The following is a 42645-nucleotide window of genomic DNA, read 5'->3' as shown; positions in this document are numbered from 1 at the left end:
TACCTATATCCATTGGTTTAATAACAAAAGAATTCATGGAACACTAGGCTATCTAAGCCCAATAGAATTCAAACTTGAACACCTTAAAAAAGTTGTCTAGTTTACTGTTGACTATCCAATGAACTTTCTACTTGGCGTGAAGTCTGGATAACCACATTAAATGAAGTTATAGAAGAAAAAGAGCAGAATTTAAAACTAATTAAAGAAAAGTATCCTAACTTAATATCATTGGACTCTAATAAATTTAGAAGACGTGGTTCGTTAAATAACAACTTTTATGTAAATGTAGATTTTAGTTCAAGAGACATATATAGATTATGCCAAAAGATTCTTGAGCTTGTAGATATACCAAAAGAAGATTGGTCAGTCGAAGTTCACATTAATTAAATTTATCTAATCAGAAGGAATACTAAATACTAAGTATTCCTTTTTTAAAAACTTATATTGACTTCATTTATAGACCACATTACAATAAATAGTGTGACAATTTCATGTAAGATGGTCAATATCATTTTATTACAAGGCGTGTACAATACTGCTATATTCATTTTTACGGGGCATTAGCTCAGCTGGGAGAGCGCTACGCTGGCAGCGTAGAGGTCAGGGGTTCGAGCCCCCTATGCTCCACCTAATACTGGATTTCAAGCCATTCTTAAACAATTAGGAATGGCTTTTGTTATGCTAGGAAATGATAGGAGAAAAAAACTCACTGAGTGAAGTGGGCTTTATACCTATTTGCTTTTCCAAATATTATCTGTTATGATGAAGTAGAATTATTTTTGTTCGGTCTGTAAGGAAAAGAAGAAGTATTTAAACTTTTCGCCTTTGATATCTAATTGAACAACTATAGTAATAAATTGTGGAATGGATCCACACAGGAGGCAACAATTATGCAACAAGGTACAGTAAAATGGTTTAACGCAGATAAAGGTTTCGGTTTCATCGAAGTTGAAGGTGGAGATGATGTATTCGTACATTTCTCAGCTATCCAAGGCGAAGGATTTAAATCTTTAGAAGAAGGCCAAAAAGTGACATTTGACACTGAGCAAGGTCAACGCGGTCTTCAAGCAACTAACGTTAATAAAGCGTAATTACTGAGGGCTCCATTATGGAGTCCTTTTTTATTTGCATAAAAAGTAAAAAACCCCATTCATTACTGAATGGGGTGAGGACAAAACAATGTAAAAAGGTATTAAATGGTTAGCTCAAGCATAACACACTACATGTAGAATACCTAATACTATTAAAAAATAATTAACTTTTACCTTAATCTAGATAATCATGCATCCTGATATTTGATGATATATGAAGATCTATGTTGGTAATCATAAATCGCATTAGTCGAAACTTAATGATAAAAAAACATGCCTTATCACATCACTTATCAATGAAAAAGAAGAAGGTCAACACCACCTTCTACATACTTTGATTCATTTCTTCTTTCATCCCCATATGCTTCTTCTCAGTCTCAGACACAACCAAAGCACATGCCGCATCCCCAGTAATATTAACTGCCGTACGAGCCATATCTAACAAACGGTCAATACCTAATATTAACCCAATACCAGCAACAGGTAATCCTACAGAACTAAATACCATCGCTAATAAAATTAACCCTACACCAGGGACTCCAGCTGTACCGATACTTGCCAGCACAGCCGTTAATACAACCGTTACTAACTCAATCATTGTTAAATTCACACCATAAACTTGTGCAATAAAAATGGTTGCTACTCCTTGCATAATGGCTGTTCCATCCATGTTTATCGTAGCTCCAAGTGGTTGAACAAAGCTGCTTATTGACTTAGGAATGTTCAACTCTTTTTGTGCTGTGTCCATTGAGACTGGTAATGTTGCGTTACTACTGGAAGTACTAAAGGCAACACTCATGGCAGGAGAAAACGTTTTAAAGAATGTGAATGGATTATATTTTGCTAAGAAGAAAACAGCTGAACCATATGTGACGATGGAATGGATAAGAAGGGCTAAAACGACGACAATCATGTATAATCCCATTGCTTTAATGGCTGCTAGACCTTGACTTCCTACAGCTGTTGCAATTAAACCAAATGTTCCGTATGGCGCAAACTTCATAACAATATTCACCAAATACATCATGAGATTATTTCCCTGCTCCACTACTGTAAGCAAAGCTTCTGCTTTCTTCCCTAGCATAGCTATACCAAATCCAACAAAGATGGAAAACGCTATAATTTGGAGCATATTGCCTTCAGCAAAGGCTTGAATTGGATTAGATGGGATGATGTTCAGTAATGTTTCTCCAGTTGATGGTGCTTTTTCTGCTTCGAATGTAACTCCTTCTGTATTAAAATTACCTACATGACCAGGTTGAATGATCGTGGCAAGGAATAAACCAATCATGATCGCAATGGCTGTTGTCTCTAAAAAGAAAGATATCGTTTTAAAGCCAATTCTTCCAAGCTTTTTAGGATCACCTAAACCTGCTACACCCAGTGTAATGGAAAAAAAGACAATAGGTACAACGAGCATATTAATTAAATTTAAAAATATTTGTCCTAGCGGAGTAAATAAATAGGTATCAAGGACTTTAAAAACATCCGGAGATACTATGTTCAATATAAGACCTACAATGGCACCTGCTATTAAACCTATAATTATTTTAGTTGCCAGCCTCAAGCTAACCACCTCACTTTCTAAAATTTATGTTTTATTTCCCTAATTTATCATGATAAAAACCTATTTTAAAGATTATATTCCTCCTGCAAATTTGTATAAAACACGACATGAAAAATAGCTGATCAATCATGATCAGCTATCCGTATAATAATAGTTATTTCCCTTGTGCCAATATACTCTCCGCCTGTTGCCTGAATTGTTTTGCGGCTTCCTCCGGCTTTAGAACCCCATATGCTATTTGATCAGCTGTGTTTTTTAATAGATTTATTACTTCTGCTGCTTTGGTTGGATCGGGTCCATTATATGGGGAACTATGTTCTCCAGCCCAAGCTACATAGTTGAATACTTGCTTTTGTGCAGGTGATAATAATGGCAATAATGCTTCCTGAACTTTTGGAGATCCAGGAACACCTCTGTCACCAAGCATTAATGTATTTGCTTCAATATCGTTCGTTAAGAAATTAATAAATTTTGCCGCTTCTTCTTTATTTTTAGAGCTATTGGCAACAGACCAAAATAAGCCTGGTTTAAGGAACAGTCCTTGATCAGCATTTGGTCCTGGCAAGCCAACCATTTCAAGTGGACGGTTTGCTGCTTCCTGAATACCGATAAACTGGTTGGACCATTGGATAAGGCCGATCGATTGTTGCTTTACAACAGGATCATCTTCCAGTCCTTTCACTTGAGCACTTGCATCAGGTGATTGAATGGCTTTTTCTTTTACTAAATCAGCATACATTGAAAAGAAGTCTACAAATAGTTTATCATCCTCATATCCCAATGTTGTGCCATCTTCACTATAAAGTCTCTTTCCATTTGTTCTTAAATAATAATTGTATGAAACATCAGGAGCAGTTCCAGGTCCATTTTCAAAAAACAAACCGGCGTCAGCTGCTTTTTGGGCCATATCTTGATAATCTTCCCAAGTCCAGTCTTCTGAGATTTTGTCTACACCAATTTTCTTAAGTAGTTCAGGGTCATATTGGTAAGCAAGCGCGTTAACTCCACCGTTAAGCCCGTAATAGTGATCACCTATTTTACCTCCATCAAGAAAATCCTGACTGAGATCTGTCGTGTCAATTTCTTTACCAAAGAATGGTTTTAAATCTGCTAACTGATTGTTGTTAGAGTATTGTGTAATATAAGAAAGATCCATTTGGATAATATCTGGAAGCTGGTTTGCAGATGCTTGAGGTGCTAACTTTTTCCAATAATCATCCCAGCTAGCATATTCAGGCTGGATTTTCACGTTTGGATTTTGTTCCTCATATAATTCAATCATTTTTAATGTGTAATCATGCCTTGGTTCAGATCCCCACCAAGCCATGCGTAATGTAATTTCTTCATCTTTACTATCTTTTGAATCTGATCCCTCTTCACTTGTCGTACTGCTCCCACTACAAGCTGCCATAAAGAGCGCCATGAAAATTGCCAAAAACAGCATCAAACCCTTTTTCACCTTGTCATCCCCCTTGTTTGTTTTTAAACGTATAGCTAAATCCGACATTTTATCTCTTCATCACCTCCTCAAAACCACTTTGTGTAACGCTTACATTTTATTAAAAAAGAAAAAACTCCTCTAAGATCACACAGATTTTTATCTTAATCTCTAACCCTTAGGGAGTTTTGCATGATAACATTATGTCATTGATTGATAAGACAATAAATCTTCTACATTTATTGACCGCTTTTGTTTGACTGACTTCCAAACAGCTTCCCCAGTTGTAACGGCATATGCACCATCCTCACTACCTGATAAAATCTTGTAAGGGCGGAATGGGTCAACACCTAAAAAGATATCTTCTTGCATAATTGGGTCTCCTCCACCATGTCCACCTGCACGTTCTACAACATGAATCGTTTCCTTTGAACCAAAAAGAGGATAATAATCAATTACCTGTGCTGGTGTTGGAAATGGCACCCTAGATGGCGCGTGATATTCCATTGTTTCGATTCTGCCTTTTGTTCCATTTATCGCAAGTCTGTATCCTTCATATGGTAAAGAGAAATTAATGGAGTAACTAAGCAAAGCTCCTTGGTCGTATTTCACTGTTGCTGTATACGTATCTTCAATCTCGATTGATGAATCAAAAATGCACTGGTCTGTTCGATAATTTGTGTATGCATTCTTCCGCTTCATATCAGAGCTTATATGATCATCCTGTACACTGGCACTGTTGCTTCTTGTATTCCATCTCATATAATAAGAGCAGTTTGGACTTACATCACAAGTAATACAAAACCGTCCATCTTCCTGCTTTGGATTAAATGGACTTTCTTCCCCATAATAGTTTCTGGTGCCAAAGGAGAAAACTTCTACAGGCTTTTGATCCAGCCACCAATTGACGAGATCAAAGTGGTGTGAGCTTTTGTGAATGGAAAGACCTCCGGAAAGTTCTCTTTGGCGATTCCATCGTTGAAAATAACTTGAACCATGGTAGGTGTCAATGTACCAGTTTAGATCAACAGACGTTATTTTCCCTAGCTTTCCTTCTAATATCATCTCTTTAATTTTCGTATGATATGGATTGTATCTATAATTAAAAGTAACAGTAACGATTCCTTTACTTTTTTCTTCTGCATCCATAATTTTTCGGCAATCTGCTGCTGTTGTTGCCATTGGTTTCTCAGTAATAACATCTAAGTCGTGTTCCAAAGCTTTTACAATATACTCTACATGCGTGTCATCCCTGCTTGCTACGATAATTACATCTGGTCGTGTTTCTGTAATCATTCGTTCAAATCCCCCATTATGAAAGGTTGGGACGTTCGCTGTTTCTGGAACTAAATTTCGACATACATCAAATCGCTTGTCATCAAAATCCAGCATCCCTACCAAGCTACAAGTCTCAGAGAATGTTTTAAATATAGGCTTAATAAACATATCAATAGCCCGATTACTAACACCACACACCGCAAACCTTTTCAAACTAATTCCCCCTTAATATTCATAAAAGCATGATAGTTTTACAACTAATCCTCACACAATAAATGTAACCGCTGTCTTTTTTTAGAAACACTCAGGACTTTTATGATATATTCTTCATTATAAAGGGTTAATAAGGACTGTTTCCTTACACTTATCAGATAAAAATCTATAAAAATCAGATTTTTTTTGCTTTAATTAAGAAATAGAGACTATTTGAGGTTTCAAAAATAAGCACCTACCCCTATTAAAAAATAGGTAGGTGCTTTGAGTCATTCTTTTTCTATTAGCTTTTTTTACACACTAACTTTTGGTCATCGATCTCGTAGATACAATCCGCCACTCGATCAATAAACACATGATCATGTGACACAAGAATAACAGTACCTTCATATGCCTTTAAAAATTTCTCTAATGCTTCGATACAATAAACATCTAAAAAGTTAGTTGGTTCATCTAATACCAGCACATTATATCTTCCTAAAAATAACTGACACAATTCAAGGCGAATGGCTTCCCCACCACTTAAGTTTTGAACATTCTTTTTTAAATCATTTCCTGAAAAATTCATAGAATGTAAGACAGAGCGAATTTTACTTTCTTCGTAGTCACTTCTTTGTTTCATATATTCTAGTACTGTTTCACTTTCACCAAATTGATAGGCCATTTGCTCATACACACCGATTACGGCTTTAGGAGAGATCACCATCCCCGCCCCACGCTTTAAGATATGTTGTAGAAGTGTGGTTTTTCCTGAGCCATTTTTCCCTTTAATCACAATAATTTGACCTAACGAAAATTGGAAGCTGGTTTCATGAAGTAGTGTTTTTCCTCCAGCTTTAATTGTGACCCGTTCACCCATAATTGGATATTTATTGTGCATGCTAAGAGCTGTTGGTTGATGAAAGCGAATTGGTTGTTCACTCTTTGGAGCTTCAACCTTTTTTAATTGTTCAACCCTCTGTTCAATGGCCTTTGCTGCACGCTGAACCGCTTTTTGACCTGTGTCTTTTGACTTTGTCATGAACATTTTATTTGCTTTGGCTTTCGTTTCCTTTTTTGACATATGCCCATTGGCTTGTGTTATTTTATCGGCCTTTTTCATCTTTTCATCGGCAGCCTTTAATAATCTTGTTTTTTCCTTTACATATTTCTCGTGTTGCTCTTGTTGTTGTTTTCGTTCCAATTCTTTTTGTGAAATGTAGTCTGAGTAGTTTCCTGTGTATTCTGTCACATACCCATCTTCAATTTCCCAAATTTTTGTTACAAGTTTATCTAAAACATATCGATCATGACTTACAAGCACAAGTGCTCCATAATAATAAGTCAGTTCGTCGATAAAAAATTGTTTCCCTTCATCATCAAGATGAGTTGTTGGTTCGTCAATTAACAACCCTTCATGATAGGTTGAGAATAGTTGAGCTAATTTTAGCCTTGTTTTCTCGCCACCACTAAAATGCTCAATTTCTGTTTTAGGAATTGATAATTTTCCTTTTAATTCAAAGTCTACGTCTTTTTCAACTGGAATAGATAATTGATCAAAATGCTCGAAGCTTGCATATTGCTTGACATGACCTTTGTCCGGCTTGATTTGACCATTCAACAAATTTAGCAGTGTACTTTTTCCTGCTCCATTCTTTCCAACAATACCGATTCGATCAAACTGATGCACAGCTAACCTTGGGATTTGTAACACCAATCGATCAAAAAATGAAAGTTCTATATTTTCTAATTCAAGACATACTTTTTCCATCTCTTTACTCCCCCACTTTTTCCAAAATAAAAAATCACAGGTAATCTGCCTGTGATTTTAGGGTAAAGGGATGTAGAACTATCCTTATTTAAACGAAAGTTGAATTGAGAGTATCAGCAATAAACCTTCCTTTTTAATGATAAAAGAAGGCTGCTCTTACATAAATAAAGAAAGGCAGAACGATCCGCCTTTCTCACCATTAACACATTTCATAGTATCTATAGGATGAATGATCATCTGATGGTATAAAACACATGTGAAATATGAAATGAAGATTATTAAAAAAGGACAGACTGATCCCGTTTACCCTGTTCACAAAAACAGAGCCTTTGAACGTATTCAATTACTAGTTCAAAGTTGGGAATCGTAGTCTCATCGAATGTGTCATTTTTTAATAATCCTCCTATTTTTTAACGTACAGTGACCATTATAAAACTTCTCCTAAAAAAAGTCAAAATAAAGCTAAAGTTGAATGTCCCACAATCCAAGTCTCCCCTTCGCTACAATAAACTGATCAAGCATTTGCATCCCCGTTACTTCCCACGCATAGCCACCTACTCTATAGTCACCAAGGAAATAGTCGGTCTCATTAACAATTCTTCCATCTTCTAAAACAGCCCATGTTTTATTATCTTCCAATATTTTATAACAGTGTTCCAATTTACACATCGCGATGATCAATCCGCTTGGCAGAGTTTCAGCTGTTAAATCGTGTTTCTGTAGCAATGATTGTACTAAAGGGTCAAGACAGGCTTTTTTATCTATTTTTTTGCTAGTATGGATTGCAAGAGGACCTCTGTAATTCGTTTTCCAAGTTCTCGTTTCGTATTGAGCTTCACAAAGGGCAAAAAGACTTGCCCATGGCTGGATCATGGATAAGACTTTCATAAAAAATAATCGCCTCCTTTCGTTTTTCCTTCTGATATTTTGGTCAATTCCACCTTTCCAATTGCAAAGTAAAACGGGGAGGGAAATGGAGGTAGTTTTTTCTTTTGATATACTATACTTTGCAAGTTGAAGCTAATTCCGTTCGCAATGTAATCCTGTAAAAAACATATATAACGTATCTTGATCATCTTCTGATTCCCCGTAATGACCACATGGGCTTCCGATTCCATTTTTGTACCAATCCTCACCTTCTTTAGCATCAAGGATTAACAGAGGAGTTTTAGACCAATTAGCCCGATCACCATTAGGTTTATGTCCTTTTAATAACCACATTCCCTGCATTGGGAATGGAGAACGCCCATATAGATTCGTGCTTCTACAGACAGCCATTTCATATCCATATGTGTTTGATTTATGTACTGAAGCATCATAAAAATTCTCATTTCCGAAAAACAATGGTGTTGGAGTAGACCAGTTATTTATACCGTCATCACTCTCAGCATACATCATTTTATAGTTTGGATATCCGTTTTTTCCAGTCTCTTGCTTTGTTGTTACATACCATACTCTCCACTTTCCCTCTATATATCTAATCTTAGGTTCCAGGACATTAGGGGCGTCTTTTGTTCCCCATAAAATCGGATTGGGATAGCGATTCCAACCGTCAACTGTTTTTTCTAACATCCCGATGGAATAAGGTGCTTGATTATCTACCACTTTATTAGAAGCTCTTCCAGTATAATAAACTCTCTCAACTACTGTTCCATTTTGATCTGTTCCACTAACATAGCATGGAGTGTGAAAGCCATAAAAGTCCCAGCTTCCTTTTTTGGAGTTTTCACAAAGCGGTTTTGCCTTTTTTTCATTATCTTCATAAGTTGTGATACTCCAGTTATTGCTACTTAACGGATCTCCAATAGGAAGTGAAGCAGTAAAAATATTATTTTTAAAATTTGTTTGAAAGCCGCCAACAAACATCCACCACTGATTTTTAATTTTAACTACATGGGGATCTCCAATCCCTAAAATATTGTGGATACCATTATACTTATCAATTTGATCAAAAAGCTTGATCGGTTTTTTCATCACAAAATTCATTCTGATTCCCGCCTCAAATTGTATTTCTTTTATTTTGTGAATTCCTCTATAGGTTATTCTATTCCAGCGAAAATCCAAGGCACTTCTAGTTTTCACCACTCCTGTTCTCTCTAATCAGCTCGATATATTGTGTGTCACCTATACCATACTCTTTGAAATTATTTAGAAGTAATACGACTAGTTCCTCTTCAGGTAAGTCCTGATGCTCATGAATATACTTCATAAGTTCACTGTCATGGTTAAGGTACTGCAAATATAACTGAATTCCTCTTTGTAAAGAGTGAGGAAGAATAGTACCTGGAGTTTGTTTTTCAATAAGCACTTGATTGTATATTTCCTTATAACCTTTTGGATGAAGGGTTTGTTTTTCAATAGGCTTGAACTCATCATCAACCAAGACAAGGGTCACCTTATTCTGATAATCAATTTGATCTAACCAGGCAAGAATCGTTAGAATGTTTATTTGGCAAAACATGTCATAATCAAACCATAATGTCAATGAATTGAATTTTTTATTTAATAGTGGTTGTATTGATTTCAACGTAATGTTTTTATATTGATCAAGTGAAACATTATGAACCTCTGAACGCGTTTTAAGAAACTCCAGTGAGAAAATAGAGGATGAAGTCTTTCCATAGCACATCGCTTCATTAAAAGAAACAATGGTTTCATCCTTTAAAAAACCTCTTTCTTGAAAAATGTTATACATAACCTGTCCGTTTACGATATGTAGCATGTTCGTTTTCAAATGATCCCCACCTTTATCTTGATTACATTACTATTAAAAATGCTATTCCCCTCTATTGGAGAATAGCATGAACTCTTTTCCTCTTTTTAATTAAATTGCTTAGAATACAAATGTGAATATACACCGTTTTTCTCTAGTAATTCATCATGTGAGCCTTGCTCGGCAATTCCCTCTTCTGTTAATACAATAATTCGCTTTGCATAACGAATTGTAGACAGACGATGAGCAATGACAATGGTTGTTCGGTTCTTTGCAAATGCTTCTAATGATTCCTTCACGATGCTTTCACTTTCATTGTCTAGTGCACTTGTTGCTTCATCAAAAATGAGAATTGGGGCATCCTTTAAAAAAACACGCGCAATACTGAGCCGCTGCTTTTGTCCACCAGAAAGCTTTACACCTCGCTGTCCGATCTCCGAATGATACCCTTTAGGTAAGCTCATTATAAAATCATGAGCATTTGCACGTTTAGCAGCAATCACAACTTCTTCATCACTTGCATGTACATTTCCGTATCGTATATTTTCTAAAACAGTTCCTGAAAAAAGATAGACATCCTGCTGAACAATTCCTATATTACTTCTAAGTGACTGTATATCCATATCACGAACGTTAATGCCATCAATTAGTACAGCTCCACCGGATACATCATAAAAGCGGGGAATAAGAGAACATAAAGTCGTTTTTCCTGCTCCTGATGGTCCAACTAATGCTATATATTCTCCTTTTTGTATGGTAAAAGACAAATGAACAAACACATTGTCATCATGATCACCATAGCAAAAAGAAACTTCTTTAAACTCAATTTCCCCTTCGAGGTTTGCCATCTTAATTGGATTGGGTCTGTTTTTAATAGACGGTTCGATATTCAACATTTCCATAAATCGTTGAAAGCCTGTAATTCCCTCTTGAAACTGCATACTCATATGAGTCAATTTCTGAATCGGTTCAATCATATATGTGATATAGAGTAAAAATGTGATTAAATCCGCTAAGTCCAATGAATCCTTCACAATGCTGGCACTACCTAAAACGATGACAGTAATGGTAATAAGCTGAATAAAGGTTTCCATACCATTAAAGAAATAGGCCTCTGCTTTGTAGGTATTTTTTCGACTTTCAAGAAAACGTTGGTTTGCTTTAGAGAATTTTTCAGTTTCAATTCTTTCGTTAGCAAAAGACTTTACTACCCGAATTCCTGAGAGGCTATCTTCAACCTGAGCGTTAATATCAGCTATCCGCTGTTTGTTATTTCCTAATGCACTGTTCAATTTTTTATTAAAAAACAAAGCAAATGCACCCAGGAAAGGTAAAAAAGCAAATACCGCTATTGTTAGTGGTGCATTAATAAAAAATAAGATCACAAACGCCCCGATAAAACGAACAAAGTATTTAATATAATCTTCAGGTCCATGGTGGTATAATTCAGATAGCAACAACAGATCATTGGTTATTCTAGTCATTAGTTGACCTGTTTTTTCTTGGTCAAAAAACCGGAATGGCATCTTTTGTATGTGTTCAAATAACTCTGCACGAAGATCACTTTCCATACGCGCACCTATTTCATGCCCTTTATAATCAACAAAAAAATTCCCTGCATTTTGAATCAAGACGAGAACAAGCATCAGCCCCCCAATCCAAAATACTTCATTAAAAGCAATGGACAAGTCCCCTTCGAGAACATCTTTTGTGATATAGCGAACAAGCAGCGGAAAGATTAATGAAACTGCTGAAACTATAAAAGCACATCCTAAAACAAGTAAAAACAATCTTAAGTATGGTTTATAATAGGAAAGAAATTTTTTAACCGGAAATTGCATCATATACCCCTTTTTACTGTGTTTTTTCCTAAAAACACATATAAGGGTGTGACTGCATAATTCTTAAGACAAAGTTACCCCCTTATATGCATGGCTACCTTGAGATAAGTTGTTTTTCATCTTAACTCCTCCTTAGATTTTTATATTTATATTGTAAACGATTTCTCAAACTAAAAACAGTTAGAAAAAGAGGAAAATGCTTAGGGATAACCCAAAACATTTTCCTCACCATTCATTTATTTTTGTGACATATATTCTTGATGTTCTTGAAAATGTCGCACCCATTTAGCCAAATCCTTACGCTTCAATGGGGGAGAATAATAATATCCTTGTATTCCCGGTTTTTCAGGCATTTGTGAGAGAAATTTTACTTGTGCTTCTGTTTCAACACCTTCTATGATGACATCCATATTTAATGAATGACAAAGAACAATAATTGCTTTAATGATGGCCGAATCTTTTTCAGATTCAGGTACTCCATCAACAAATGACTTATCAATTTTCACTGTTGTGATGGGCAGTCTTTTTAAATACGACAACGATGATAGGCCCGTCCCAAAATCATCAAGTGCTACTCTAAAGCCGTATTTCCGAAATTCTCCTATTGAACTGATGGCATTTTCTATGTTGTTAATCACACTTGTTTCGGTAATCTCCAACTCTAAAAAATGACTGTCAATTCTATATTTAGAAACAGAGTTTTTTAATACGTTCATTAAACGGGGGGATGTAATATATTGACCAGGGATATTAATCGATACTGCTTTCAATGGATAATGATTCGCGATCCAATTCCCCATTTCCTGACAAACCTGATCAATGATCCAATCTGTTACATCAGTAATCTTTCCATTCTCCTCTAATGCCGGGATAAATACAGCGGGTGAGATAAACCCTTGTGTTGGATGATTCCATCGTAACAAAGCCTCCGCTCCAATAATCGCCTTGTCCGAACTGATTTTAGGTTGATAAACTATGAACAATTCATGATTATCCATTGCTTTATCAATGTCCTGAATAATACTTCTTTCAAATGAAAAAATGTGAATAGTTGGATTATATTCAATGACTTCATGTTTGTATTCAATCGATGAATGCTGAAGGACAGCCGTTGCATTTAAAAAGAGCTGCTTTGTCTCTTTTTCACGATTACCAGTTGAAAGTGCACAGACCATGTCGATGATGAACTTGTGATCTGAAATAACAATTGGTTGTATGAGTTCATTCATCATTTTGACTAAACTTTCCCTAAACTGTTCATAGTGGTGATGTCCTGTAATCAGTAGAGCAAAGCGGTTTCCCTCTATTCTATATGCTTCAGCCATCTCTGGTTTGTGTTGAATGATCCTTTGCCCAACTTCTTTAATAATTTTGTCTCCGAATGCATAACCATATCCACTATTCCATTTTTCTAAACGATTTAAGTGAATGATAGCTAAGCTTCCATAGGTAAATGACATTTCAAGCTTTTTTTCAAACTGTCTTCTATTTGGGAGTAAAGTTAAAGCATCAAAATAATTTAACCGGTAGTCAACATATCGATCAAGAATACTAGATAACCCTGAAAAGGCTAGAAAAATACTAATTCCTACAGTAATAAATAGGATAAGAAGAGGAAGATTCATTGAAATTGCATGGTTTGCATGTTCAATTAGAGGTGTTTCACTATAAAAAACAACAGCTGACATCCCTGTATAATGCATACTCGCAACAGCAAGCCCCATAATAATAGAAGTGATCATCTTCACAGCCATGTTTCTAGTAAACCTTCGCATCGTCGAAAAAATATACAGTGCCACATATGAAACGATGATCGCAATAACAACAGATGTAAGGAAGATCCATGGCTTGTACACAAATTTCGCGTCCATTTTCATTGCTGACATACCAATATAATGCATGGACGCTATCCCGAGCCCCATCGTAATCCCTGCGATTACGTAAGAGAACTGAGTTTTATTTTTTTGATTAGAAAAATAAAAGGCAAGGTATGATGCTAGTACAGCAGGAAATACAGAAATAATCGTTTGAATGATATCGTAATCCATTGATACAGGAAGCATAAAAGCACTCATTCCAATAAAATGCATGGACCAAATTCCCATCCCCATTGCAATGGAAGCTAATGTTAACCAGAAATTACGACTAAAAAAACTGTTTTGTTGAATCCTTTCATTTAAAGAAAGAGCTGTGTAAGAAGCCAAACAGGCAATTACGACTGAGAGTAAAACAATCCAAGGTGAATATTCTCCTTCAAGGATGATCATGGTGTCTGAATTTGGTAGAATAAACATTTTTACAACCTCTTATTGTAAGATAAAGTACTAGTCTTTATATCGGTTGTTTTTTTCATTCATTTAGCTAAATGAATGAAAAAAGAACGGCTTTCTTATACTTTTGATCGTTAAACAATTCTGTTCTGTTTATCTGGCATTTATCAGTAGGAAAAATCACCAAAACAGGTAAAGACATTCACCTATCCCAATCCACATGAATAATGTGTACTGTGATAGGAGGTAAAAAAAAATGGAACTCCTGAAAAGGGACTTAATAAACAAAGATAAATTGCCTTTTTGGAAAAGAGATGCTTTAGAAAAATTCGAAATGAAAATGATGGATAAAGATAAGCCGTTTCCATGCATTCCTGCTACACAAGGATTTTCCTTAAATCATTTACAATATGCATTTGTAGGAGATCCAAGAGACGATTCCTCTTCTCACGAACTGGCAGAATTGCTTTCATCCTATACATTGAATTCAAAAGAGCTAGGAAGATACACATCACTCATTGTCTTTTTCGAGACCCCACCTGACTTATCTGACACCTATAATGTGGAAAAGTTCGAACAGCTATTTTGGAATCAGCTTAACAAGTTAACAAAGTTAGATTCAGTCGAATGGCCAAATCAGATCCCATCTGATCCAACTCAACCTTCTTGGGAGTTTTGTTTCCATGGGGAACAATATTTTATGTATTGTGCTAGTCCGGCTCATAAAAATAGATCGAGCAGGTCATTTCCATATTTTATGCTTGCGATCACTCCTAGATGGGTGCTTGAATTATTTAATACTTCCCCGTCTTACTCAAAGAAAATAAAAGAAAACATTCGGAAACGATTAAATAAATACGACTCCATTTCCATCCATCCTGATCTAAATACCTACGGGAATTCGGATAATTTTGAATGGAAGCAATATTTTTTGCATGATGATGACTCGACATTAACTAAATGTCCTTTTCATAAGTTCATAAATGAGGTCAAAAAATATCGATAAAAAGATGAAATTCCCCATTATATCATTGGTGGGGAATTTTTTATTTTTCTAGGATGAAATGATTTATTAAGACTTACACTATTATTAAGTGGTAGCTAGAAAGGTAGGGACAAAAATGAGTCAATTATTTTCACAACCTGCATTATTGGTCTTAGATATTCAAAAGGGGTTTGATAATCCTTATTGGGGAAAACGCAATAATTTACAAGCAGAAAACAATATTCAGACTTTATTAACTGAATGGAGAAAACGAGACTGGACAATCATTTATTCACAGCATTTATCACTTGATCCCCAATCTCCCCTTTATTACAAAAATGCCAACCAAACGGAATTTATGGACAGTGTACGTCCACTACCAAGTGAAGTGATTATGCAAAAAAATGTAAATAGTGCTTTTATAGGAACACAATTAGAAAACTATTTAAAAAGCTATCAAATCAAATCTGTTGTTATTACAGGATTATCCACACAGCATTGTGTCTCAACCACAACAAGAATGAGCAGCAACCTGGGGTTCCAAACATTCCTTGTCTCTGATGCTACTGCTGCATTTGAAATAACAGACCACACTGGGAAACGTCATACTCCTGAGGATATTCATCAATTTGAACTGGCTACGTTACATAAAGAATTTGCGACAATTTTAAATACAGATGAAGTGATTACGCAAATTAGCTAAAATTATATAAAAAAATAGTCCGTATCACTTACTGGAGTGAGCGGACTATTTACAAAGCTACATATGATTTCTTACCACAGACCTCCTCGCTGAAAAAATATTACGTAAAGTTTGAAAGTTGATCAAGATAATACCAAATATAATCGTTACAGCTCCTAATCCAGTGACAATTGAAAAATGTTCATCATATAGTAAAACCCCTAAAGCCAATGCAATGATCGGTGATATATAAAGCCATGTTGATGGAAATACCGGGTTTGTATTTGAAACGAGCCAATAATATAAACTATGTCCTATCATTGATCCTGCAATAATTAAATAAATAAGAGATCCAGCAGATTCTGGTTGAAAAAATGCACTAATTTGAATATCTTCTGTGAAACTTGCTAATACGAGTAATAGAACCCCGCCATACATCATTTGGACAGCATTTAACGCAATGGGGGAAGCTTCTTTATATATTTCTGTTACTTTTCTCGTGTATATTGTACCTGCAGCATAAAAAACTTCTCCAATTAAAATGGCCACACAGCCAGCTAGCCAAAAAGTGCTCATATCCATTGAGAGGGTTTCTTGCACAAGCAATAAAACCCCTATAATCCCTATAGCACACCCTAACACAGAATGTACTGTCGCTTTTTGTCTTAAAAGAAAACTTTGAATAAAAATAATCATCATCGGCCCTGTAGCTGATAAAACCGCTGCTATTCCGGAGGTTACATATTGCTCAGCCCAATATAATGTCGAAAAAGTCCCAAAAGTCAAACCAACACCTGAGAAAAACAGTTCTTTTCGAAATAATAACTGAAATAGGCGCTTATTTCTCACAGACATAAAACTAAAGATGAGAAAACCAGCCAGAAAAAACCGGACTCCTCCCGAAAAAAACGGTGTTAAACCCGAATCAATGCCAATCTTAATTGCTAAAAAAGTTGTTCCAAAAATGAAGCACATAAAACAAAAATTAATAAAGATCATTTCATTCTCCTCCTCTGCTTCATCTTAATAGAAGAGAAATAGAACAGTTTATTTTGAATAGAACAGACAGGGAGATAAAATGGTAAAATCTTAATATGAGGGAGGGAATGAATGTGGAAAAAACAACAGATAAACAGGATTATTTATTTAAACAAGTATATGAATATGTCTTAAACCACATTGAACGTAAGGAATGGAAAAAGGATGATAAACTCCCTTCTGTTAGGAGCTTAGCAGATCAACTGAATGTTCATCGCCTAACGGTCTTAAGGGCATATCAGCTACTGAAACAACATAACAAAGTGTATGTGAAGGATAAATCAGGATATTTCGTTAGATCAGAACAGTCTGTTGACCCTAATAATACCGATCTCCCAATTATTTCAGCCTATAATCATAAAAATCACTTGTCTGATATTCATCAGCATCAAGTAGAATATAATTTTTCTCAAGCACTTATTGACCCTAACTTATTACCAAATCAGTTTCTATCAGACTATGTAAAAAAAGTATTTGATTTACACCCTAAAGTACTAGCAACATATTCAACAGTACAAGGTGATGCGGAACTTAGAGAGTTATTGTCTCTTTACTTTGGAAAGCAATATAAGACTCCTCTTCAAAAGGATGACATATTAATTACATCTGGTTCTCAGCAAGCGATTCATTTAATCTCTCAAGCTTTTCTTAAACCTAGAGACACGGTTTTACTCGAAAGACCAAGCTATAGTGCAGCAATTGATGTATTCAAAGCTCGAGGGGCAAATATAGCTACCATTGATATTAGCCAGAATGGTTATGATTTAGATCAGGTTGAAAGGCAGATGAAACTTTTTAAGCCTCGCCTCTTTTATCTGAATCCTACCTTTCATAATCCAACTGGTATAACAATTCCTCCAGAGCAACGAAAACAATTGGTGGATTTAGCTGAAAACTATAAATGCCTTCTTGTTGAAGATGATGCATACTATGATACTTACTTTGATCAACCTCCCCCACTACCAATATATACCTACGATACAGCTGGCATCGTCATTTATGTTCGAAGCTTTTGTAAATATATCTCTCCCGGGTTGCGGGTTGCATCAATCATTTGTCAATCTCAGGCTACAATGAAGTCTTTATTATCATCTAAATCGCTAACAGATAACGGTTCACCACTTTTAAACCAGAAAATTTTTCTGCACTATTTTTCATCATTGCGACTACAACAACATTTAGAAAAGTTAAGAATAGCTTTACAAATTCGCAAGGAAATCATGGAAGAAGAGTTGGCAGCAATGAATTGGAAGTGGCAGAGCCCAGATGGTGGATTAAATTTATGGATTGAACTGCCTCATGGAGTTTCCACGCAGGAATTGTACACAAAGGCAATTGAAAATGGAATATCCATTGTACCTGGTATGGTTTTTGATCCATTGGAAGAGTCAACTTCATTTGTCCGGTTGAGTTATTCCTATGTAAATGAAAAACAGATTCGAGAAGGGATTAGAAGATTAGTGAATATAACGAAAGGAAGTTAAATAAGAAACTAAAAGCGACAAAGGTAACCACATCAAAATCAAGAGGCCTATTAAACAGAAAAGGCCTCTTATTAGTAGCATATCATCAAGTCAAAGAGATTAGAGAATCCTTATACCAAATCGGTTCAGATGGTTTCGTTTCCACAATTAGATGTCCATCTCGAATCACATAGCGACAAGCAGGCTGTTTACTTAGCATATCAACAACATTATTAACAGGGAGTACAATTATGTTTGCCCTTTTACCAACTTCAATCCCATAGTGATCTTTTATTCCAAATGCTTTTGCCCCATTTTTCGTAATCATATTGATCATGTCAACTCTTTCAGCCTCACCTGACATATGAGCTAAATGTGCTCCCATATGTGCTGCTTGTAGAATATTTCCGTTGCCGAATGGATAAAAAGGTGTTTGTATATCATCGTGGGCAATACATACATTCACACCCGCTTCATTTAATTCTTTTATTCTCGTAATTCCTCTTCCTTTAGGATGTGAATCGAAACGCCCCTGCATCGTACAATTTATTAAAGGACATGATACAACCGTCATATCTGCTTTTTTCACAAGTGAAATTACTTTTGCTGCATAGCTATTAGAATAGTAAGCCATTGCATTTGTATGGCTTACTGTCACTCTTTCTCCCATTCCTTTACTTATCGCCAAATCTGCTATGACTTCTAAAAACCGTGAGTGCTCATCATCCACTTCATCTGAAAAAATGTGGACAAATGAACCATAATGTTCCGCAATTGCAAAACACTCTTGTATTGACTTTATACCATTTTCACGGGTATGTTCCAGATGAGGGACAGCACTAACCGCATCTGCTCCTAGGTGAACAGCTTCAACCAAACGATCTTTATTCTTAGGGGATGAAATAATTCCTTCTTGTGGAAAGGCAATAATCTGGATATCAATTATATGCTGTAATTTTGCTCGAAGTGAAATGATTGCTTTTAGAGCTGTTAATTCAGGATCAGAAATATCAACCGCTGCACGCACATAAAGAATACCATGTTGAATTAGGAGTTTAATCGCTTTTTCTGCTCGTTCAAGCACATCCTCATAAGTCAGCTTAGCTTTACGTTCTTGCCAAAGCTCGATCCCTTCCATCAATGTTCCTGATAGATTTTTCAGATCTTTTCCTGATGTTAGCACAGTATCTAAATGGGTATGCATTTCAACAAAAGGCGGTAGAGCAATTCCTCCACCTGCCTCCCACTCTATTTCCCCATGAATTACATCCTCTGTCATTCTTGCAATCTTTCCATTTATAATCCCAATATGAAACAGTGAACTTTGTTCTTGTAATCTCACATTCTTAATTACAGTATCATATACCATCTTCTCTCCCTCCAACACCTACAGCTTTTTCTGACATTAGAAATTGAGTCTCTGATGTTGTTCCGCTCACCCATCTTCCCTTATGATAAACGAAACGAGATGGAGAAAGATTTGCAAATAATTGATAAATGTCTCTCCCTTCTAAAAGTACAAAGCTCGCATTCACCTTTTCCTTCACACGATGATTTTTCAGTCCATAAAATCCTGCAGGGGTCTCCGTCATCATTTTGATCAAATGCTGAAGTTCACTTTCACTTCCTAAATGAGCAGTATAGGCTGTTAATAGACCAATTTGTAGTAAATCACATCTTCCAAAAGGATGAAATGGATCATTTACATTATCTGAGGCTGTTGCGATTTCAACCCCTCCGTTTAGGAATTCCTTTACTCTCGTAATGCCTCTTCGTATTATTCCTCTATCATGTCTTCCTTGAAGATACATATTTGCACCCGGTAATGTAACAGCACCTATTTTAGTACCAGCCATTTCTTCGATTATAGTTACAGCTCGTTTTTCATCCATTGCTGATAATGAACATAGATGACCCGCAACTACTTTTCCTTGATAATTGTATTCCTTCGTTTTTTGTATGATATGTTCGATCGTACATATAGTAGGATCATCCTGTTCATCAACATGCAGGTCAATAAATTTATCGAACTTCTCCGCCAATTGAAAGATGCAATCAATGTCTTCCTTTGAAGTTGGGGATAAATGTGGTGCTCCACCAATACCATCCACCCCATAGGATACCGCTTCTTCAATCACTTCCATCTGCATTTTAGGACGGGATGATAGATAAGAAAACATAGGTACAACTTGTATTGACATATTTGAACGTAACTCTTCCCTCACCTCTAAAACGGCCTGTAAGTGACTAAGTGCTAAATTCTCATTAATATCCAATTCAAAATTCACATGAGTTCTCATATGAGTCGTTCCATAAGATAAAGATTGAAGCGCTGCCTTTCTTACTCTCTCTTTTATATCATGCTCTGAAAAAGACACTGCCTTTTCACTATAATTTCTTATCGCCTCCTGCAAGGTGCCAGACCTATTAGGTACAGAAGTTAATGCAAATGCCTTATCCAGATGTGTGTGAATATCAATAAAAGAAGGAAGAAGATATCTTCCCTCAACATCAATGGCATTTTGTTTAGGTAAATCACTTATGCTTAATTCCGATAATTTTGCATCATGTAGCATAGCAGAATCAGTTTGCTTTTGAATTGTTTCATAAACACCATTTTTAATCGTTATAGAAAATAATTGACCTATTGAATCTTGTGGTAAACGTACATTATACAGGTGTAATTCTTCCTGGTTATCTCTCATGTTATTGCTCCAGGAATTCCGTTGTAAAAGCTTTTGAAACATCATCTTCATTTTTGATAATATCTAATTTTAACAGCTCCTCCTGAAGCATGCTCCATCGCTCTTCTGACATATACCCAAATCCATGCTCTTCAGCGTCTCCGCCAAAGATTAGTTCTTCCTCTGCTTTCGCTCCATATTCCATTTTTTCTAATGTTAATTCAGGGTTCGCTTCCTTAATATATGGATTCACATCTGACCAGTTATCTCGATAGAATTCCCACCCCTTAACAGTTGCATCCATAAACGCTTGCACAAGCTCCGGGTTTTCTTTTATTACTTTTTCTGTAGTAAAAATAATGTTTGCATACGTTTCAAATCCTGAATCATGAATAAAGAGATAATCATTATTAACTCCTTGCTCATCTAATGAGTATGGCTCAGATGTTACATAACCTTGTGTAACAGCATTCTCATCTTCAATAAATGTTGCTAGAGAACCAGTATATGACATTTCCTTTACTTTAGTGAGATCATAGGCAGATTTGATATATTCCCAATATCCGCTCCCTGGAGCTGTATAAACCGTTTTTCCATCAAGATCTCCAAAATCAGCCACGGTTCCTTCATGAGTAATTAATACTTGAGGGCTTTTTTGGAAGATAGCCCCGATTGCTACAAGTGGAATTCCTTTGTCACGAGCAATTAATAGATCTTCCGCTTGAGTATATCCAAATTGAGCTTCACCTGATGCAACAATTTGGGTAGCTGAAACCTGGGGACCACCAGGCTCTATCGTCATCTCCAATCCTTCTTCCTTATAAAAACCTTGCTGTAATGCAGCGTAGTTTCCTCCATGCTCAGGTTGGGCAAACCAATTTGTTACAAGTTTCGCCTCCCCCAATTCTTTGCTTTCATCTGCTTTCTCTTCACTATCAGAATCAGTACTAGAACTAGAGGATTCTGTGCTGCCACAGGCTGCTAGAAGTAATAGAGACAAAATACTAACCAACACACCAAACTTAGCCATTACTTTCCTTTTCATCGTATAACCCCCTGCATATTCGGTTTAGTTTTGTTTTTTCATTTCTGATTCATGCCAAGAACCTAGTAACAGCTTTGAAATCAAGTTCACAATGAGGAAAAAGACGATACCCAAGATGGCAGCTGAAATTCCACAGGCAAAGAGATAGGCTGTCTCTAACCTTGAGGATGCAACAGTGATTGCATACCCGATTCCCCCAGCACCGCCTCCAATACCGGCGATATATTCTCCAACAATTGCCCCAATAACTGCTAATGTACAAGATATCTTCAAACCGGCCATTATATAGGGTAATGCCGCTGGTATACGAACCTTCCACATTATTTGCCATTTAGAAGCTTGATAGAGTTTGAGCAAGTGTATCATTCCACTGTTAGTAGAATTAAGGCCAATTAATGTATTAGATAGCATGGGGAAAAATCCAATCGTAAATGCTATAATAACGATCGCATTCATACCTGAACCAAACCAAATGACAATAATCGGAGCAATCGCTACAATCGGAATGGTTTGCAATAGAATGGCATAAGGATATAAGCTTTTCTCCAATAACTTAGAACTTGCCATAATAATTGCCCCTAAAACACCACCTATTACACTAAACACAAACCCAACAACAGCTTCTGTAATCGTCGTTAAAACAGCTGTGCTTAGGTTTTCCCAATTATTCACTGCAGCTTGAACGATATCGGTTGGCTTTGGTAATAAATAGTTAGGAATTTGAAGAATCTGTGCTCCAAATTGCCAAAAAGAGAGAAATAAAACAAATACAACGACTGGAGGTATAATATTATTTGGAATATTCAGTTTTTTATCCTTACTCTTCTTCAAAGGTACACTAGAAACCTCTAGTTGAGTATGTTCCATGAAAATAACCTCCTTTTCTATTGAACTATTTCTTTATTACTTGGAATTTTCCCGGGATTCAATAAATTGAAAGGATCATTTTTCTTTTTCATTTTTTCTATTTCCTTCATTCTTAAATTATAACCTCCAAAGCCCAGCAGATAAGTATGGGGATTATTAATTTGGACCCCTACACTTTCGAAATAGTCAATGATTTCATTTAACCTATCTTCTGATTGATAAATGAGAACCGGAAGAGAGGCGGGAGTAATCTCACCTTTAATCTTAATAAATTCAAAATGAAATTGTACTTCATAACCATATTTCATACGAATCGCATCCATTTGCTCAAATATCCTATTCTTATCAAATCTAGCTTGTAAATAGGTGATATTCTCACCATGTTTATGTGCCCATAATGTGGCATGGTTCCAAGTGAAATCTGAAAGTTTCAACCCTTTTTGATAGTTTTCAACAGGTATTTTAAACGTTATTTCTCCATGATATTCTTTAGCAAGCTGCTCTAACTTCTCTTCTGCCCCTTCATCAATTTCCAACATAACGATCGATTTCCCATCTTGAAGGAATTTCTTTAAACCTGGGAAATGTGACGGAATTGGCCATTCACAAACTGACACTAATCGTTTAATAATCGCTTCATTATGTGCAAGGGCATCACTGAACTCAACAGCCTTTTGAAATTCATCAAATGAAACAATATGCTGAGCCCAATCTGTTTTTGGTTCAATAAATAAAGTCGCCTCTACAACAATGCCTGTTGTTCCGTAGTTATGGATATATGTCTCCATTTCCTCGCCACTTACTGTTAGTAGTTGAGGCTCCTCTTCAATGGTCATAACAGTAATAGATTGTATATTACCATCCCATAAATTGCCCCATCTAATAGACCCAATACCTCCTGATCCTCCACATAAAAATCCTCCTACTGTCGCTTTCATATAGGTACTAGGGTAAATTCTTAATTCCTTTCCTTGTTGTCGCAAGTTTTTTTCTAATACACCAAGCTTCACTCCTGCTTGAACATGAGCATTTCCTTCTCTTATCTCTATGATATGATCAAGCTTTGTTACATCTAAAACAATTCCCCCCTCCAATGGTATAGCCTGACCGTAATTACCAGTTCCAGCTCCCCTTACTGTAATAGGAACACGATTCTTCACCGCAAAGGCAACAATCTTTCCTACTTCATCAATTGATTCAGGCTGGATGGCACAATCTGCTCGTTTTTCCTTTAATTGTTGATAAAGTACTGGGGAATACCAATAATAGTCTTTAGATAATCGTTCTTTAACAGCTTCTGAGATTAATACCTTTTCTTCTCCTAATAACTCCATTAACTGTTTTATCCACATACGTTTTCCCTCCTTTTAAAACTTTAAGTCTTGTGATACTTTTGCTGCAATATCACTAAATTGATGTGATGTTCTAAGGTCTTCATTCCGCGGAAATGGGAGGGGGACCTCTACAACTGATTCAACTTTTCCAGGACTAGGCGTCATAACCGCAATTTTTGTTGATAAATACACGGCTTCAAACACATTATGAGTAATAAATAAGACTGTCATCTTTTCGGTCTCCCAAATTCTTAGGAGTTCTGATTGTAAGTTTTGCCTTGTAATCTCATCCAGGGCCCCGAATGGTTCGTCCATTAATAATAATTTCGGTTTTGACACAAGCGCCCTTGCAATTGAAACACGCATTTTCATTCCCCCCGAAAGTTCTCGAGGTAGCGCCTTTGTATATTCTGATAATCCAACCATTTTAAGGACATGGTGAGCTTTCTCAAGCTTTTCCTGCTTTGTTACATGTCTAAATTCTAAAGGAAGCATGACATTTTCTAATACAGAGCGCCATGGTAAAAGAGTAGGCTCTTGAAAAACAAATGACACATCTGTGCTTTGTTGTCTTGCTAATGTTGGTGTTGTCCCAAGGATCTCCAGTTTTCCTACAGAATGCTCAATAATCCCGGAAATCATATTAAATATTGTCGATTTCCCACAACCAGAAGGACCAACAAATGATATAAATTCCCCTTCCTCAATCTCTAAGCTAACATTTTGAACAGCTGTTTTTCCATTAGGGTATACTTTGCTCACATTTTCCATAAAAACAACTGGACGTTCTCGATTATGTTGCTTTGGTTTTGTTAATGTAGGCATTTCCTGCTTCAACACCATCGCCCCCTCTACTGTTTCACCATTTTATTTGTTAACCTATCAATATCAAAGTTTCGCATTTCTCTTAATGCTTCAGCAATTGATTCAGAAACATATCGATTAATCTCCATCCCTTTCTCTATGGTAGCTAGAGTTGCATCTCCTGCAACTCCTGTAGTAGAGATATCATTAATCACCCAAGCAAAATAGCTGGTTCCTTTTAAATAAAGATGCTTTGTATCCTCTGGCAATTTTACAAACTCAGTAGGAGATTTATCAGGGTGAACCCAGTTATTTTTAAAGTCCAGTACCATAGAAGTTTCCACATCTCCCCCATGTATGCCAAATTTTTGTTCACGCTCAGTGATGAGGTCATTTGTTTTCGATGAACCAGGATTTAATCGGAACACCATCATACCTGTCTCAATTCTAATTTCTCTCGAGATCATATTTAATAAATCATGATTTCCTCCATGTGTATTAAATAAGAGAAGTCTTTTAAATCCACTTGCATGAACACTTTTCGCTATATCCGTGACAACAGCTTGTAAGGTAGCAGCAGATAATGTCATCGTACCAGGCATACCTAGGTGCTCCGTACTCTTTCCATACGGCAATGGTGGCAATACCCAGATATTATCTTCCTCATCCAGCAATTCTAATGCCTGATTTAACAATCCTTCTCCAATCAAAGTATCCGTATAAATTGGTAAATGGGGGCCATGCTGTTCAATCGCTCCAATAGGTAATATGATCAATGCATCTTCCTTACTCAATTCCTTCACTTCCTCTGTTGTTAAACGAGGCAGAAACCTCTTTTCAAATGCAATCCCCTTATACCTTTCATTCAGCATCGCCATCAACCTTTCAACTAGGATTTTTAATGTAGAAACCTTCATCAATTTTTATTGTCATATTTTCTAACAATACCTTTCATAACTTTATCGACAATTTTAAAATTCGATCTGTTTCACGTTAACAAATGTAACATCTGTCCCCATTCTAATATAAAATTTTCTAATAATCATTGACGTATCTATTAAAAAGAAGAAATCCTTTTGTTTAAATTAACTAAAAATTCAGACTTTTTGTTAGATTATATTACATTGAACAATAATATTTATTCATAAATTGGACGCAGAACAAAAAACAACAGCCTCTTTCTCAAAGGAAAGAGGCTGTTGTTTTTTACACCATTACTTTACACATATCATTTGTAAATTCAACTGGATCCTGAATTGGTAAGCCTTCAATTAATAACGCCTGATTATAGAGAAGGTTCGTATATAATTTCACTTTTTCTTTATCCTGATCAAAGGCGTTTTTCAATGATTGGAATACTTCGTGATTGCTGTTAATTTCCAATACTTTCTCAGCCTTTACATTTTGATTATCAGGCATTGCACTTAAAACCTTTTCCATCTCAATTGTTACTTCACCAACAGTTGATAAGCATACCGGATGAGATTTTAATCGTTTTGAAAGCTTTACATCGGATACTTTTCCTGCTAATACTTCTTTCATTAAATCAAAGAGATCTTTATTTTCAGTTTGTTCCGTTTCTGTTTGCTTTTGATCTTCTTCTGATTCAATTCCCAAGTCACCGCTTGAAACGGATTTAAATTCTTTTTCATTATAAGTCATAAGCATTTTAATCGCGAATTCATCAATATCCTCTGTAAAATATAGAATTTCATAGCCTTTTTCAGCCACCATCTCTGTTTGAGGAAGTTTTTCAATTCTCTCAATTGATTCACCTGTAGCATAATAAATATATTTTTGATCCTCAGGCATTCTTGATACATAGTCATCAAGTGAAACAAGTTTTTTCTCTTTTGAAGAGTAGAACATTAATAAGTCCTGAAGAACTTCTTTGTTACTTCCAAAATCATTGTATACTCCAAATTTTAGCTGTCTTCCAAAGGATTTATAAAACTCCTCATATTTTTCACGATCATTTTTCATGAGACTTTTTAATTCATTTTTAATTTTTTTGCTTATATTTTTCGCAATGAACTTTACTTGACGATCCTGTTGCAAAATTTCCCTTGAAATATTTAGAGATAAATCCTCAGAGTCTACCATACCTTTTACAAAGCTGAAGTAATCAGGTAATAGCTCTGCACATTTATTCATAATTAAGACACCATTTGAATAAAGTTCAAGCCCTTTTTCATATTCCTTAGAATAGAAGTCAAATGGAGTTTGTCCAGGAATATAAAGAATGGCATTGTAACGAACAGTACCGTCAACATTAATATGAATATGTTTAATCGGTTTATCAAAGCCGTAGTGCTTTTCATGATAGAATGACTCATAGTCTTCATCCGTTAATTCACTCTTATTTTTTCTCCAGATCGGCACCATACTATTAATAACTTGCTCTTCCGTGTACTCTTCTAATTCATCTTCTGTTCCCTCTTTTGGACGTTGTCCTGATACATCCATCTTGATTGGATAACGAATAAAGTCAGAGTATTTTTTAATAATCGTTTTTAACGTATATTCTTCTAAAAATTCATCATAGCTTTCTTCTTCAGCACTTTCTTTGATTTTTAGAATAATCTCTGTGCCGACAGTCTCTTTTTCATACGGTTCAATTGTATAACCTTCTGCACCTTCAGATTCCCATTTATACGCTTCATCACTTCCAAGTGCTTTACTAATTACTGTAACAACATCGGCTACCATAAAAGCAGCATAAAAACCCACTCCGAATTGCCCGATGATATCGTGGCCATCCTTTGATTCGTTTTCCTTTTTAAATGCTAAAGAGCCACTTTTTGCAATAACACCCAAATTATTTTCTAGTTCATCTTTCGTCATACCAATTCCAGTATCAGTAATCGTTAGTGTGCGATTTTCTTTATTAGCTGTAATTTTAATATAATAGCTATCTTTATTAAAAGTTAGTGAGTCATCAGTTAATGCTTTGTAATAAATTTTATCGATCGCATCACTGGCATTTGAAATCAACTCCCTTAAAAATACCTCACGTTGAGAGTAAATAGAGTTAATCATCATTTCTAAAAGTCGTTTGGATTCTGCTTTAAATTGTTTTTTCGTCAATTTAATCTCTCCTTTCAATGTTTCAGCAACTTCATAACAATTAGCACTCTAATCACCAGAGTGCTAACATATACATTTTAATATCATATCATACTTTTTCTGTCAATAACATGAAAGGAATAGGCAAATTTTCGTACTAGCTAAAGGATTCTACTTCTTCGATATGAGAATGGTTGTTTTTCTTCAATGATGAAGATGTCATCTTCATCAAGACAAATCCGATAAAGCTAACTCCAAAGACAGGTATTAGCCCCGGAATAAGCGAAAATAGAAAATAGATAAGTAACATTGAAGCAAATAAGAGGATTGTTTTGATTGGTCTTCCTATTACAAGAACAAAGGCATACTTATAATACTCTAGAAATTTTAAATTATAGTGCACATAAATAGGAAATAGATAGAATGTGATAAACAAGTATAAAACAAGAAGTAAATAGAGAGTAATGGTTAATGCTTGATGAATAAAAGTCATCTCAACCTGATGCAAAACCCTCACATCAATTAAAAGAGCCGCCCCTAAAATTGCCCAAACATATCCAAGGATATTACCTCTTATAAACTCTGATTTATACGTTTTCCAGAAGAGGTGAAAGATCCGCACTTCTTCTTTTGATTCCATCGTTAATTTCCTTAGAACTGCAAAAAGGGCAACAGTTGCAGGAAAAACCCCTAATAAAAACACGCCAACTAGTGAAAATATAAACCATAAACAGTTTAATAGAAACAAATTCAAACACCATTCTCCTAATTGAACATACTTAATTCCTAATCCTTTCATCCTCCTGCCCTCCATATAAAAAGCTATCGATAGAATATCAATAGCTTTGTTCTCTTTTTCATCCCTTTACTGATCCAATCATGACTCCTTTTTCAAAATACTTTTGGATAAATGGATAGACAATTAAGATCGGAAGTGTTGAAATAATAATAACCCCATACTTAATTTGATCCGCATATCTTTGAGCATATCCACCAGCTGCACCACCACTTCCCGCTCCTTCGGCGAACACCTGATTAGAAAGCAGAATATCTCTTAATACAATTTGCAATGGCTGTAGACTATAGTCTCGTATATAAATTAATCCTGTAAAGAAATCGTTCCAGTGCCACACTAAATAGTAAAGTCCAATTACAGATACAACTGCCTTTGAGAGAGGCATCACAACCTTAAGGAAAAATGTAAAGTGATTACATCCATCAATTGATGCGGCTTCATATAATTCATTTGGTATGTTTGTCTCAAAAAATGTCCTAGTAATGATTAAATTAAACACATTTACTGAGAAAGGAATAATAAACACCCACATGGTGTCAATTAGCTGTAAATCTTTCATTAATAAGTACGTTGGGATTAACCCTCCATTAAAAAACATTGTAAAAACAAAGAAGAACATTAAAATTCGTCTTGCACGAAATTCTTTTCTTGATAACACATAAGCAGCTGGCAGTGTTAGTAATAAATTAACAAACGTACCTAAAAGAGAGTAAATCATTGTATTTTTATAACCAATCCAAATCCTTGCATCCTGAAAAATTTCTTGATATCCAAATAAACTAAACCCTTTTGGAAATAACAGTACTTTCCCTGTAGATACAAGGGTTGAATCACTTACAGAAGCAATAACAACAAAATATAGCGGATATGCGATAATTAAAAATACTATTGCACATATTACATAGATAAATAGATCAAAAATCATATCATTTATATTTTTCCCTTTTTTCGTAAGTAGTGCCATAGCAGCTCCTCCCTCCATAATCGGATACTAGCCAAAATCACTTTACCAAAGGCTAATATTCGAAAATCTTTTCGCTATATAATTCATCGTTAACAGTAAGGCAAAATTAATTAATGTATTAAACAACCCAATGGCTGCTGCATAACTAAATTGATTTGAGATAATCCCAATTTTATAGACATATGTTTCGATTACTTCAGAAACTGGCAGGTTTAATGGATTTTGCATTAAAAAGATTTTTTCAAAGCCTGTACTGATAATGGAACCCATATTTAATATCAATAGAATAATAATTGTTGGAATAATCGCAGGTATTTCAACATTCCTAATTATTTGCCAGCGATTTGCACCATCCATTTTCGCTGAATCATATAACTGCGGATTTACACTGGACAGTGCCGCTAAATAAATGATGCTATTCCACCCAACATGTTGCCAAACATCAGATAACACATATACAGGAACAAATGTATTGGTAGATGCTAATAGATTTACATCATGAAATCCAAATGCGTTCATGATATGTCCCACGATTCCTGTGTTAGGAGATAATAGGACATTTAATAATCCGACAAGTACCACAATTGAAATAAAGTGAGGCAAATATACTGTTGTTTGGAGAACCTTTTTTCCCCTTTTCCATTTAATCTGGTTAATGAGCAAAGCCAAAATTATTGGTGCAGGAAAGCCCACTATAATCGTTGTTAAACTTAATACAACTGTATTTCTCAATAAATCTGTAAACATATGGCTTTCAATGAATTGAATGAAATACTTTAAACCTACCCAATCTCCCCCGGTCAGTCCTTTTGTAAAATCAAACTCTCGGAAAGCCAGCTGAATTCCGTACATTGGGATATAGTTAAAGACAAGTACAATGATAATTGCAGGCAAGATCATGATCCATAATTGATAGTCACGTTTAAATGTATTAAAAATGGTAGGCTTTTTTTTCAGTTTTATGTTTGGTGCACTATTCGTATTAGTTGTTCTCGTGCTTATAAAGGCCATATACATTCTCCTTTACTGAGGAAGATCAGGCTGCCACAAAAACGTCGCAGTCCTGCCTCCTTAGGTAATCATTACTCCATATTACTCATGTATTCGTCATAGTAGCCTTGGATAATTTCAGTGTTTTTATTGATCCCAATCTTATCAAGTTCTTTTACATAATCATCCCACTGCGAATCAATTCCGCCTTTTGTGATCCATTCAGAGTATTTAGCCATTGCCAGATTCATAATTTCTGTGTTTGCCAGACTTAAAGCATTGTTATCTTCATCACTGTATTTAATAAAAGTTCCAGGGAAAACGTCCTTCTCTTTATCTAAAGATTCAAAGACTTGTTGTAATGGCTCTGTTTGCTTTCCTACTGATTGCATATCGCTTCCAAGTGTAAGCTCTAACGAGTCTGAAATATACATCGGTCCATTATCAGCCCAGGTTGTTGTCCATTTCCAAGTTCCAGGATCCATTTCTTTATCTTCAGGTGGCAATACAGAATAAGTACCATCACCATTGTCTGAAATGTTTGTTCCAAGTGAACCAAATAACACCTGCATACTAACTTCCGGATCATATAATTCATTTATAAATTTCATCGCAGCTTCTTTGTTTTTACTTTGAGATGACATTTGAATAAGATTAACACCGTAGTTTAGATTATTATAATCATAGCTCCAGGAAAGCTCTTCTGATGAGTCAGCTGAAACTTTTAAAGGTGCCATTGATTCATATTGGGGTGCAAGTGTGTTACCGAATCTGTCAGTTACTTCCCATCCAAATGTATAGCCTACCTTTGCTGTGTCTCCATCTCCACGTGCAACAGACTGGTATTTTGTATAGTCTTGAGTAAATACTTCTTTATTGATTAAGCCAGCTTCCCAGCATTTGTTCAAAAACGACACAAGTTCTTTATACCGTTCATCAACTAGGAAATTTTTCACTTCTCCATCTTCCACAAATATCCCCGTTCCACTTCCATCCCCTATTGTGATCCCCATACTTCCTAATAGAACTGTTGGTTGAAAATACCCAAAACCAGTTGTCCCAGTTGGCGAAAAGTCCATAGGAATTTCATCTTTTGGATCACCATTTCCATTTGCGTCTTCCTCTTTAAATGCAACTAACACTTCATAAAGTTCATCCCAGTTTGTTGGCATTTCCAGGCCAAGACTTTCTAACCATTGCTTGTTAATGAATTGTCTAGTTGCTGTTTCAGGCCAAAATCTTTGATACTTTGGAAGACCGAAAATTTCCCCGTCTCTTTGTGTTGATAGTGCCTTTAATTCAGGTTTCTCTTCAAACATCGTTTGAACGTTTGGAGCATGTTCTTCAATCAATGGAGTTAAATCTTCAAACAATCCATTAAACTTAGCAAATTCGGCATCAGTAATAGCGTTTGGACCAACGATTAAATCAGGTATATCACCTGCTGCCAGCATGGCTCCCTTTTTTTGAGACCAATCAGCTGATACTTCCTCCCACTTAATTTCAACACCTGCTCTTTCTTCTGCTTCCTGCAGCCATTTCATTTTCGATAATTCCTGTGTTAATGCATGTTTCGTAATTAGTGCAGTAAGGACTACTCTACCATCTTCTGTTTGTTCCACTTTTTCAGTATTACTACAACCTACTAACACCGATGTTAAACACAAAAAAAGAACTAATAGAAAGATCGTCATTTTTTTCATCCTGGCATCCCCTTTGTTTTTTTATTTCGAAACAGAAATTATGCAACCCCTTACATTTTTACTTAAGAGCATAAATCCGTTTCTTTTATAGCTGGCCTCCTTATTGATTTCATTATGAAAGATTTATGAATTGATGAGAATTCACAATTCCTCAGAAAACATATCTTTTCTTTGGAATTTTATAAAATGAATTGCTCTAGTTTGAGCAATGAAATGGGAATGCTTGATTTAATTTGGAAGGTGGTTGAATTATTAGAAAAAGTGGTCGAATTATTGCAATCAAAAAAGAAGACTATGTCGATCTAGTCTTCTTTACAACAGCAAACAGCTCTAATTCTCTTGGAAAATTGTATTCGTATTGACAATTCTTATCTCGTATACACCCCCTGCAATTTTACCTTCTTGAGAAGCGAATTTCACCTCTACCTTTTCTTTTCCATTCGTTAACGACATCGGTATCTCATAGCAAACGGAAAACAATTCTCCTGGTTTATTCTTTTTAAGAATTTGGTGAGCAATTGCTGTATCATCTATGAAAATATCAAATTCGCGCACGTACATTTTTCCATCCATATGTCGATCTGTATCATCACCATTATAAGTCACGAATAAGTACATTTGTGTATCGTTTGAAACCTTCAATTCATAACTAAAAAAACCTTTATTGACACTTTCTCTCCAACCACAATTATATAGATTTACATACCCTGATCTTGAATTATGTTTTTTAATGGAATGCTCTACTTCAGGTTGTTGCTCATTTGGTTTGACAGCATCTATCGTTACACGATTAAGAAAATCTGTTTTTTTCCTTTTTTTCGTCAAGAATGTTTGATACATAGAATGACTCATCATATTCCAATACAAGGTATAACGCTGATGATGCAGCTTATAAAACGGTATGAGTGTAACCTGTTTATTTCCCGGTTGACCAATTGAATCCGTCTTAAATGTGAGGGGCTCACCTTCAACAGGTTTTACCCAATTCCTTACATCCATGTCATCTGTGATAAGATCCGGCACATCTATTAATGGGTAATTATTTAATTTCAAATGATCATCCAATATGTCTGTTTCCGGAAACTTCTCTGTACCAAGTGCCCCTGCGAGTACAATTGGTCCATAGAGAATTGCCGCTTTTGTTGGATCTTGTTTCATCGGTGATGTGTAAACTTTCATTGGGACTTTGATATCAATTATATCTCCCTTATTCCATTTTCCTTCAAGTGTGATATATCCATTTTTTGTACTAGTATGTGTGTCTTTTTGATTAACGGTTACTGTTACAGAACCGGAATTCCAATTAGGTACCCGTATTTTGAAAGTTAAATGTACGTCTTCTGCCTGCTCAACAACTAACTGAGTTCGGTCTGATTCAGGAAATACAGTTAGCTGCTTTACCGACATTTTTTTCTCTGCAAGAGAAATTTGCGATGCGATAAATAAATTGACAAATAACTCATTACCATTTTGATAGTAGATATTCTTTGTGTATCTTGCAGGGTTTTCCATCCCCGTTCCTGTGCAGCACCAAAATGATTGATCTGGTGTACAATACACTTTAAAATGTCCTGGTTGTGTTGAGACAAAATAAGTTTTCATTCCGGTATCAGGATCTTGTGAAGCTAAAATATGATTGTACAAAGCTTTTTCATAGTAATCGATGTATTCTACCTTTTGGCTAATACGAAATAAGCATTCTGTAAGCTTTAACATATTATACGTATTACATGTTTCTGTTGTTGTCACACCTAATTCCTCTTTATCCTCCGGCCCAAAATGTTCCCCTATACTATTTCCTCCAATTACATATGAGCGGTGCTTTGTGACTTGATTCCAGAAAAACTCAGCCATATCTTTATATTGTTTCTCACCTGTAACTTCATAAAGTTTCGCTGCGCCTATTACCTTTGGAATTTGCGTATTTGCATGTTTTCCTTCAAGGTTATCCACTCCCCTTGCTAATGGGTCTAAAACCGCTTTGTGACAGAACCTTTTGGCTAGCTCTAGATAGGCAACATTCTCCGTAATTTTATATAAATCAACAAAGACTTCATTCATTCCTCCATGCTCACAAATAAGCATTTTCTGAAACTGCTCATCATTTAATTGACTTAGTCCTTTCCTTGCCCAGTCTGCAAGCTTCGTTACAACAGTAAGAGCTTTTTGATTGCCTGTTAATTGGTATGTATCAATTAACCCTGCATATATTTTATGAATGCTGTACCACGGCACCCAGCTTCCTCCTAAAGAAAAATGATCCACTTCAAAACTCCCGGAGAAAACATGATCAAAACACCTCCTCGAAAAACCGCTTACATATCCATCTTTATCAAAAGATTGAATATGAGCAAGTTCATCAACCGCATAAGCTAGTTTTCCTTTTAAACGTTCATCCTTAGTCACAGAATACATTGTGGAAGCAGCGGATAACCAATGACCTATCGAATGGCCTCTAATGCCTCTGGTTTCCCATCCACCATATGTGGGTTTTTTTGGTGTTTCACCTGCAGCCTCATAACATGGAGCAACAAGTCGATCAACATCAAGGTAAATTAAATACTCCATCCCTTTTTCCTGGGATTCCATGAAAATCCCATCTAGAAGTGTAACATTCGTCATGATAAAGTCCTCCCCTTTTAATCGTTATAATCCCTATTGTGAAGAAAAGCTAGCAAAAACTGAATTCACAATTCCATATAATCCATATCTCTTTTTTGTTTTTTCGTGATAAAGTAGAGAAAAGAAAGTTAGGGAGGTTGGACGATGAATGAGGTAAGTTTATATACAAACACTTTACCGTTAATAAGAGAAATCGGTCATATGTGGGATGATAGCGGAATTTTAGATCATCCTATCCGTCTTATGGAAACACTCAATGTGTTTATTTATGTTAAAAAAGGGGATATACAAGTAATTGAAGATGATGTGGAGTTTCTTTTACAAAGTGGTTCATATCTTTTTCTAAAAAAAAATGTTCCACACTGGGGGACAAGACGTTATACACCTGGTACAGAATGGTATTATATTCATTTCTATGATTCATACGATTACATAAATGTAGAAACTTCAAGGGAATATTCCAAATATCAGCACTCAACTCTTATAATGGAAGAAACCTATCTTTCAAAAATGACGCTCCCGAAAACCGGAACTGTAAAAAATCCTGAATACACAGAGCTTCAGCTGAAGAAACTATGTGAAGAATACTTGTCACCTCATACTCTGCGACCATTAACAACATCCTCGATGACCTACCAATTTTTTATAGATCTATATAGTAAGAAACTAGAGGAATCCAACAGATCAAAACAACATCGGATTGTAGGAAAGATGATTGATCTTTTCAGTCACTCTTCTTCTAAAAAATTATCAAGTAAAGAAATTTCCGAGTCTATCGGCATGAACTATGCCTATTTATCAACTCTATTCCGAAAAGAAACAGGAAAAAGCATCACTCAATTTCAGGATGAATTACTAATTGAAAAGGCGATTAAAATGTTGAAAGAAAAATGCATTAACATTTCTGAAGTAAGCGATTCTTTAGGTTTTTCAAACCCGTTTTATTTCAGCCGGGTATTTAAAAAAGTTACCGGTGTATCTCCCACTACCTATTTAAATGAAATATATCGAAATTAAAAATCCCTCTCATCAAGAAAGGGATTTTTACACGACTATATATTAAACTAACACTGCTAGTCTTTCTTTTACTTCTTCTTCTGTTAAACCATGCTCTGCCACATAACGGTTTCGTTCATGAACTCGACATTCATGGCTGCATGCACGTAAATATTTATGTTCATTTTCTTCTGAGCACAGAATTTTTTTGTTACACTCAGGGTTTCCACAGTTAACGAATCGTTCACATGGCTCACCAGTGTAATAGTCTTTTCCGACAACAGTCGGCTCCACTCTATTAACAGGGACGATAAGTCTTTCATCAAACACATAACATTGTCCATCCCAGTCTTTGCCTTGTACTTCCGGGTCTTTTCCGTAGGTGACGATTCCGCCGTGAAGCTGTGCAACATCTTCAAAGCCTTCTTTACGTAACCAGCCTGAGAACTTTTCACAACGAATCCCGCCAGTACAATAAGTAAGGATTTTTTTGCCTTCAAATTTTTCACGGTTGTCTCGAATCCATTCTGGAAGTTCTTTAAATGTATTTATATCAGGTAATATCGCATTTTTAAAATGACCTACAGCATATTCATAGTCATTTCTAGCATCAATAATAACGGTATCCTCTTGTTGCATTGCTTCTTGGAATTCTTTCGGACTATAATACTCTCCTGTTATTTCCAGTGGATTAACATCTTCTTCTAAACGAAGTGTCACAAGCTCTGGACGATGACGAACTTTGATTTTTTTGAAAGCATGTTCATCCTCTTCATCTATTTTATAGACCATATCTGCAAAACGAGGGTCTTCTTTCATATGGGCCATATATTGCTCGGTTTGTTCAACAGTTCCTGAAAGTGTCCCATTGATTCCTTCATTGGCAATTAAAATTCTTCCTAATACCCCAAGATTTTTACAATACTCTAAGTGCTCTTGAGCAAACTCTTCAGGGTTTTCGATTGTAACATAGTGATAATATAATAAAACTCGATACTCTTTATTTTCCATATAACTCTCACCTTCTATATTATATTTGCAAGATATACATACAGAGATGGTAACTTGCTGTTACATTTATCAATAAAACGCAACATCTAATTAAAACAAATAATTTAACTAAAAGCAACCGGTCAGATTTGGATAACATGTTAAAAGTATGGGAACCCCGCTAATTTCTCTTCTCAACTAAACACAAAAAAAGGTTTACCTAATGCCTACTTACCCCCATAAATTACAAGGATTTAAGAAATATTGTATAAAGATATGTCATTATACTTTTTCTTATTTCAGGCTGAGGAGGACTACTATGGAGACCAACGTAAAAGATGCGTTAACTGAATGGAAAGAAGAGATGCTCAAGCAAAAGATCGAGCTTGATGAAGAATACGAAAGAGTAAAAAACGAGCTGCAAATCTACTCCTATAAATCCGGAATTACAAAGCAAGTCATTCAATCTACTATTAATGATGAAATTATCGAAACAATTAAAACAACCTATCAAATACCATTTGTAGAAAAATATGATGAACTAAAGCAGTACATAAGAATATTAGATGAGAAAAGAAAAGTATTTCAAATGTTTGTCGATAAAATTGAAAAAGTCAGTGAATCTGGAGAAAATGATTCCGTGAAATAGACAGGAGAAGGCTACTTGCCTTCTCCTTTTTGATTTCACATTCCAAAATTGGTATAATTGGATTATATTTCCACCATAAAAATGGAGTGATCATGTGTTTAATAAGACTGTCTATTTGATGATCTTGCTTTTATTTCTTTCAGGGTGTGCCTACGATGAAACCCCAAAGAAGCAAATACAGGATATTGAAACAACAGGAAAGACTGTTGAAACTCTAGCTAAAAATCTGGATATTCCATGGAACATAGCAAAGCATAATCAAACCTTTTATCTTACTCAACGCGCAGGAAAAATCATAGAAATATCCGGAGATACAATGAACGAACAACAGTTATCTCTTACAAAAAATGTTCATCATGAGGGAGAAGGCGGATTATTGGGGTTTGTGTTAGCAACTGATTTTACAACCAGCCATAAAGCATATGCCTATCACACCTATGAAGAAGGAAATGTAATCAAAAATCGTATCATCGTTCTTAAGAAAGAAGCTGACAATTGGATTGAAGAAGATACATTAGTAGAAAATATCCCCGGTGGAAGAATTCATAATGGCGGGAGAATGAAAATCGGTCCTGACAGCATGCTTTATGCTACAACCGGAGATTCCGGTAATCCCGACTTAGCACAAGATAAGCAGAGTTTAGCAGGAAAGATTTTACGTATGAACCTTGATGGGGCAGTTCCTTATGATAACCCAATTCAGTCCTCTTACCTTTATTCTTATGGACATAGAAATCCTCAAGGCCTTGCATGGGATGAGGATGGCAATCTCTATAGCACTGAGCATGGGCAAAGTGCACATGATGAAATTAACTTGATTAAACCTGGACAAAATTATGGATGGCCAGTTATACAAGGACATGAAGAAAAATCCGGTATGGTTACACCTATTTTTCACACAGGTGAACAAACCTGGGCACCATCCGGTATAGAGTATTGGAATGGAAGCCTTTATATTGCCACACTAAGAGGTGAAAAAGTCCGTCGTTTTGACTTATCTTCTAATCAGGCTTCTGTTTTTCACGAGGGTAGTGGCAGAATGCGAGATGTGTTAATTGGAGGAAATCACCTATACACTATTACAAATAACCGAGATGGCAGAGGAACACCTAATCAAGATGATGACAAGCTTCTCAATATTCCTTTAACAACAAAAGAGTATTGAAGTAATATGAAAAAATCCCTCTTCTAAAGGGAGATTTTTGTACTTTGGAATCATGTCATTAGAAAAAACTATCCCTCCTTTATTTTTTACCAATATTGGAAAATACTATAGTAAAATTCACAAAAACCATCTTAATTGGATATTGTTGGAACAGTTTGTAACTTTGTTAACATCTAGCTGTAACAACGTAAACAAACTGTTAAGTGCTTGTTCTTTTAAACTTTCTTTTTCGTGGTAAGATGAATTCATTGATTAGCACAACCGCTAACAAGGAGGTAAACAACATGAAAAGAAAGTTAATTTCGTTTATCACATTCGCATCTTTGACAGCAGGATTTTCTGTACAAGCTGCTGCAGAAGAAATTACAGTAAAAGAAGGTGATACTCTCTGGGATATTGCCGAACAAAATGAAGTTGAAGTTGAACATATAAAAGAGTGGAATAACTTATCAAGTGATAAAATTCTTCCAGAGGATCAGCTGGTTCTTAATGATTTTCATGAAGTAAAATTAGGTGATACTCTCTGGGATATTGCCGAAGAACACGAAGTAGATATAGACGAGCTTGAACAATGGAATGACCTTGATTCCCACATTATTAAACCTGGGGAAGAGCTCCAAATCAAGCATTCTGAAACAAAAAAAGATACTACTGAGCCTGCTGCTACAACAGTAAAAAAGGCTCAAAAAGTTAAAAATACAAAAACAACAGAAACTGAACAAGAACCAGAAGGTCAGGAAATGACTGTAACCGCAACTGCTTATACTGCAAATTGCGAGGGATGTTCAGGTACAACCGCGACTGGAATTGACCTAAATGCAAATCCAGATAAAAAGGTTATTGCAGTAGACCCTTCCGTTATTCCTCTTGGCTCAACTGTTGAAGTTGAAGGATATGGAACTGCGGTTGCAGCAGATACTGGCGGAGCGATTAAAGGCAATAAAATAGATGTCTTTATCCCTTCAAAATCAGATGCTGTAAACTGGGGTAGAAAAAAAGTAAAGATTAAAGTACTTGATTAATAAAAACGTAAAATGGTTGTGTTATTTATAAACTCAAGTTATCTATTAAAATAGTTTCAAAGGGCTGTCTCAATTGTGACAGCTCCTTTCTATATCATCACGACAATCTGTGCACCAGATTAGAAAACATCGCTAAATATGTCAAGTCTTGCAATATTACGATAAGTTTTTTATTTCTTAGAAAAATCATGTAGATAATTGTAGATAAATTTTTGAAGGAGTTTTTAAAGATTTCTAAAATTAATGTACATAAGAGGAAAAGTAACTAAATAGAAAGGTGGACATTGTTCGTGAGAGATGATTTAAGCTTGCAACAACTTGCAGAAGGTATCCCAAAATCACTTTTGAATGCATCTGATAAAGATATAGAAAGCTTCCAGAATATTATTGAAGAAACAATAAAACTACGAGAAGGACACAGAAATTTACAAAAACTTATAAAAAACTTCTCTACCAATGGCATTCAACGTTCATAATAAGAAAAGTGTAAGCGCCTTGGTCAGACTAAGGCAGGCATAAGACGCTCAGGAATAGAAGACGTTCTTTGTCTTCAATTCCTGAGTGGCTTATGATCCCAAGGCTAGGCGCTTGAACTAGACACCGACACTAAATACAAAATTTTATATTTTTTTACCTCTAAACACAAAACGGCCTACCAATTTTCAGGTAAGTCGTTTTGTCTTTTAGTCGTTAACCTCTGTACTTAAACTTGTTGGAATTAATCCTACGCCCTCAAATACTTTTCCGAGTTTCTCATCAGCTTTTGTGAATGTTTCATTTGCTGCATCTAATGAAGGAGCATCTTTTGCAAGCTCTTCTGCTTTTGTTTGATAAGATGCTGTTAAATCTTCTATAGCTGATTCAAGATCTGCTTTTTGATCTGCTAATTCTTCAGGAATTTCAATTGTCTTTAATTGTTCAACGACTGCTTTAGCAGATGCTTCTGCTGAAGTTTTCATTTCTGCTGTTGGCTCTTCTTCTGAAGCTTCATATGCATTTAAATCTCCATCATGTTCATTTATAGCCTTTGAAGTTGACATATAGAATCGCATCATTGCACTTTTGGCATTTTGCTCTTTATCTGCCCCTTCTTCTGAGGTAGCATCTTCACTTTTTGTATTTTGCGAATCTGTTGATTCTTCCGTTTCTCCTGCACATGCTGTTAACCCGATGGCAAACACTAGTGTAGAAAATAAAAACCAAAATTTTCTCATTTAAACTCCTCCAAATCGGAATAGTATGTAGATGAAGATCTCCATTGAATTCCCAAATATTAGAATGATCTTCCACCTTCTGTATTATAGGAGTTACCTCAAAAAATTTCAACCATTATTCCACAAAAATATCAACATCACTTATACTGCTTTCATAATTAAAGCACTTTCATCACTACTATAACAATACTCTACGTCATTTGTTAATTTTCATTATCATAATCCTTTACAGTTGAGCTCTTAATATTCAATGGTACATACAAAAATCAGATTATATATTATTCTCCGAAAGTGTACTTAAACATATTTAGTACAAAATCATTACTTTTCTTATAACTCCATGTCTGTCCCTTTCAAACAAAACCCTTCATTCATAGAATACATTAACACTGAAGGAAAGGCGGTGATAGAATGGGTGGTTATAACGGTGGAAACAGCTTTGCTTTGATTGTCGTATTGTTCATCTTGTTAATTATTGTAGGTGCAGCATATATCGGCTACTAATTCTTTTCCTTCTTTTCATTACCTTCAATAGTTAGGAATCTTATGGGACATGAGATCCTCCTCAAAAAAGGTGAAGGTCTTCGCCATTCCTGCGGCGAAGACCTTCATCTTTAATTAATCCTATCTTCTTATGATAAGCATGTTAATTGTTATGAATGTAAAACTGATAAATGCCAAAAAAGGAATTGTTATAAGTCCCAGAACATTTATATATTCACCTGAACAAGGCATCCCACTTGAACACATCTCAAGTTTTTGCATAAACGGAAACTTCTGCAGAGTAAAATGATAGAATGATATAGCCATACCACTCACAGCTATTGGTAAAACATACTTATAGACAGTTCGTTCTCCATAATAAAACGCAACACCTAAAATAATCGTTAGTGGGTACATAAGAATTCGCTGGTACCAACATAAAGTACATGGTATATAATGAAGAACTTCACTAAAGAAAAGACTCCCCAACGTCGCAATAAGAGAGATAATCCATGAAAAAAGTAACCATTTATTCATTCGTACTCTTATTCCCCTTCTATAGCTTCTTCAACCATTTCCTTAAGATCTTCATAATTGTTTCCTTCGAATTTTTGACCATTCACATATAATGTAGGAGTTCCCGTTATACTTAAATTGTTTGCTTGCTTCATATCCTCATCCCATGCAGCTTCTGATTCTTTTTGATGAAAAGCAGAAACAACTTTGCCAGCTTCTTCTTCAGTAACAATTTCTTTTAATGTCTGTTCGAGAAATTCTTCTGTAAAAACATCCATTCTTTCATATTTTAGATCTTCTGGCTGCTTCTCGAAAAGTAAATGGTGAAATTCCCAAAATACGTCATTTCCCAACTCCTTGTAAACAGCCTCTGCAAATTTTGCTGATCGAATAGAATCAACGTTGA

General features: G+C 35.6%; 38 protein-coding genes and 1 tRNA gene (1 of these 39 cut by a window edge). 12 read left to right on the top strand and 27 right to left on the bottom strand.

Annotated features, from left to right (window positions below):
- The first annotated feature begins 7 nt into the window (after window positions 1–7).
- The 3 genes from LC095_RS27310 to LC095_RS21195 all read left to right on the top strand — a co-directional run bounded on the left by LC095_RS27310 (window position 8) and on the right by LC095_RS21195 (window position 1091).
- The gene (locus tag LC095_RS27310) at window positions 8–100 is read left to right on the top strand and encodes an IS3 family transposase (RefSeq protein WP_226529800.1); all 93 of its coding nucleotides are present in this window, start codon (window positions 8–10) and stop codon (window positions 98–100) included.
- Window positions 101–554: 454 nt separating this feature from the next.
- Window positions 555–627: transfer RNA gene (locus LC095_RS21200), tRNA-Ala, on the top strand.
- A 263-nt stretch (window positions 628–890) separates the two neighbouring features.
- The gene (locus LC095_RS21195; protein ID WP_026562009.1) at window positions 891–1091 is read left to right on the top strand and encodes a cold-shock protein; all 201 of its coding nucleotides are present in this window, start codon (window positions 891–893) and stop codon (window positions 1089–1091) included.
- Window positions 1092–1416: 325 nt separating this feature from the next.
- Here the strand turns inward: LC095_RS21195 and LC095_RS21190 are convergent, their stop codons facing one another.
- From LC095_RS21190 to LC095_RS21145, 9 genes are all read right to left on the bottom strand, one after another.
- Window positions 1417–2658, bottom strand: a complete 1242-nt coding sequence (locus LC095_RS21190) for a dicarboxylate/amino acid:cation symporter (RefSeq protein ID WP_226530062.1) — start codon at window positions 2656–2658, stop codon at window positions 1417–1419.
- A 154-nt stretch (window positions 2659–2812) separates the two neighbouring features.
- Window positions 2813–4117 (bottom strand): ABC transporter substrate-binding protein, encoded by a 1305-nt coding sequence (locus LC095_RS21185; RefSeq protein WP_226530061.1) that lies wholly within the window; start codon window positions 4115–4117, stop codon window positions 2813–2815.
- A 180-nt stretch (window positions 4118–4297) separates the two neighbouring features.
- Window positions 4298–5587, bottom strand: coding sequence for a Gfo/Idh/MocA family protein (locus LC095_RS21180; protein ID WP_226530060.1), 1290 nt, complete (start codon window positions 5585–5587; stop codon window positions 4298–4300).
- A gap of 283 nt (window positions 5588–5870) precedes the next feature.
- Window positions 5871–7337: an Msr family ABC-F type ribosomal protection protein gene (locus tag LC095_RS21175; protein ID WP_226530059.1), complete on the bottom strand. Its 1467-nt coding sequence runs from the start codon at window positions 7335–7337 to the stop codon at window positions 5871–5873.
- A gap of 462 nt (window positions 7338–7799) precedes the next feature.
- Window positions 7800–8225, bottom strand: a complete 426-nt coding sequence (locus tag LC095_RS21165) for a 2-oxoglutarate dehydrogenase E1 (RefSeq protein WP_226530058.1) — start codon at window positions 8223–8225, stop codon at window positions 7800–7802.
- A 132-nt stretch (window positions 8226–8357) separates the two neighbouring features.
- Entirely contained in the window at window positions 8358–9323 is a 966-nt protein-coding gene (locus LC095_RS21160) for a hypothetical protein (RefSeq protein WP_226530057.1), read from the bottom strand.
- Between the two features lie 85 nt (window positions 9324–9408).
- The gene (locus tag LC095_RS21155; protein ID WP_226530056.1) at window positions 9409–10071 is read right to left on the bottom strand and encodes an AraC family transcriptional regulator; all 663 of its coding nucleotides are present in this window, start codon (window positions 10069–10071) and stop codon (window positions 9409–9411) included.
- 86 nt (window positions 10072–10157) lie between these two features.
- Window positions 10158–11891, bottom strand: a complete 1734-nt coding sequence (locus LC095_RS21150) for an ABC transporter ATP-binding protein (RefSeq protein WP_226530055.1) — start codon at window positions 11889–11891, stop codon at window positions 10158–10160.
- 236 nt (window positions 11892–12127) lie between these two features.
- Window positions 12128–14185 (bottom strand): EAL domain-containing protein, encoded by a 2058-nt coding sequence (locus LC095_RS21145; RefSeq protein ID WP_226530054.1) that lies wholly within the window; start codon window positions 14183–14185, stop codon window positions 12128–12130.
- A 232-nt stretch (window positions 14186–14417) separates the two neighbouring features.
- Between LC095_RS21145 and LC095_RS21140 the strand changes: the two genes are divergently transcribed.
- Entirely contained in the window at window positions 14418–15167 is a 750-nt protein-coding gene (locus LC095_RS21140; RefSeq protein WP_226530053.1) for a YqcI/YcgG family protein, read from the top strand.
- A gap of 115 nt (window positions 15168–15282) precedes the next feature.
- The gene (locus LC095_RS21135; RefSeq protein ID WP_226530052.1) at window positions 15283–15849 is read left to right on the top strand and encodes a cysteine hydrolase family protein; all 567 of its coding nucleotides are present in this window, start codon (window positions 15283–15285) and stop codon (window positions 15847–15849) included.
- A 57-nt stretch (window positions 15850–15906) separates the two neighbouring features.
- Here LC095_RS21135 and LC095_RS21130 read toward each other — a convergent pair whose 3' ends face one another.
- On the bottom strand, window positions 15907–16827 hold the full coding sequence (locus tag LC095_RS21130) for a DMT family transporter (RefSeq protein ID WP_226530051.1): 921 nt from the start codon (window positions 16825–16827) through the stop codon (window positions 15907–15909).
- Window positions 16828–16934: 107 nt separating this feature from the next.
- Here LC095_RS21130 and LC095_RS21125 point away from each other — a divergent pair, with 107 nt between their 5' ends.
- Window positions 16935–18350 (top strand): PLP-dependent aminotransferase family protein, encoded by a 1416-nt coding sequence (locus tag LC095_RS21125; RefSeq protein WP_226530050.1) that lies wholly within the window; start codon window positions 16935–16937, stop codon window positions 18348–18350.
- A gap of 85 nt (window positions 18351–18435) precedes the next feature.
- On the opposite strand, the gene LC095_RS21120 is transcribed toward LC095_RS21125, so the two are convergent.
- From LC095_RS21120 to LC095_RS21060, 13 genes are all read right to left on the bottom strand, one after another.
- Entirely contained in the window at window positions 18436–19698 is a 1263-nt protein-coding gene (locus tag LC095_RS21120) for an amidohydrolase family protein (RefSeq protein WP_226530049.1), read from the bottom strand.
- Window positions 19688–21034: an amidohydrolase family protein gene (locus LC095_RS21115; protein WP_226530048.1), complete on the bottom strand. Its 1347-nt coding sequence runs from the start codon at window positions 21032–21034 to the stop codon at window positions 19688–19690. Before LC095_RS21115 ends, LC095_RS21120 begins: the two co-directional genes overlap by 11 nt.
- 1 nt (window position 21035) lies before the next feature.
- Window positions 21036–22058 (bottom strand): ABC transporter substrate-binding protein, encoded by a 1023-nt coding sequence (locus LC095_RS21110; protein WP_226530047.1) that lies wholly within the window; start codon window positions 22056–22058, stop codon window positions 21036–21038.
- Between the two features lie 24 nt (window positions 22059–22082).
- On the bottom strand, window positions 22083–22925 hold the full coding sequence (locus LC095_RS21105) for an ABC transporter permease (protein WP_226530046.1): 843 nt from the start codon (window positions 22923–22925) through the stop codon (window positions 22083–22085).
- Window positions 22926–22942: 17 nt separating this feature from the next.
- Window positions 22943–24277: an FAD-binding oxidoreductase gene (locus tag LC095_RS21100; protein WP_226530045.1), complete on the bottom strand. Its 1335-nt coding sequence runs from the start codon at window positions 24275–24277 to the stop codon at window positions 22943–22945.
- Window positions 24278–24292: 15 nt separating this feature from the next.
- Window positions 24293–25084 (bottom strand): ABC transporter ATP-binding protein, encoded by a 792-nt coding sequence (locus tag LC095_RS21095; RefSeq protein WP_226530069.1) that lies wholly within the window; start codon window positions 25082–25084, stop codon window positions 24293–24295.
- 26 nt (window positions 25085–25110) lie between these two features.
- Complete coding sequence (locus LC095_RS21090) at window positions 25111–25980, bottom strand: creatininase family protein (RefSeq protein WP_226530044.1); 870 nt, start codon at window positions 25978–25980, stop codon at window positions 25111–25113.
- A 289-nt stretch (window positions 25981–26269) separates the two neighbouring features.
- Window positions 26270–28150 (bottom strand): molecular chaperone HtpG, encoded by a 1881-nt coding sequence (gene htpG, locus LC095_RS21085; RefSeq protein ID WP_226530043.1) that lies wholly within the window; start codon window positions 28148–28150, stop codon window positions 26270–26272.
- 136 nt (window positions 28151–28286) lie between these two features.
- Window positions 28287–28928, bottom strand: coding sequence for a YesL family protein (locus LC095_RS21080; protein WP_226530042.1), 642 nt, complete (start codon window positions 28926–28928; stop codon window positions 28287–28289).
- A 58-nt stretch (window positions 28929–28986) separates the two neighbouring features.
- A complete protein-coding gene (locus tag LC095_RS21075) occupies window positions 28987–29850 on the bottom strand; it encodes a carbohydrate ABC transporter permease (protein ID WP_413467525.1) in 864 nt (287 codons plus the stop codon).
- Between the two features lie 81 nt (window positions 29851–29931).
- Window positions 29932–30789 (bottom strand): ABC transporter permease, encoded by an 858-nt coding sequence (locus LC095_RS21070; protein WP_226530068.1) that lies wholly within the window; start codon window positions 30787–30789, stop codon window positions 29932–29934.
- Between the two features lie 182 nt (window positions 30790–30971).
- Entirely contained in the window at window positions 30972–32582 is a 1611-nt protein-coding gene (locus LC095_RS21065; protein ID WP_226530040.1) for an extracellular solute-binding protein, read from the bottom strand.
- 330 nt (window positions 32583–32912) lie between these two features.
- Window positions 32913–35204 carry a glycoside hydrolase family 127 protein gene (locus LC095_RS21060; protein ID WP_226530039.1) on the bottom strand — a complete coding sequence of 764 codons (2292 nt, stop codon included), beginning with the start codon at window positions 35202–35204 and terminating at the stop codon, window positions 32913–32915.
- A gap of 144 nt (window positions 35205–35348) precedes the next feature.
- On the opposite strand from LC095_RS21060, the gene LC095_RS21055 reads away from it, so the two are divergent.
- The gene (locus LC095_RS21055) at window positions 35349–36221 is read left to right on the top strand and encodes an AraC family transcriptional regulator (RefSeq protein WP_226530038.1); all 873 of its coding nucleotides are present in this window, start codon (window positions 35349–35351) and stop codon (window positions 36219–36221) included.
- Between the two features lie 42 nt (window positions 36222–36263).
- Here LC095_RS21055 and LC095_RS21050 read toward each other — a convergent pair whose 3' ends face one another.
- Window positions 36264–37211 carry a rhodanese-related sulfurtransferase gene (locus LC095_RS21050; RefSeq protein ID WP_226530037.1) on the bottom strand — a complete coding sequence of 316 codons (948 nt, stop codon included), beginning with the start codon at window positions 37209–37211 and terminating at the stop codon, window positions 36264–36266.
- 298 nt (window positions 37212–37509) lie between these two features.
- Here LC095_RS21050 and LC095_RS21045 point away from each other — a divergent pair, with 298 nt between their 5' ends.
- The 4 genes from LC095_RS21045 to LC095_RS21030 all read left to right on the top strand — a co-directional run bounded on the left by LC095_RS21045 (window position 37510) and on the right by LC095_RS21030 (window position 40502).
- A complete protein-coding gene (locus LC095_RS21045) occupies window positions 37510–37839 on the top strand; it encodes a hypothetical protein (RefSeq protein WP_226530036.1) in 330 nt (109 codons plus the stop codon).
- A gap of 118 nt (window positions 37840–37957) precedes the next feature.
- Entirely contained in the window at window positions 37958–39004 is a 1047-nt protein-coding gene (locus LC095_RS21040; protein ID WP_226530035.1) for a PQQ-dependent sugar dehydrogenase, read from the top strand.
- Between the two features lie 284 nt (window positions 39005–39288).
- A complete protein-coding gene (locus tag LC095_RS21035; protein WP_226530034.1) occupies window positions 39289–40026 on the top strand; it encodes a LysM peptidoglycan-binding and 3D domain-containing protein in 738 nt (245 codons plus the stop codon).
- A gap of 290 nt (window positions 40027–40316) precedes the next feature.
- Entirely contained in the window at window positions 40317–40502 is a 186-nt protein-coding gene (locus LC095_RS21030) for a hypothetical protein (protein WP_226530033.1), read from the top strand.
- Window positions 40503–40709: 207 nt separating this feature from the next.
- Here the strand turns inward: LC095_RS21030 and LC095_RS21025 are convergent, their stop codons facing one another.
- Window positions 40710–41240 (bottom strand): hypothetical protein, encoded by a 531-nt coding sequence (locus tag LC095_RS21025; protein WP_226530032.1) that lies wholly within the window; start codon window positions 41238–41240, stop codon window positions 40710–40712.
- 411 nt (window positions 41241–41651) lie between these two features.
- Here LC095_RS21025 and LC095_RS21020 point away from each other — a divergent pair, with 411 nt between their 5' ends.
- Window positions 41652–41744 (top strand): YjcZ family sporulation protein, encoded by a 93-nt coding sequence (locus LC095_RS21020; RefSeq protein WP_034333088.1) that lies wholly within the window; start codon window positions 41652–41654, stop codon window positions 41742–41744.
- Window positions 41745–41864: 120 nt separating this feature from the next.
- On the opposite strand, the gene LC095_RS21015 is transcribed toward LC095_RS21020, so the two are convergent.
- On the bottom strand, window positions 41865–42260 hold the full coding sequence (locus LC095_RS21015) for a disulfide oxidoreductase (protein WP_226530031.1): 396 nt from the start codon (window positions 42258–42260) through the stop codon (window positions 41865–41867).
- Window positions 42261–42268: 8 nt separating this feature from the next.
- A protein-coding gene (locus LC095_RS21010) for a DsbA family protein (RefSeq protein ID WP_226530030.1) crosses the window boundary here: on the bottom strand, window positions 42269–42645 show its 3' portion. 304 nt of this gene lie beyond the right edge of the window; 377 of the gene's 681 nt are visible here — the last part of the coding sequence; the start codon falls outside the window, past its right edge; it ends in the stop codon at window positions 42269–42271.

It is taken from the genome of Metabacillus niabensis, from assembly GCF_020524345.1.
Classification (GTDB): Bacteria; Bacillota; Bacilli; order Bacillales; family Bacillaceae; genus Metabacillus; species Metabacillus niabensis_B.
Note: the sequence above shows the minus strand (reverse complement) of the source record. Positions and strands in the feature narration are given on the sequence as shown.

Coding starts and splice junctions, on each gene's coding strand:
- LC095_RS21195 (WP_026562009.1), top strand. CDS start 891: ATGCAACAAGGTACAGTAAAATGGTTTAACGCAGATAAAGGTTTCGGT.
- LC095_RS21175 (WP_226530059.1), bottom strand. CDS start 7,337: ATGGAAAAAGTATGTCTTGAATTAGAAAATATAGAACTTTCATTTTTT.
- LC095_RS21165 (WP_226530058.1), bottom strand. CDS start 8,225: ATGAAAGTCTTATCCATGATCCAGCCATGGGCAAGTCTTTTTGCCCTT.
- LC095_RS21160 (WP_226530057.1), bottom strand. CDS start 9,323: ATGAATTTTGTGATGAAAAAACCGATCAAGCTTTTTGATCAAATTGAT.
- LC095_RS21150 (WP_226530055.1), bottom strand. CDS start 11,891: ATGCAATTTCCGGTTAAAAAATTTCTTTCCTATTATAAACCATACTTA.
- LC095_RS21145 (WP_226530054.1), bottom strand. CDS start 14,185: ATGTTTATTCTACCAAATTCAGACACCATGATCATCCTTGAAGGAGAA.
- LC095_RS21140 (WP_226530053.1), top strand. CDS start 14,418: ATGGAACTCCTGAAAAGGGACTTAATAAACAAAGATAAATTGCCTTTT.
- LC095_RS21135 (WP_226530052.1), top strand. CDS start 15,283: ATGAGTCAATTATTTTCACAACCTGCATTATTGGTCTTAGATATTCAA.
- LC095_RS21130 (WP_226530051.1), bottom strand. CDS start 16,827: ATGATCTTTATTAATTTTTGTTTTATGTGCTTCATTTTTGGAACAACT.
- LC095_RS21125 (WP_226530050.1), top strand. CDS start 16,935: ATGAATGTGGAAAAAACAACAGATAAACAGGATTATTTATTTAAACAA.
- LC095_RS21120 (WP_226530049.1), bottom strand. CDS start 19,698: ATGGTATATGATACTGTAATTAAGAATGTGAGATTACAAGAACAAAGT.
- LC095_RS21115 (WP_226530048.1), bottom strand. CDS start 21,034: ATGAGAGATAACCAGGAAGAATTACACCTGTATAATGTACGTTTACCA.
- LC095_RS21110 (WP_226530047.1), bottom strand. CDS start 22,058: ATGAAAAGGAAAGTAATGGCTAAGTTTGGTGTGTTGGTTAGTATTTTG.
- LC095_RS21105 (WP_226530046.1), bottom strand. CDS start 22,925: ATGGAACATACTCAACTAGAGGTTTCTAGTGTACCTTTGAAGAAGAGT.
- LC095_RS21100 (WP_226530045.1), bottom strand. CDS start 24,277: ATGTGGATAAAACAGTTAATGGAGTTATTAGGAGAAGAAAAGGTATTA.
- LC095_RS21095 (WP_226530069.1), bottom strand. CDS start 25,084: ATGCCTACATTAACAAAACCAAAGCAACATAATCGAGAACGTCCAGTT.
- LC095_RS21090 (WP_226530044.1), bottom strand. CDS start 25,980: ATGAAGGTTTCTACATTAAAAATCCTAGTTGAAAGGTTGATGGCGATG.
- LC095_RS21080 (WP_226530042.1), bottom strand. CDS start 28,928: ATGAAAGGATTAGGAATTAAGTATGTTCAATTAGGAGAATGGTGTTTG.
- LC095_RS21075 (WP_413467525.1), bottom strand. CDS start 29,850: ATGATTTTTGATCTATTTATCTATGTAATATGTGCAATAGTATTTTTA.
- LC095_RS21070 (WP_226530068.1), bottom strand. CDS start 30,789: ATGATCTTGCCTGCAATTATCATTGTACTTGTCTTTAACTATATCCCA.
- LC095_RS21065 (WP_226530040.1), bottom strand. CDS start 32,582: ATGAAAAAAATGACGATCTTTCTATTAGTTCTTTTTTTGTGTTTAACA.
- LC095_RS21060 (WP_226530039.1), bottom strand. CDS start 35,204: ATGACGAATGTTACACTTCTAGATGGGATTTTCATGGAATCCCAGGAA.
- LC095_RS21055 (WP_226530038.1), top strand. CDS start 35,349: ATGAATGAGGTAAGTTTATATACAAACACTTTACCGTTAATAAGAGAA.
- LC095_RS21050 (WP_226530037.1), bottom strand. CDS start 37,211: ATGGAAAATAAAGAGTATCGAGTTTTATTATATTATCACTATGTTACA.
- LC095_RS21045 (WP_226530036.1), top strand. CDS start 37,510: ATGGAGACCAACGTAAAAGATGCGTTAACTGAATGGAAAGAAGAGATG.
- LC095_RS21040 (WP_226530035.1), top strand. CDS start 37,958: ATGATCTTGCTTTTATTTCTTTCAGGGTGTGCCTACGATGAAACCCCA.
- LC095_RS21035 (WP_226530034.1), top strand. CDS start 39,289: ATGAAAAGAAAGTTAATTTCGTTTATCACATTCGCATCTTTGACAGCA.
- LC095_RS21025 (WP_226530032.1), bottom strand. CDS start 41,240: ATGAGAAAATTTTGGTTTTTATTTTCTACACTAGTGTTTGCCATCGGG.
- LC095_RS21020 (WP_034333088.1), top strand. CDS start 41,652: ATGGGTGGTTATAACGGTGGAAACAGCTTTGCTTTGATTGTCGTATTG.
- LC095_RS21015 (WP_226530031.1), bottom strand. CDS start 42,260: ATGAATAAATGGTTACTTTTTTCATGGATTATCTCTCTTATTGCGACG.